This is a genomic window from Sphingomonas sp. (assembly GCF_003248515.1).
Lineage (GTDB): Bacteria > Pseudomonadota > Alphaproteobacteria > Sphingomonadales > Sphingomonadaceae > Sphingomonas_I.
The window spans coordinates 1-45382 of record NZ_QFOB01000020.1 but is presented as its reverse complement, the minus strand read 5'-3'; the positions used below and the strand labels follow the sequence as shown (position 1 = coordinate 45382).

40 protein-coding genes are annotated in these 45382 nt (G+C 67.3%); 30 read left to right on the top strand and 10 right to left on the bottom strand.

Annotation, left to right across the window (positions count from 1 at the left end; genetic code table 11):
* Positions 1-2784: hypothetical protein (locus DI605_RS20190; RefSeq protein WP_293977387.1), on the bottom strand; the 2784-nt coding region annotated here is incomplete at its 3' end.
* A gap of 553 nt (positions 2785-3337) precedes the next feature.
* Here DI605_RS20190 and DI605_RS20185 point away from each other — a divergent pair.
* The 5 genes from DI605_RS20185 to DI605_RS20165 all read left to right on the top strand — a co-directional run bounded on the left by DI605_RS20185 (position 3338) and on the right by DI605_RS20165 (position 10159).
* Complete coding sequence (locus DI605_RS20185; RefSeq protein WP_293977385.1) at positions 3338-4486, top strand: acyltransferase; 1149 nt, start codon at positions 3338-3340, stop codon at positions 4484-4486.
* Positions 4487-5002: 516 nt separating this feature from the next.
* Entirely contained in the window at positions 5003-6772 is a 1770-nt protein-coding gene (locus DI605_RS20180) for a type I secretion system permease/ATPase (RefSeq protein WP_293977383.1), read from the top strand.
* 17 nt (positions 6773-6789) lie between these two features.
* On the top strand, positions 6790-8151 hold the full coding sequence (locus tag DI605_RS20175) for an HlyD family type I secretion periplasmic adaptor subunit (RefSeq protein WP_293977381.1): 1362 nt from the start codon (positions 6790-6792) through the stop codon (positions 8149-8151).
* Between the two features lie 190 nt (positions 8152-8341).
* Complete coding sequence (locus DI605_RS20170) at positions 8342-9646, top strand: UDP-glucose/GDP-mannose dehydrogenase family protein (RefSeq protein ID WP_293977379.1); 1305 nt, start codon at positions 8342-8344, stop codon at positions 9644-9646.
* Positions 9647-9754: 108 nt separating this feature from the next.
* Positions 9755-10159: a hypothetical protein gene (locus tag DI605_RS20165; RefSeq protein WP_293977377.1), complete on the top strand. Its 405-nt coding sequence runs from the start codon at positions 9755-9757 to the stop codon at positions 10157-10159.
* Between the two features lie 25 nt (positions 10160-10184).
* Here the strand turns inward: DI605_RS20165 and DI605_RS20160 are convergent, their stop codons facing one another.
* The 3 genes from DI605_RS20160 to DI605_RS20150 all read right to left on the bottom strand — a co-directional run bounded on the left by DI605_RS20160 (position 10185) and on the right by DI605_RS20150 (position 12430).
* Complete coding sequence (locus DI605_RS20160) at positions 10185-10484, bottom strand: hypothetical protein (protein WP_293977375.1); 300 nt, start codon at positions 10482-10484, stop codon at positions 10185-10187.
* A 103-nt stretch (positions 10485-10587) separates the two neighbouring features.
* Positions 10588-11889, bottom strand: a complete 1302-nt coding sequence (locus DI605_RS20155; RefSeq protein WP_293977373.1) for a PepSY domain-containing protein — start codon at positions 11887-11889, stop codon at positions 10588-10590.
* 178 nt (positions 11890-12067) lie between these two features.
* The gene (locus tag DI605_RS20150) at positions 12068-12430 is read right to left on the bottom strand and encodes a hypothetical protein (RefSeq protein WP_293977371.1); all 363 of its coding nucleotides are present in this window, start codon (positions 12428-12430) and stop codon (positions 12068-12070) included.
* Between the two features lie 301 nt (positions 12431-12731).
* Between DI605_RS20150 and DI605_RS20145 the strand changes: the two genes are divergently transcribed.
* The 7 genes from DI605_RS20145 to DI605_RS20115 all read left to right on the top strand — a co-directional run bounded on the left by DI605_RS20145 (position 12732) and on the right by DI605_RS20115 (position 22698).
* A complete protein-coding gene (locus DI605_RS20145) occupies positions 12732-13385 on the top strand; it encodes a PepSY-associated TM helix domain-containing protein (protein WP_293977369.1) in 654 nt (217 codons plus the stop codon).
* Positions 13386-13398: 13 nt separating this feature from the next.
* Complete coding sequence (locus tag DI605_RS20140; RefSeq protein ID WP_293977367.1) at positions 13399-13878, top strand: DUF2271 domain-containing protein; 480 nt, start codon at positions 13399-13401, stop codon at positions 13876-13878.
* A complete protein-coding gene (locus tag DI605_RS20135) occupies positions 13878-14837 on the top strand; it encodes a DUF4198 domain-containing protein (protein WP_293977365.1) in 960 nt (319 codons plus the stop codon). Before DI605_RS20140 ends, DI605_RS20135 begins: the two co-directional genes overlap by 1 nt.
* A 71-nt stretch (positions 14838-14908) precedes the next feature.
* Entirely contained in the window at positions 14909-15826 is a 918-nt protein-coding gene (locus DI605_RS20130) for an FAD:protein FMN transferase (RefSeq protein WP_293977363.1), read from the top strand.
* A 49-nt stretch (positions 15827-15875) separates the two neighbouring features.
* A complete protein-coding gene (locus DI605_RS20125; RefSeq protein WP_293977361.1) occupies positions 15876-19229 on the top strand; it encodes a DUF2126 domain-containing protein in 3354 nt (1117 codons plus the stop codon).
* Positions 19230-19268: 39 nt separating this feature from the next.
* On the top strand, positions 19269-21770 hold the full coding sequence (locus tag DI605_RS20120) for a circularly permuted type 2 ATP-grasp protein (protein WP_293977359.1): 2502 nt from the start codon (positions 19269-19271) through the stop codon (positions 21768-21770).
* Positions 21771-21819: 49 nt separating this feature from the next.
* Entirely contained in the window at positions 21820-22698 is an 879-nt protein-coding gene (locus tag DI605_RS20115) for a transglutaminase family protein (protein WP_293977395.1), read from the top strand.
* A gap of 9 nt (positions 22699-22707) precedes the next feature.
* Here the strand turns inward: DI605_RS20115 and DI605_RS20110 are convergent, their stop codons facing one another.
* Positions 22708-23814 carry a putative zinc-binding metallopeptidase gene (locus DI605_RS20110; protein ID WP_293977357.1) on the bottom strand — a complete coding sequence of 369 codons (1107 nt, stop codon included), beginning with the start codon at positions 23812-23814 and terminating at the stop codon, positions 22708-22710.
* A 117-nt stretch (positions 23815-23931) separates the two neighbouring features.
* On the opposite strand from DI605_RS20110, the gene DI605_RS20105 reads away from it, so the two are divergent.
* The 10 genes from DI605_RS20105 to DI605_RS20060 all read left to right on the top strand — a co-directional run bounded on the left by DI605_RS20105 (position 23932) and on the right by DI605_RS20060 (position 32473).
* Positions 23932-24897, top strand: a complete 966-nt coding sequence (locus tag DI605_RS20105; RefSeq protein WP_293977355.1) for a DnaJ C-terminal domain-containing protein — start codon at positions 23932-23934, stop codon at positions 24895-24897.
* A 43-nt stretch (positions 24898-24940) separates the two neighbouring features.
* Entirely contained in the window at positions 24941-25882 is a 942-nt protein-coding gene (locus DI605_RS20100) for a YihY/virulence factor BrkB family protein (protein ID WP_293977353.1), read from the top strand.
* On the top strand, positions 25882-26685 hold the full coding sequence (gene fabI / locus DI605_RS20095; RefSeq protein WP_293977352.1) for an enoyl-ACP reductase FabI: 804 nt from the start codon (positions 25882-25884) through the stop codon (positions 26683-26685). The genes DI605_RS20100 and fabI overlap by 1 nt, the downstream gene beginning before the upstream one ends.
* 12 nt (positions 26686-26697) lie before the next feature.
* Positions 26698-27213 (top strand): GNAT family N-acetyltransferase, encoded by a 516-nt coding sequence (locus DI605_RS20090; protein WP_293977350.1) that lies wholly within the window; start codon positions 26698-26700, stop codon positions 27211-27213.
* On the top strand, positions 27210-28283 hold the full coding sequence (gene aroC / locus DI605_RS20085; RefSeq protein WP_293977348.1) for a chorismate synthase: 1074 nt from the start codon (positions 27210-27212) through the stop codon (positions 28281-28283). The genes DI605_RS20090 and aroC overlap by 4 nt, the downstream gene beginning before the upstream one ends.
* A 154-nt stretch (positions 28284-28437) precedes the next feature.
* Positions 28438-29247 carry a diaminopimelate epimerase gene (gene dapF / locus DI605_RS20080; protein ID WP_293977347.1) on the top strand — a complete coding sequence of 270 codons (810 nt, stop codon included), beginning with the start codon at positions 28438-28440 and terminating at the stop codon, positions 29245-29247.
* On the top strand, positions 29244-30464 hold the full coding sequence (mtaB, locus tag DI605_RS20075) for a tRNA (N(6)-L-threonylcarbamoyladenosine(37)-C(2))-methylthiotransferase MtaB (RefSeq protein WP_293977345.1): 1221 nt from the start codon (positions 29244-29246) through the stop codon (positions 30462-30464). Before dapF ends, mtaB begins: the two co-directional genes overlap by 4 nt.
* A complete protein-coding gene (ftsY, locus tag DI605_RS20070; RefSeq protein WP_293977343.1) occupies positions 30461-31408 on the top strand; it encodes a signal recognition particle-docking protein FtsY in 948 nt (315 codons plus the stop codon). Before mtaB ends, ftsY begins: the two co-directional genes overlap by 4 nt.
* Entirely contained in the window at positions 31405-32025 is a 621-nt protein-coding gene (locus tag DI605_RS20065; RefSeq protein ID WP_293977341.1) for an inner membrane-spanning protein YciB, read from the top strand. The genes ftsY and DI605_RS20065 overlap by 4 nt, the downstream gene beginning before the upstream one ends.
* 31 nt (positions 32026-32056) lie before the next feature.
* Positions 32057-32473, top strand: a complete 417-nt coding sequence (locus tag DI605_RS20060; RefSeq protein ID WP_293977393.1) for a VOC family protein — start codon at positions 32057-32059, stop codon at positions 32471-32473.
* Positions 32474-32510: 37 nt separating this feature from the next.
* Here the strand turns inward: DI605_RS20060 and DI605_RS20055 are convergent, their stop codons facing one another.
* Positions 32511-33164: a TIGR02281 family clan AA aspartic protease gene (locus tag DI605_RS20055; RefSeq protein ID WP_293977339.1), complete on the bottom strand. Its 654-nt coding sequence runs from the start codon at positions 33162-33164 to the stop codon at positions 32511-32513.
* A 218-nt stretch (positions 33165-33382) separates the two neighbouring features.
* Here DI605_RS20055 and DI605_RS20050 point away from each other — a divergent pair, with 218 nt between their 5' ends.
* The 5 genes from DI605_RS20050 (at position 33383) to DI605_RS20030 (ending at position 37679) form a co-directional block, all read left to right on the top strand.
* The gene (locus DI605_RS20050) at positions 33383-34495 is read left to right on the top strand and encodes an S-(hydroxymethyl)glutathione dehydrogenase/class III alcohol dehydrogenase (protein ID WP_293977336.1); all 1113 of its coding nucleotides are present in this window, start codon (positions 33383-33385) and stop codon (positions 34493-34495) included.
* A 14-nt stretch (positions 34496-34509) separates the two neighbouring features.
* Positions 34510-34890, top strand: a complete 381-nt coding sequence (locus DI605_RS20045) for a VOC family protein (RefSeq protein ID WP_293977335.1) — start codon at positions 34510-34512, stop codon at positions 34888-34890.
* Positions 34891-34901: 11 nt separating this feature from the next.
* Complete coding sequence (gene purU, locus DI605_RS20040; RefSeq protein ID WP_293977391.1) at positions 34902-35765, top strand: formyltetrahydrofolate deformylase; 864 nt, start codon at positions 34902-34904, stop codon at positions 35763-35765.
* A 2-nt stretch (positions 35766-35767) separates the two neighbouring features.
* Positions 35768-36610, top strand: coding sequence for an S-formylglutathione hydrolase (fghA, locus tag DI605_RS20035; RefSeq protein WP_293977389.1), 843 nt, complete (start codon positions 35768-35770; stop codon positions 36608-36610).
* A 172-nt stretch (positions 36611-36782) separates the two neighbouring features.
* The gene (locus tag DI605_RS20030; protein WP_293977333.1) at positions 36783-37679 is read left to right on the top strand and encodes a DMT family transporter; all 897 of its coding nucleotides are present in this window, start codon (positions 36783-36785) and stop codon (positions 37677-37679) included.
* Between the two features lie 10 nt (positions 37680-37689).
* On the opposite strand, the gene DI605_RS20025 is transcribed toward DI605_RS20030, so the two are convergent.
* Entirely contained in the window at positions 37690-38661 is a 972-nt protein-coding gene (locus DI605_RS20025) for a cation diffusion facilitator family transporter (protein WP_293977331.1), read from the bottom strand.
* A gap of 101 nt (positions 38662-38762) precedes the next feature.
* On the opposite strand from DI605_RS20025, the gene DI605_RS20020 reads away from it, so the two are divergent.
* The gene (locus tag DI605_RS20020; RefSeq protein ID WP_293977329.1) at positions 38763-39539 is read left to right on the top strand and encodes an enoyl-CoA hydratase; all 777 of its coding nucleotides are present in this window, start codon (positions 38763-38765) and stop codon (positions 39537-39539) included.
* Positions 39536-40858, top strand: a complete 1323-nt coding sequence (locus DI605_RS20015; protein ID WP_293977327.1) for an amidohydrolase — start codon at positions 39536-39538, stop codon at positions 40856-40858. The genes DI605_RS20020 and DI605_RS20015 overlap by 4 nt, the downstream gene beginning before the upstream one ends.
* 46 nt (positions 40859-40904) lie before the next feature.
* On the opposite strand, the gene fliS is transcribed toward DI605_RS20015, so the two are convergent.
* The 3 genes from fliS to flhB form a co-directional block, all read right to left on the bottom strand.
* Positions 40905-41297, bottom strand: a complete 393-nt coding sequence (gene fliS / locus DI605_RS20010) for a flagellar export chaperone FliS (RefSeq protein ID WP_293977325.1) — start codon at positions 41295-41297, stop codon at positions 40905-40907.
* Positions 41297-43267 carry a flagellar filament capping protein FliD gene (gene fliD, locus DI605_RS20005; protein ID WP_293977323.1) on the bottom strand — a complete coding sequence of 657 codons (1971 nt, stop codon included), beginning with the start codon at positions 43265-43267 and terminating at the stop codon, positions 41297-41299. Before fliD ends, fliS begins: the two co-directional genes overlap by 1 nt.
* A gap of 88 nt (positions 43268-43355) precedes the next feature.
* The gene (flhB, locus tag DI605_RS20000) at positions 43356-44495 is read right to left on the bottom strand and encodes a flagellar type III secretion system protein FlhB (RefSeq protein WP_293977321.1); all 1140 of its coding nucleotides are present in this window, start codon (positions 44493-44495) and stop codon (positions 43356-43358) included.
* 206 nt (positions 44496-44701) lie between these two features.
* Here flhB and DI605_RS19995 point away from each other — a divergent pair, with 206 nt between their 5' ends.
* Positions 44702-45127 (top strand): CBS domain-containing protein, encoded by a 426-nt coding sequence (locus tag DI605_RS19995; RefSeq protein WP_293977319.1) that lies wholly within the window; start codon positions 44702-44704, stop codon positions 45125-45127.
* Positions 45128-45382 lie beyond the last annotated feature (255 nt).

Here is a 45382-nt window from a genome sequence, read left to right as displayed (position 1 = left end):
CCAGTTGCTGGTCACCTTGTCGGCGGTGATGTCCTGGATCATGCGGCCGGCGCTGTCATAGGTGGTGGTGGCGCGGCTGCCATCGGCGGCGATGCGCACCTCCTGCGCGATCACGCCGCTCGTGCTGTAGAAATCCTGCACCATGCTGCCATCGGCATTGCGCTGCTCGTAATAGTCGCGCGATCCATCGGCGTGGAGGCGGACGAGGCTGAGGAAGACGTTGCCCGCGCCATAGGCGTAGTGATCCGACGTGTAGGTCTTGCCGGTGATGCCATAGTGCCAGACATCGCCGCTCTTGTCGGCATTGAAGATCGTCTTGGTCGTCACCGTGCCCGAGGCATCATAGGCCCAGGTGGTCGTCACCTTGTCGGCGGACACGTCCTGAACCTTGCGACCGGTGCTGTCATAGAGCGTGGTGGCGCGGCTGCCGTCGCCGGCGACGCGGACTTCCTGCGTGATGACGCCGGCGGCGTTGTAATAATCCTGGACGATGCTGCCATCGGCGTTGCGCTGTTCGTAATAGTCGCGCGAGCCGTCCGTGTGCAGGCGGGTCAGGCTGACGAGCGCGCCGCCTGCGGAATAGACGGCGTGGTCTGACGTGTAGGTCTTGCCGGTGATGGCATAATGCCAGACGTCGCCACTCTTGTCGGCGTTGAAGACGGTCTTGGTGACGAGCGTGCCGGATGCGTCATAGGCCCAGGTGGTCGTCACCTTGTCGGCCGTGATATCCTGGATCATGCGGCCGGCGCTGTCATAAGTGGTGGTGGCGCGGCTGCCATCGGCGGCGACGCGCACTTCCTGCGTGATCACGCCGCCTGCGCTGTAGAAATCCTGCAGCAGGCTGCCATCGGCGTTGCGCTGCTCGTAATAATCGCGCGATCCATCAGCGTGGAGGCGGACGAGGCTGAGGAAGACGTTGCCCGCGCCATAAACATAATGTTCGGACGTGTAGCTTTTGCCGGTGATGCCATAGTGCCAGACGTCGCCGCTCTTGTCGGCGTTGAAGATCGTCTTGGTCGTCACGGCGCCCGTGGCGGCGTCATAGAATTGGGTGATGGTCGCGCCGTCGGCCGCGATGTCGACGCGCTGGGTCGCGCGGCCGGCGCCGTCATAGGTGATCGTGGTGCGGCCCCCGTCGGCGGCGATGTGGGTTTCATCGACGGCCACGCCGTTCTTGTAGCTGTAATGATCGGTCGCGCCGCTGACCGATGTCACATCGAGCGCGGTCACGGCGCCGCCCGCCAGCGTATAGTTCGAGGTGGAGACGAGCGCGCCGGTCTTGTCGTACGCCATGTCGATCTTGTAGGTCGTGCCGACATTCTCGATCACGAAATCATAGCCGCCGCTGATCCTGGCGAGCAGGCTGCCATAATTGGCGATGATATCCTTCATCGTCTCGATCGAGGCCACTTCCAGCGTGTGGCTGTCGGTGAGGTTCACGGTAGTGATGCCGGACGTCTTCGAAAGCGTGTCGATTTGGGCGACGAAGCTTGCGGTATCGATCGTCAGCGTCGGATCGGAGGCCACCAGCTCCACCGCCGTATAGGGGTGGTTGCTGCCGAGTTCGATCACGAGCGGCGTATCGGAAACCGGCAGCGTGATCGACGAGACGTTGGAATAGGATGCGATCGGCTCAAGGCCGTTCAGCGGATTATAGACATAGACGTGCGCCTGCACGGAGCTGAAGGTGATCGTCACCTGCTCCGGCGCGACCGTGACGGCGCTGTTCGTGGCGGTGCTGTAGGAGCTGACGTTGCGCCAGATCACCAGATCGCTGCCGCCGGCGGCCTTGTCCACCGACAGCGAATGGCCATCCGAGCCGAGGCCCTGGATCTGATAGGTGCCGTTCACGGCGCCTCCGCCGCTCGCGTTGAGCAGCGAGGTGAAATTGTGGAGTGTCGTCGCCGCCAGCTTGGGCGAGCCATCGGCCTTGAACAGGCCGAACGCGGTTTCCGCTTCGGGTGAGCTGGCCACCGTATTCACGAAGGTGGGCGTATCGAGCAGCTGATAGACATAGCTCATGGCCGAACCATCGGCATAGGCCATCAGCAGGCCCGTCAACGTCATCTTCGCCTGCGCCAGTTCATCGACCGAAACGCCGGTGGCCGCCGTCGAGGTCGTGAAGCCGGTCTCCGTTACGACATAGCCTTCGCGCGGCGAGACGCTGCTGGCGAGGGTGACGCTGTTCGCATAGCGCGTCGCGACGTCGCTCGCCGCGCCGGCATAGAAATGGGCGTTGGCATAATCACTGTAAGCGGAAAGATCGCCGAGCGCCGCATAATTGGCTTCGCGGCCCATCGCGAGATTGTACACCGCGACATCGGCCAGCACCGAATTGGCCTTCACCCCGGTGTAGAGCAGCTTCTGCACCGCGATGGCGGCGGTCATCGTCGTATCGCCGGCATAGTTGGTGCCGAACAGATCGACTTCGTTCTGGCCCTCGATCGCGATCACCTGGCCCGAATTGATCCGTGCGAATTCGGCCACGCCATCGATGAAGCTCTGGACGCCGGCGCTGCCATTGGCGGCAACGGTGTTCAGCGCGACGAAGTCGAACTTGATGCCGGCATCGGCCATCGCCTGAAGAACCTGGCCGGGCACGCCATCCGAGCGGAAATTGTCACGGACCGTGCTGATGCCGAGATAGTCGAGCGATCGGATGACGAGCGCCGCGTTGACATAGCCGTCCTGATCGAACAGCCCGGAATGGGTGTTCACCCCGAAGCTTCCGAGCAGGTCCTGTGCGGAGACCGTGGCGATGGTTTGCGAAGACTGGTCGGCCATGTCGGGGAATTACTCTCACGCAAAAATACTGGGATGAATCCTGACTACCGGACCTGACCTTTAATCACGTTAAATGACATGGTTACCGGCGCGGTAAGATTCCCGATGGAAATATCTATTGTCTATTTGATTCAGTGACTTGTTCGTCACCGAAAGGGGAATTTTCAGGCGGATGGAACCTTTTGACGGGTGGGCGCGTAACGGGGCGAATCGCCGCGTGGCGCTGGCCGGGGTGCATGTCGCGGGCCTCGTTTCAGGCTTTTCGAATCCCGCCCGGTGACGGGCGGTCCGTCGCGGCGATCGACCGTTCCGGCTCGCCGGATGCCACCTGCGGGCGTGCCGCCCAGATCGGGAATTGTCCGGGCGGGAATGCTGCGGAAAACGCCCGTTTTCGGGCCTTCCGTCTCGATCCGGCGGCGTTCGGCGCCGTTGACCCCCGATGCTTTCATCGGGATAGTCGGGCGCTGGCCTCTTTCTTCGGGCGATTGCGGAACCTCGTGGAAGAGGGACGGATCCGCCTGCGGATGTCCCGGTGTGGCAAGAAGGGAATGTGATGGGAAATCCGAGCGGAGCGGCGCCGTCGCGCGGCCGCATCGTCCAGCTGGATACGCTGCGCGGTATCGCGGTGATGCTGGTCTTCCTGCATCATGGCTTCAGCGCCTATGCCAGGGGTCAGGATGCCGAGGCGGGCCTGCTCGCGATGATCGATTTCGGCCGAATGGGGATCGTCGTCTTCTTCCTCATCAGCGGCTTCGTCATCGTCCGCGCCATCCGCGATCGCACGCCGGCGGCGGCAGGGCTGTTCTGGACGCACCGCTTCTTCCGGCTTTTTCCGGCCTACTGGCTGGCGGTCGTGGTCGCGGGCCTGCTTTCGATCGCGGGCATACCGCGCCTTTCCAATCTGGCCTCGACGATCACCTTCACCGATTTTCTGGCCAACCTTACCATGATGCCCCACCTGCTGGGCGCGCGGATGGCGATCGGCGTGTTCTGGACGCTTCAGATCGAACTCATCTTCTACATGCTCATCTGCCTTGCCGTGCTCGCCTGGCCGATCGGGCGGCGTGGCTATGCGGCCTTCGCCTTCGGCTTCTTCGCGCTATCGATCATCTATGCGGGCGCGCTCGTCGCGCTCCACCGGGCCGATCATCTCTCGACGGACATGATCTATCTCGGCCTGCTTCACCTTTCGATCATGTTCTGCGGCGCCGGCCTCCGGCTGCACTGGGAAGCGCGCGGCGGCGAATCCCGCCGGTTCATCGCCACGATGCCGCTGGAACTGAAGCTCTATTTCGGCGCGGTCGTGGGCTTTCTCGCTTTCTATACGCTCGGCAAGATCCGCGCGGGCTTTGACATCCACACGTTCCGCGCCGTGGGATCCTACACCATCGCCTTCGCCATCTTCCTCATCGGCGTGGAGCGACTGGGCGAATCGCGGATCGGCAAGTTCCTCGGTGATCGCAGCTACAGCTTCTATCTGCTGCATCTGCCGGTGCTCGCCCTGCTCTATGCCGCGACGCTCTCGTCATCCGGCGATCCCCTGCTTCCCTTGGCGGGCTATGTGGTGCTGGGCTTCGGCCTGTCCGTTCTCGCCTCGTCCATCATGTATCGCTTCGTCGAGCGGCCTTCGAATCGATTCGGCCACCGCCTGCGCGCGCCCGCCCCCGCCCGGATCGAAGGCACGGCCGCGGCCGCCGACTGAGCGCCCTTTCCCGGAGGCGGCGGCGCCCGGACAGGCATTGGCACGCGGCCCGTTCGTTTCGACGCGGTCCAATCGGTGCATCCCCGCGACCATTGGCGAGGCCGGGATGGTCCGTGCCCGAAAAGGGCCGATTTGGCCGTGACTCTCAAGGCTGCTCTTGTTAACCATAAGGCCGTCGCCGCATCGGGCTGATCTTGGTTCAGCGGCTGCGGCCGGGGGGTGGAAGACAGTATCTTCGCTTGCGGCGCATGAAGGTCGCGGTCCGTTGCCTGTTTGGGGCGAAGGGCGCGGTCACGGCCGTTGCGCGGCAGGATGAGAGAGGCGACGCCGGATCGCCGCGCCGGGATGGCCGGCGCGTGCCGCCGCCGATCGCCCGAGCCCATCGGTGCGTCGGGTGATCGTTACTTACGGATCGTCGTTAACGGCGGCTTAGGGAAACTCGCGTAGCTCGCACCCATTCGGAAGAGCGGTTCACCATGTTGGTTTGCGCCCAGTCCTTCCTTGGATTTCCAGAGCATGTTGAAGCTTGGTTCCACGTCTCACACTGCGGATGATGCCGCCGATCCGATCGGCCGCGTGATTCGGGCCTGCCGGCGCTATTTCGTGCATGGCGCGGCGTTCAGCGCGTTCCTGAACCTGCTCTATCTCGCGCCGACCATCTACATGCTGCAGGTCTATGATCGGGTGATGCCGACGCGCGGCGCGATGACGCTCACGATGCTGACGCTGATCCTGTCGGCCGCCGTGCTGACGATCGCGCTCCTCGATCTGGTCCGCACGCGCCTGCTCGTCCGGGCCAGCGCGAGGCTGGATCGCGAGCTGGCCGGCCCGATCCTGGATGCGATGCTGCGCCTTGCCGGCACGGGCGGCAGCGCGCGCACGACATCCGCGATGCGCGATTTTGATGCGTTCCGCTCGACGATGACGGGCGCGGGCGTGCTCGCGCTGTTCGATCTGCCATGGGCGCCAATCTACGTGCTGGTCTGCTTCCTGCTGCATCCGGCTCTGGCCGGGCTGGCCGTGGGCGGCGCGGTGGTGCTGTCTGTCCTGTCCTGGCTCAATGAGCGCGCCACCGCCGATCCGATCCGCCAGGCGAGCCAGTCCGCTCAGGTGAGCCACAGCGGGATCGAGAGCATCCTCTCGGCCTCCGGCGTGATCGGCTCCCTCGGCATGCGTCCGGCGATGATCCGGCGCCACCTTGCCGAGCGGCACGTCGCGACGCGGCTCGCGCTGGGGGCGACGTTCCGCAGCTCCGGCTACACCTCCGCGATCAAGGCGATCCGGCTGCTGCTCCAGTCTCTGGCGCTCGGCCTCGGCGCACTGCTGGCGATCGAGGGCAAGGTTTCGGTCGGCTCGCTCTTCGCCGCGTCCCTGCTCGTCTCGCGCGCGCTCCAGCCGATCGAGCTGGTCAATGGCGCGTGGAAGAATCTCATCCAGGCGCGTGCCGCCTATCGCTCGCTGGTCGATCTCTTCGCGGCGCGGGGGACGATCCGCCAGACGACGCAATTGCCCGATCCGGCCGGTGCGCTCGCGGTCGAGGGTGTCCGCGTGATGGTGCCCGGCAGCGATCGTGCGCTGCTCCAGGGCATCCGCTTCCAACTGGAGGCCGGTGAGTCTCTCGGCATCATCGGTCCGTCGGGCGCGGGTAAATCGACGCTGGCCCGGGTGATCGCCGGCGCGCTGCCGCCGAGCGAGGGCTGCGTCCGCATCGATGGCGCCGCGCTGGAGGATTGGCCCGAGCAGCAGATTGGCGGCCTGATCGGCTATGTCCCGCAGGCCGCCACCCTGTTTCGCGGGACGATCAAGGAGAATATCGCCCGCTTCCAGACGGAATTCGCCGAGCCCGGCGCGCTCGATGCCGAAGTGGTGCGCGCGGCCCAGCTTTGCGGAGCGCATGAATTCATCCTCCGCCTGCCCAATGCCTACGATACGCAGCTAGGCTGGGGCGGTGCGGGCCTGTCGGTCGGCCAGGCGCAGCGCATCGCGCTGGCCCGCGCGATGTTCGGCGGCCCGGCCGTGCTGGTGCTGGACGAGCCCAATGCGAGCCTGGATTCGGAAAGCGAGGCGCAGCTGATCGCCGCGCTCGATGAGCTGCGCGGCAAGGGCGTGACGATGATCATCGTCGCCCATCGCATGAATGTCCTCGCGTCGGTCGACAAGATGCTGTTCCTGCGGGACGGGCGCGCCGAACTGTTCGGTCCGCGCAACGCCGTCTTTGCCCGGCTCGCCGGCCGCGCCTCCACCGACACCGCGCCCGCGGCACCCGCCGCCGCCCAAGCCTCTTGACGCACGGATCTCCCATCATGTCCGCCGATATCATCACGCTCAAGGCCGGCACCGCCATCGCGCCGCTGGCCGATCACGATCTGGATCTGCCGCGCGAAACGCGTTTCGGCTGGCTGGTCGTCATCCTCTTCTTCGGGGTCTTCCTCGGTTTCGCGAGCCTGGTGCGGATGGATTCGGCCGCCCAGGCGGAAGGGACGATCAAGGTTTCGGGCAGCCGCCGCGTCGTCCAGCATCGCGATGGCGGCGTCGTTTCCGCGCTGCATGTGCGCGAAGGCCAGCGCGTGAAGGCGGGCGACATATTGGTCGAGCTGGCGGGCGCCGAAGTCGCGGCCGCCGAGCGCGCGCTCGCCTCGCAGGCGATCGGGCTTCAGGCCGAACATGCCCGCCTGCTGGCCGAGCGCCAGGGCGCCAGCACCTTTGCGGCGCCCGTGGAGTTCGCATCGCTTTCGGGCCCGGATCGCCAGCTGGCGGAGGATGCGATGCGGGTCCAGCGCGGCGAGATGGCCGCGCGCATGCAGGCGCTTTCCGCGCAGAAGAGCGTGCTGCACCAGCAGGCCGCGCAGCTTTCCACTAAGGCGAGCGGGATCGATCAGCAGATCGCCTCCACGCGCCGCCAGAGCGAATTGTTCGGCGATCAGCTGAAGGGCATGCGCGAACTGGCCACCAAGGGCTTTGCGAGCGTCAATCGCGTCCGCGAGCTGGAGCGCGCCGAGGCGCAGCTTGGCGGCGATACCGCCAATCTCGCCGCTTCGGGCGCCGCGACGCGCCAGCAGATCGGCGAGACGCGGATGCAGGCCCTGTCGATCGATTCGCAGCGCCTGCAGCAGATTGCCGACGATCTCCAGAAGAGCGAATCGGCGCTGAACGAGGCGCTGCCCCGCTGGCATGCCGCGCGCACCCAGCTGGAATCGACGCGCGTTCGCGCGCCGGCTTCGGGCCAGGTGGTGGGGCTTTCGGTGTTCACCGTGGGCGCCGTCATCACGCCGGGGCAGAAGATCCTGGAGGTGGTGCCGGATGCGACGCCGCTGGTGATCGAGCCGATGATCTCGCCCAACGACGCTTCGGATCTGGCGGTTGGGCAGACGGCCGAGGTGCGCTTTCCCAGCCTGCACGGGCGCGGGCTGCCGGTATTCGAGGGCAAGATCACCCGGCTTTCGGCGGACAGCTTCGTGGATGAACGCACGGGCGCGCGTTATTATACCGGTGAAGTGACCGTGCCGGCCGATACGTTCGCGCGGCTCAAGAGCGCGGATCCCGGGCTCAGCCTGCGGCCGGGCCTGCCGGCGCAGATCCTCGTGCCCCTGCGCAAGCGGACCCTGCTGAGCTATCTGATCGAGCCGATCAGCCAGTCGCTCTGGCGGAGCGGCCGCGAGCGCTGACGTCTCGCCGCCGTCCGGCCGAGCGGGCGCGAACCCGATCGGCCAGCGCTTTCGCGCCGCTGCCGCAGGCCGCCAGCCGCTCTTGCGCCGAACCGCCGTGCTTCGTTGGGTCAAACGAATGACGGGATCGCTTCCGCTTGCCCTCCGAAATGACTAGGGATGCTGCACCGCAAGAAATTTCGGGGGTACAATGCGCATCACGATGATCGGCACGGGCTATGTGGGCCTCGTTTCGGGGGCTTGCTTCTCCGATTTCGGGCATGAGGTGGTCTGCGTCGACAAGGATGCCTCGAAGATCGAGGCGCTCGAACGCAATGTGATGCCGATCTACGAGCCCGGCCTAGACGCGCTGGTGGCGACCAACGTGAAGGCCGGCCGCCTTTCCTTCACCACCGATCTCGCCGCTGGCGTCGCCGGTGCCGATGCCGTGTTCATCGCCGTCGGCACGCCTTCCCGGCGCGGCGACGGCCATGCCGATCTCTCCTATGTCTTTGGCGCCGTGCGCGAAGTGGTGGAAGCGCTGACCGGGCCGGCCGTGATCGTCACCAAGTCGACCGTGCCGGTCGGCACCGGCGACGAGGTGGAGCGGATCGTGGGCGAAGTCGGGCCGGACAAGGGCATCAAGGTCGCCTCCAATCCGGAATTCCTGCGCGAGGGCGCCGCGATCGACGATTTCAAGCGGCCCGATCGCGTCGTGTGCGGCGTGGAGGATGAGTTCGCGCGCGAGGTGCTGGCGCAGATCTATCGCCCGCTTTCGCTCAACCAGTCGGCCCCGGTGCTCTTCACGCGCCGCCGCACGGCCGAGATCATCAAATATGCGGCCAATGCCTTCCTGGCGACCAAGATCACCTTCATCAACGAGATCGCCGATCTCTGCGAAGTGGCGGGTGCGGATGTGCAGGAAGTGGCGCGCGGCATCGGCCTGGATAATCGCATCGGGCGCAAGTTCCTCCATGCCGGGCCGGGCTATGGCGGCTCCTGCTTCCCGAAGGATACGCTGGCGCTGCTGAAGACCGCGCAGGATTATGAATCGCCGCTGCGCATCGTGGAGGCGGTCGTCACCGCCAACGATCAGCGCAAGCGCGCCATGGGCCGCAAGGTCATCAAGGCGGCCGGCGGCGACATCAAGGGCAAGACGATCGGCATCCTCGGCCTGACCTTCAAGCCGAATACGGATGACATGCGCGATTCGCCCGCCATCGCCATCATCCAGACGCTTCAGGATGCCGGCGCCACGATCCGTGCCTATGATCCCGAGGGCCGCGAGCAGGCCGAAAAGGTGCTGACGAACGTCGAATATGTCGATGGCCCTTATGATGCCGCCAAGGATGCGGCCGCGCTCGTGATCGTCACCGAATGGGATGCGTTCCGCGCGCTGGATCTCTCGCGGATCGCCTCGCTCCTGGCCGAACCGCTGCTCGTCGATCTGCGCAACGTCTATCCGCCGGCCGAGGCGGAGAAAGCGGGCCTGCGCTACGTGGGCATCGGAAAGTGATGGCGGGCCCGGTCGTCATCGATCGGGCCGCCGCGAAATTGCGATAAAAGTTCGCGGGAATCGCCACCGGAAGAGATAATATTAACCGCGCCGCTTTAGGCGGGGGGCATGGATCTCGTCTCCGATTATGTGGCGCTCACCGGGAGCATCGTGCAACTGGCGGGCTCCGACAAGCTCGTCCACACCTATGTGGGGCTGGGCATCTACGTGCTGGCGCAGGTGGCCCTGCGCACCCGGCGTGCCTCGCCCATCGCTTTCCAGGTCGTGGTGGCGCTTCAGCTGGGCAATGAGGTGATGGACCGCCTCTATTGGGATAGCTGGCGCTGGTCCGACACGATCGGCGATACGTTCACCACCCTCTTCTGGCCGGGCGTGCTCTGCGCGCTGAACGGCTATCGCCGCGCGCGCTGGCGCGTGCAGGAGACGGTCCGCGATCAGAATCGGGCGCTGCTGGCGCGGTCCGCCGATGCGCTTCGCCGCCCTGGCTCGCAGGGCATCACGTCCAGCCGATGAGGCTTCGGCCGGGCCGGATCATATCCTAACGCCGGGATCGCGCCAGAAACTGCTGGATCACGATCGGCCAGAAGAGCGTCCACGCAATGTCGTGCAGCGTGTCGCCCAGGCTCCAGCCCATGCCGACGATATAGTCGCATGCCTCATTGGCTGCCTCGGCGAGGATCACCCCCAGCAGCGACCAGGGATCGCGCAGCGGCTTTCGCAGGATCAGTGCCCCGATCAGCCACAGGCCCAGCCCGGCACAGATGTGCGGCACGGTATCGCTGCCCATCCAGGATTCCAGCGCGAACGCCCAATCGTGATAGCGACGAAGCCATGACATGCGCCGGGGATGACGGCAGCAGCCGGGCGTAGCAACGCGAAAATCCCCGAAATCGTCCCAAACGGGCGACTATCGCCATCGGGCGAGTGGCGTGGGCCGGGCCTCAGGCGGGTGCGGGTATCGATCCCCTCCGGGTCGCGCGGCGCAGCCCCACATCGATCAGCAGCGCCGCGACCATCGTCAGCCCCGTCAGCGGAAAGAGCGCGCCGCCCACCAGCATGATGCCGAGCAGCCCGCGCGTCGCCGTCTGTGGGCGCGGCGGTGCGCCGATTCGCCCCGCCGGTCGCCGCTTCCACCACATGACCGGCGCGCTGGCCACGAGCAGCAGCAAGGCGATGCAGCCGCCGAGCATCACGAGCCTGTTGGGCTCGCCATATTCCAGCCCCTGATGCGTCTGCACGCCCCAGTCGATCCAGCGCGCGCCCGCGCCATACCGGATGAAGGGCGTATCCTGCAGGATGCGGCCGTCACCGGCCGCAACATACAGTGTGCGCTCCTCCTCGGCTGGCCCTGCCGTGGCGGAAAAGAGATAGGGCTTGCCCATGGCGGTGGGCAGCGTGAGCGTCCACGGGCCGGCAAGGCCCGCCGCCTCCGCCGCGCGGATCGCGCGATCCGGCCCGATATCGGCCCTGGCCATATGCTCCATCGGCATCACCATGCGCTGCGTGGCCCATGGCATGGAGGTCATGCCCTCGTGGCCGGCATGGTCTCCGCCACCGCCCGGCGCCCGGGGTCTGCCCAGATCGTGGCTGGTCACCCAGCCCTGCACCGATTGGCCCCAGACGCCGCTCCACGGCATGCCGGTGATCGCCAGGAACAGCACGATCCCGCCCGCGAGCAGCCCCAGCGAGGCATGGAGATCGCGCCAGAAGATGCGCTGCCTCGGCTGGCCGCGCAGGCCGATCGCCGGATGGTTGCCGCGCGGCCACCACAGATAGAGGCCGGTCAGCACGAGGATGATAGCCCAGCCCGCCGCGATTTCGATCAGTGCATTGCCGATCGGCCCGGTGATGGCCAGGCTGTGGAGATCCTTGACGAGGCCCATCACGCCGCCGGGGCGGGTGATGCCCAGCACATGGCCGTCGGCGGGATCGACGAAAGCCATCCGTCGGGTGCCATCGGCCAGGCGCAGGCTCGCCCGCCATGCCTCGCCTGTCGCGGCCGGCTTCACGATCTGGGTGACGGTGCCGCCCGTTTCGCGGCCGACCCGCGCGATCATCGGCGCGATCGTCGGCGGCCCATCGTGCGGGCTGGCCACCATCCAGCTGGCGTAGAAGCCGCGCTCTATCTCGCCCTTGTAGAGATAGAGCGCGCCCGTGACGGCGAGCCAGCCGAGGAAGGGCAGCACCAGCAGGCCGGCATAGAAATGCCAGCGCCAGACGGTGCGATAGAGATCAGCGCGCATATAGGGGCCTGCCGATGGTCAGACGGGCGATATTGGCTGAGGGATGCGCGCGGTGAGCGGCGCGATCGAGAAATGGCATGGCATGATCCTGATCGGTCGCGGCGGGGGCCGCGTGGTCCGGAAGGCGCGCGGCCCGAGCCGCGCGAGCGCCGCCTGCGGGCGCAGGCGGCATGGTCGATCAGGCGGTGAGGGGCGGGCCTGTCTGGGGCGGCGGGGGAGCCGCGAGGCCTGCGCCGATCATGGTGGTGGCCAGGGTGGCTGGCGACGGGGTCCGCGCCGCGAACAGCGGCGCAGGGGCATGGGTGGTATCGGCAGGCTCGGCCAGCGCGCAGGCGAAGCCCGCGAAGGCACAGGGCTTGTCGCCCTTTTCGCCATCATGATCCTGATGGTGCGGCGCGCCATGATGGCTGCCATGGCTCACCATCGTCGTTTCGACCGGCGCCATGCCGAAGCAGGGCATGAGACCGATCCGATCGGAGGCAGGCATCCAGCCGGACGGGATCAGGATTCGCAGGAAAAGCGCGAGTCCGGCGAGCAACATAGCATGCTGTCGCATCGATCGGACAGGTCGGGCCTCACGCATCGGAAAAGGCTATCCTCGCCGATCGGGGATGTCGATGATTCACGGTATTCGGCCGGCGATGAGCCGGATTCCTTCACCGCTGAAATAAAGGGAGCCGCTCGGCGGATCTACAGAGGGCAATAAGCGCAGGAAAACTTCATATGGCTGGATCGATGACCGCACGCCGACGAGGGCGCCAAAGCCCGGCGCGCCACCGAATGTGCGAACGATTCTCAATAGGCATTGCGGATGCGAATCATTCGCGCTACCGGCGGCGCCTGTGAACGCTAGTCCTCCCCTCCCGAAATCCGTCCCCGTCAAGAAGCGGCGCATCACGCGTGGCTGGTGGTTGAAGCAGCTCCATACGTGGCACTGGATCAGCGCGGCCGTGTCGCTGGTCGGCATGCTGATGTTCGCGCTGACCGGCGTGACGCTGAATCACTCGAACGTGATTCCCGCGCATCCGCAGGTCGTGCAGAAATCGGGCACGTTGCCGCCCTCGCTGCTGCGCCTTCTGAAGGCCACGCCGGCGGAAGGGGCGCCGATGCCGCCCGCCGTGGCGGAGGCCGTGTCCGCGCAGATCGGTCTCGATCCCGCCGGCCGCGCGGGCGAATGGAGCGATGGCGAGGTCTATGTCGCGATGCCGCGTCCCGGCGGCGATGCCTGGGTCAGCGTGGATCGCGCCACCGGGGCGATCAGTTCGGAAGTGACCCGGCAGGGCCTGATCTCGCTGTTCAACGATCTCCACAAGGGGCGCAATACGGGGCTCGGCTGGCGGCTGTTCATCGATGCCTTCGCCGCCGCCGCCATCCTGTTCACGGGCACCGGCCTGCTGCTGCTCCAGTTCCACGCCAAGCATCGCAAGAAGACGTGGCCACTCGTCGGCCTCGGCGTCGCGGTGCCGCTTATCGTCGCCCTCATCTTCATCCACTGAGGAATTTGATCCCATGCGTCTCTCCTCCTTCGCGCTGATCGGCGGCGTCGTCGCCGCGCCGGCCACCGCCGGAACCATCAGCATCACCATTCCCCGCATCGCCGTGGCCGAATATCACCGTCCCTATGTGGCGGGCTGGATCGAGCCTGCCGGCGGTGGCGCCGCACGCAGCCTTTTCGCCTGGTACGATATCAAGAAGGGCGGGGCGGAGCCGGGCCACAAGTGGCTGGCGGATCTGCGATCCTGGTGGCGCAAGAGCGGCCGCAGCCTGAAGCTCCCGGTTGATGGCGTGAGCGGCGCGACCAAGGCGCCGGGCACCTACACCATCCCGCTTCCCGCCGGCATCGCGCCGGGCAATTACGTGCTCAACGTCGAGGCCGCGCGCGAGGGCGGCGGGCGCGAACTCGTGAGCGTGCCGATCACGGTGCCGAACGGCAGCGGCCGGGCTTCGGGCAAGACGGAGCTGGGCGCCGTCACGGTGGCGGCCAAGTGATGCGCGCGCGCTTCCTCGCGCCGCTGCTGGCGGCTGCCGCGCTGCTGCCCACGGCGGCTCTGGCGGATCATCCCTGGATCATGCCCTCGGGCACGCTCTTCTCCGGCAGCAACAATTTCGTGACGTTCGACGCGGCCGGATCGGAGCATGTCTTCTTCTTCGATCATCGCCCGATTGGCATCGACGGCATCAGGATCTGGAAGCCGGACGGCACCGAGGCGAAGCCGACGGCAACCTTCTCCGGCCGGCTGCGCTCCGCCTTCGACGTCAAGCTCGAGCAATCGGGGACGTGGAAGGTCGCGAGCCAGCAATCGATGGTGATGGGCACGCTGAAGCTGAACGGCGAGGAGCGCCGTGTCGGTGGACGGGGCGGTCCGCCGTCGGGTGCCGGTGGGCCGGGTGGCCCGGGTGGCGGGCCTGAAGGTGGCCGGCCCGGTGGTGGTGCGGGCGGTCCTGGCGGACCGGGAGGGCCGGGTGGTCCCGGTGGACCGGGCGGCGAGGGCGGTCCGCGCCGGCTTCCGCCGATCGCGCTGGCCGACATTCCGGCGGAAGCGACCGACATCAAGCTGACCGAGATCGTCAATTCGGTCGAGACCTTCGTGACGCAGGGTGAGCCCACCACCACGGTGTTCAAGCCGGCCGGCAAGGCACTGGAGATGGAGCCCGTCACGCATCCGAACGAGGCGGCTTCCGGCGAAACGTCGCGTTTCCGTTTTCTGATCGATGGCAAGCCGGCGGCGGGCGTGAAGATCACGGTCATCCCCGGTGGCGATCGCTATCGCGAGGATACGGGCGCGATGGAACTGGCGACCGGCGCGGACGGCATCGTCGCGATCAAGTGGCCGATGGCGGGCATGTTCTGGGTCGGCGCGGCGGCGGAGGACGAGCATCCATCCGAGCCCAAGGCGCAGAAGCGGCGCATGAGCTATTCGGCGACGATCGAGGTGGCGACGCCCTGACGGGCCGGGATCGGGGCGGCGCCGAGGCGCGCGTCGCCCTTCCATCACATCTCTCGGCCGAAGCGCTGGCGATGCGCGACCCGGCGGCACGGATCGTCGATCTCGCGGGCGAGACGATGGGCACGGGTTGGCGGGCGCGGTTCGCCTGCCCGCCTGCTTTCCATCCCGGCCCGCTGCGTGCCGCGATCGTCGCGCGGCTCGGCGAGATCATCGCCGAGATGAGCCAGTGGGAGCCGGCATCGCATCTGTCGCGCTTCAATCGGCTCCCGGGCGGGGGCTGGGCAAATCTTCCCCCCGATTTCGCGACCGTCATCGCCTGCGCGCTGCGGATCGCGGAAGAAAGCGGCGGCGCCTTCGATCCCACGCTGGGCCGGGCCGCCGCGCTGCTGGGCTATGGCGCCAGCGTGCCGGAGGGCGACGATCTCGCGGCGGCGCATGCCGATGCCGGCTGGGGGCGTCTCTCGTTCGATCCCGCCGCGCGCCGCCTTCGCCAGCCGGGGGGGCTGTGGCTCGATCTGTCGGGCATCGCCAAGGGCTTCGCGGTGGATGCGGTGGCCGGGGTGATCGCATCGCACGGCATTGCCCACGCACTGGTGGAGATTGGCGGAGAGCTGGTCGGGCGGGGCATCCGGCCGGATGGCGAGCCCTGGTGGGTGGCGCTGGAGGTGCCCCCGGGCGCGGATCTGCCGCCGCTGCATCTGGCGCTTCACGGGCAGGCCGTGGCCACATCGGGCGATTACCGGCGCGGCGCGCACACGATCGATCCCGGCACCGGCCGGCCCCTGCCACTCCATGTCGTGTCCGTCAGCGTGATCCATCGCACCGCGATGGAGGCGGATGGCTGGGCGACCGCCCTGACCGCGCTGGGGCCGGCGCGCGGTCTTGCGCTGGCGGCCGAGCGCGGCCTGGCGGCGCGGATCCTCACGCGTGAGGACAATGCCTTTCGCGAGCATCTGAGCCCCGCTTTGATCGCAATGCTGGCGGATTGACGCGCCTACCCGCTTGCTCCGGAAGGCGCGTCGTGCTGCAAGCGCGAGCGTGATACAGGCTGCGCTCCATCATCTGACGTCCTACCGCTATGATCGGCCGGTCATGCTCGGGCCGCAGACGATCCGCCTCCGCCCGGCGCCGCACAGCCGGACGGACGTTCCCAATTATTCGCTGAAAATCCTGCCGGAGCAGCATTTCATCAACTGGCAGCAGGATCCGCACGGCAACTGGCTGGCGCGGATCGTGATTCCGGAGCCGACCTGCGAATTCCGCGTGACCGTCGACCTGATCGCGGATCTGGCGGTCATCAATCCGTTCGACTTCTTCGTCGAGGAATATGCGACCGGGCGGCCCTTCGCCTATGCGCCCGATCTCGCCAACGATCTTTCGGCCTATTTCGAATGCGAGGGGACGGGCGAACTGTTCGAGGCGCTGTTCCGGCGCTTCGAAACGGTGGAAATGGGGACGATCGACTTCCTCGTCGAGCTGAACCGTGCCGTGAACGAGGCGGTGGGCTATGTGATCCGCATGGAGCCGGGCGTGCAGACGCCCGAGGAAACGCTGTCGATCGGCACGGGATCGTGCCGCGATTCCTCCTGGTTGCTGGTGAATCTGCTGCGCCGGCTGGGCTTCGCCGCGCGCTTCGTTTCCGGCTATTCGATCCAGCTGACGCCGGACGTGGTCGCCGTCGAGGGGCCGAAGGGCGTTTCGCAGGATGTGTGCGACCTGCACGCCTGGGCCGAGGCCTATGTGCCGGGCGCGGGCTGGGTGGGCATGGATCCCACGTCCGGCCTGTTCGCGGGCGAAGGGCATATCCCGCTGTGCGCCACGCCCCATTATCGCTCCGCCACGCCGATCGAGGGCGCGCTGCTGGAGCCGGCTCATGCCGATTTCGGCTTCGCCATGGATGTGCAGCGCATCGCCGAGGCGGTGCGCATCACCAAGCCCTTCACCGATGCGCGCTGGCAGGCGCTGGATACGCTGGGCCGCAAGGTGGATGCCGATCTGGCCGCGCAGGATGTGCGGCTGACGACCGGCGGCGAGCCCACCTTCCTGGCCGCCAGCGATCCCGAGGCCCCCGAATGGAATGCGGCCGCCGTCGGACCGACCAAGGCGGGCTATGCGGACAAGCTGATTCGCCGGATGCGCGACAGATTCGCGCCCGGCGGCCTGATCCATCACGGCCAGGGCAAATGGTATCCGGGCGAAAGCCTGCCGCGCTGGGGATATTCGGTATACTGGCGCGCGGATGGCGTGCCGGTATGGCGGGATACGAGCCTGCTGGCCGAGGCCGTGGAGGGCGCGGCCGCGCTGGATGCGGATGCGGCCGAGCGCTTCCTGCAAGGCATGGCGGCCTTCCTCGACGTGCCCGCTGATTATGTGCAGGCGGCCTATGAGGATCCGGTCGAATGGTCGCTGAAGGAAGCCGAGCTTCCCGACAATACCGTGCCGACCGATCCGGAGATCGAGGATCCGGAGGCACGGGCACGAATGGTGCGCGCGTTCGAGCGCGGCCTTGCCCGGCCGGTGGGCTATGTGCTGCCCATCCAGGCGTGGCAGGCGGCGAATGCGCCGGAGCCACGCCGCTGGCGCAGCGAACAGTGGCGCGTGCGGCGGGGCAAGCTGTTCCTCGTGCCCGGCGACAGCGCGGTCGGCTATCGCCTGCCGCTGGGATCCCTGCCGTTCGTATCCAAGGCGGATTATCCCTATCACCATATCCGCGACACGACCGAGCCGGTGTCGCCGCTGCCTGATTTCCGGGCGAGGCCGCTTGCGGCTGACGAGACGGCCGGTGCCGTACGCGACCAGCGATCCGAAACCGTCGCCAGCGAAGGGCCGGCGGCGCAGGAGCGGGTGGAGCAGGTGATGATCGCGGGCGCGGTGCGCACCGCCGTCACCGTGGAACCGCGCGAAGGCTATCTCGCGGTGTTTCTGCCGCCGACCGAGCAGCTCGAGGATTATCTGGCGCTGATTGCCGCGATCGAGGCGACGGCGGAGGCGACGCGGATTCCGATCCGCGTGGAAGGTTATGCCCCGCCACCCGATCCGCGCCTGCAGGTGCTGAAGGTGACGCCCGATCCCGGCGTGATCGAGGTCAATGTCCAGCCCACCGCCACCTGGGATGAGACGGTGGATCTCACGAGCGCCCTCTACGACATGGCGCGCGAGATCGGGCTGACGGCCGACAAATTCCTGATCGACGGGCGATCGGTGGGCACGGGCGGCGGCAACCATCTGGTGCTGGGCGGCCGATCGGTGCTGGATTCGCCCTTCATCCGCCGGCCGGACATGCTGAAGAGCTTCGTGCTTTATTGGCAGCGCCACCCGGCGCTCTCCTATCTTTTCTCGGGTCTCTTCATCGGGCCGACGAGCCAGGCGCCGCGTATCGACGAGGCCCGGCATGACGGGCTGTACGAACTGGAAGTGGCGCTGGCGCAGGTGCCCAATCCTCTGTCCGGGGGCGAGACGCCGCAGGCCTGGGTGGTGGATCGGCTGTTCCGCAATCTGCTCGTCGATGTGACGGGCAACACGCATCGCACCGAAATCTGCATCGACAAGCTCTTCTCGCCGGATGGCCCGACCGGCCGCCTCGGCCTCGTCGAATTCCGGGGCTTCGAGATGCCACCGGAGCCCAAGATGAGCCTCGCGCAGCAATTGCTGCTGCGCGCGATGGTCGCCTGGTTCTGGCGGGAGCCGCAGGCGGGCGGCCTCGTGCGGTGGGGCACGACGCTGCACGATCGCTTCATGCTCGGCCATTTCGTGTGGGCCGATTTCCTCGAGGTGCTCTCGGATCTGCGCGGCGCGGGCTATGATTTCGATCCCAGCTGGTTCGAGGCGCAGCGCCAGTTCCGCTTCCCGGTGCATGGCAGCATCGTGGCGGGTGGCGTGACGCTGGAAGTGTCCCACGCGCTGGAACCCTGGCCCGTACTGGGCGAAACGGGCGCGATCGGCGGCACGGTGCGTTATGTCGACAGCTCGACGGAGCGGCTGCAGGTGCGCGCCACGGGCCTTACACCCGGCCGCCACATCATCGCGTGCAATGCCCGGCGCGTGCCGATGACGGCGACGGGCACGCCGGGTGAGGCCGTCGGCGGCGTGCGCTACAAGGCGTGGGCCCCGGCCAATTGCCTGCATCCCCGCCTGCCGGTGGATGCGCCGCTGACCTTCGACGTGCTGGATATGTGGAATGGCCGTTCGCTGGGCGGCTGTGTCTATCATGTCGGCCATCCGGGCGGGCGCAGCTATGATGGCGTGCCGATCAACGATTACGAGGCCGAGGCACGGCGCAAGGCGCGCTTCGAGGAGCAGGGCCACACGCCCGGCGCGGTGGCGATGCCGGCCGAGGAGCGATCGGGCGAATTCCCGATGACGCTCGATCTGCGCCGGCCGGCCGGCCTGTGACGGGGAGTTGAGCGCGAGATGACGTCCGGGGGGACGAACATGGCGCAGCTGCCGGGCATGCCCTCGTGGGGGCAGGGCTGGCTGGACGCCTATGTCGCGCAGGCGGATGCGGGCGATGTGGTGCGCGGCGACATGGGGCGCGGCGGCCGCTGGTGGCATTATCTGTTCGATGGCGTGGCGACGCTGACGGAAGGCCGGCTCCAGCGCCTGCAGGACCGGATCGGCCGGCAGGTGGACGAACTGGGCACCGCCTTCCGCCTGCCGGGTGACACGCGCGAGCGGCCATGGCCGGCGGCGGCGCTGCCTCTGCTGATCGGCGAGGATGAATGGCGTGGCATTGCCGAGGGCATCGTCCAGCGCGCGAACCTGATCGAGGCGGTGCTGGCGGACATTTACGGGCCGGCCCGGCTTGTCGCGGATGGCAGTTTGCCCGCCCCGCTGGTGACGGGCAGCCGCAGCTTCTGGCGATCGATGATCGGGATGGAGCCGGCGGGCGGCCATAGGCTGCAAATCTATGCCGTCGATCTCGGGCGCGGCCCGGATGGCGAGTGGCGGGTGCTGGCCGATCATGCCCGCGCGCCTGCGGGTGCCGGCTATGCGCTGGAAAACCGGCTGGCGGCGAGCCGCGTCATGGGCCCGTTGCAGACGCGCCTCAACGTGCAGCGGCTGGCGCCTTTCTTCGCCGATTTTCGCGCTGGCCTCGCGGCTGTCTGCAAGCGTGCCGATCCGCGCATCGGCCTGCTCACGCCCGGTCGCTACAATCCCAGCTATGCCGAACAGGCGCATCTCGCGCGCTATCTCGGCTTCCTGCTCGTGGAGGGCGACGATCTGGCGGTGCGCGGCACCGAATTGTTCGTGCGCACGATCGAGGGGCTGAAGCGTGTCGATGCGCTGTGGCGGCGGATGGACACCAAATTCCTCGATCCGCTTTCGTTCGATTCCAATTCGCGCATCGGCGTGCCTGGGCTGATGGATGTGATCGCCGGTGGCAACGCGATCATCGCCAATGCCCCCGGCGTCGGCGTGATCGAGGCGCCGGCGATGGCGGCCTTCCTGCCCATCCTGTCGCGCCGCCTGCTGGGCGAGGATCTCAGGCTGCCCAACATCGCCACCTGGTGGTGCGGGCAGGATGGGCCGCGCGCCGAGATGCTCGACAATCTCGACGACATGCTGGTCGCCTCCGCCTTTGGCGAGCCGGTGATCGGCCTGCCCGCCGGGCCGACGCTGGGCGCCGCGCTGGACTGGGCGGATCGCGATGCGCTGAAGGCGGAGATCGCCCGGCGCCCGCAGGATTATGTCGGGCGCGAGGTGGTGCGGCTTTCGACCATGCCGGTCGTGCAGAATGGCAAGCTGGTGGCGCGGCCCTTCACGCTGCGCGCCTTTGCGGTGCGCGATGCGGGCGGGCGCTGGTCGGTGATGCCCGGCGGCTTCGCGCGGCTGGCCGACGATTCGGACGTGCGCGCGACCGTGATGGGCGAGGGAGCCTTCTCCGCCGACGTCGGCGTCGTCTCGCTTACGCAGGTCGAGCCCGTCTCGCTGATGCCGCAGCATGTCGCGGTGCGGCGCAATCCGGGCACCTTGCCCAGCCGGGCGGCGGACAATCTCTACTGGCTCGGCCGCTATCTGGAGCGTGGCGACGCGACGCTGCGGCTGGTCCGCGCGACGCTGGGCGGCACGATCGATGCCGATGGCGGCGCGAGCCTGGTGCCCATGACGCTCGATCGGCTGGCGACCCTGCTGATCTCCACCGGCGCCGCCACGCTGGACGAGGATGCGCAGGAGGATGAGGAGGAAGGCGGTTCGATCCGCGACCTCGCCGAGCTTGCCGGGGCCGCGCTAGACGGCAGGGGCCTCGCCAGTGTCCGCTCGCTCCTCTCGGCGGCGCACGGGATTGCCGAGGTGATTCGCGATCGGCTGGCGGCGGACGTGTGGAGGCTCATCGATCTGCCGATGCCCACGGCCGGATTCGAGGATGCCGGCGCGATGCTGGCGCGGGCCGCGACCCTGCAGGATCGATTCGCCGCGCTGGCGGGCCTCGCGGCGGAGAATATGGGGCGCAATGCCGGCTGGCGTTTCCACGATCTGGGGCGTCGCATCGAACGATCGCTGACGATCGCGCGCTTCGTGCGCAATTTCGCGCCGGATACGGCGACATCGGACGATCTGACGACGTTGCTCGATCTGTGCGACAGCCAGATCAGCTATCGCGCGCGCTATCTGACCGGCCTCGCCCTGGTGCCGGTGCGTGATCTGGTCGCGCTCGATCCCTATAATCCGCGCAGCATCGCCTTTCAGATCGATCGCATCCGCGAGCATCTGGCGGCGCTCCCTTCGCTGCGCGACGACGGGATCGAGGAGGAGCCGGTCGCGGCCGCGACGGAGCTTGGCTATTCCATCGCCACGATGCGGGCCGAGGCGATGGCGCGAACGGCGCTGCTGAGCGTGGAGAACAAGCTTTCATCCCTGTCGGACGCGATCGCGCGGCGCTATTTCCTCCAGGGCGCGGAAACGATCCGCGCCGCCGGCATGACGCTGGCATGAGGGCTGTGGGGATCATGAACGCGGGCGGCTTGAACGGATACGGCGAATGATGCGTTACGCCGTCCGCCACCTGACCCGATTCGACTATGAATTTCCCGTGCGCTTCGCGCGCTGCAACCTGCGCCTGCACCCGGTGGACTGGGATGGCCAGCGGGTGGAGGATTATGCGCTGACGATCGAACCATCGACGACGGTGCTGCCCGGGCGCGACAATGGCTATTGCGTGCTGGGCGAACGCTTCGTGCTGGACAAGCGCGCGAGCGCGCTGGTGATCGAGAGCCGATCGACGATCGTGGTCGATCGGATCGCGCCGTCGCCGCAGGCGGACGATCTGACGATCGCGGAGGCCGCGCGCCTGGCGCGGGAGCAGCGCGATCTGGGCCGCACCGCGCCGGCCAACTTCCTCTTTCCATCCCCGCTGATCGCCGCCTTTCCGGAGATCGCCGCCTGGTGCGCGGAAGAGTTGCGACCGGAGCGCGGCGTGGTGGAGGCCGGGCTCGCGCTGGCGCGCGCGATCCAGGCGAACTTCAAATATGATGGCAGCGCGACCGAGCTGGATACGAGCCCCGCTGAAGCCTTCGCCGCGCGACGCGGCGTGTGCCAGGATTTCGCGCAGATCATGATCTCCGGCGCGCGCTCGGCCGGGCTCGCGGCGGCCTATGTCTCCGGTTATCTGCGCACTATCCCGCCCCCGGGCAAGGAGCGGCTGGTGGGTGCGGATGCCACCCACGCCTGGGTGATATTGTGGTGCGGCCCCGCGCGCGGCTGGCTGGGCTTCGATCCCACCAACGGATGCACGGTGGGCCCCGATCATATCGTTGCCGCGATCGGCCGGGACTATGCCGATGTCGCGCCGATCGACGGCGTTTTCGTGGGCCGCAACGGCCAGAAGATCGACGTCGCGGTGGACGTGGAGCCTCTGGCGTAGCGGAGCGGCTCAGGCGGCCGCCATGTCCAGCCTGGGCGCGATCTCGCCCCGGCCCGCGCGCTGGAGCAGGCGGTTGATATAATCCAGCTTGGCCATGATCGTGGGCGAAAGATTGAAGGGATAGAGATCGGGCTGGCCCATCGATCGGTTGATTGAATTCTGGGCGAAGGCGAACGGCCCCCATTCGGCCACCAGCTGGCCGGTTTCGGCATGATAGGGATCGAAATCGACGGCCGGCTGCTCTTCATAGCCGGGCCAGTTCATCATCCGCATGCCGAAGCCGCCGATCGTGGCCAGCGTATCGATGATGTGCATCAGATGCGCGAAGGTTTCCGCGAAATCCTCCCACGGATGCATCGTCGCATAGGAGGAGACGAAATCGGTGGTCCAGCCGGCGGCGCTGTCGCCATAATGCTTTTGCTTGGCTTCCTCATAGCTGATCCGCTCGTCGCCGAAGAGCGCGCGGAAATTCTCGGCCTCGGCCGTGTTCTCGATCAGGCGCGACCAGTAATAATGGCCCACTTCGTGGCGGAAATGGCCCAGCAGCGTGCGATAGGGTTCGCCGAGGCGGGTGCGCATCTGTTCGCGCTGCACGTCGTCCGCCTCCAGGATGTTGAGCGTCACCAGCCCGGCCTCGTGGCCGGTCGTGATGCGGATCGTGCCCGTCTCCTCGCCTACGGGATCGTAGAGGAAATCGAAGGCCAGGCCGGGCGACGTGCCGTTGCCGGCGGCTTCCGCCACCGTCTCGCACGGCAGGTTCAGGTGTAGGATCGTGTGAAACAGGCGGCGTTTGGCCGCCTCTATCTTGGCCCAGCGCTCCGGCACGCCCGGCCCGGTGAGATCGGGGATGGTGCGGTTATGCTTGCAGGCCTGGCACAGCGGCTGATCGCCCACCGCCGGCACCAGCCAGTTGCAGATCTGGAAGGCGTTGTTGTTCTGGCAGACGATCACGTCATGGGGCTGGCCGCCGGCATCCCGCCATGTCGTGGCACCGTCCCCCAGGAACAGAAGCTGGTCGCTCGCCGGATCATAGCCGAGCGTGAACGCGCAATTGGGGCAGACGCGAACCTCGAAATGATTGGGTCGCGAGCAATTGGGGCAGGCATAGGGCCGCATCGAATGTCCCGATCGGAATAAAAGTCGGGGCGGGAAACGCGGGAAGCGGCCGTTGGTGCCGGTTTCGCCCTCTTGCCGATGGCGAAGCCGCTTCGCATCTGCGAAGGTGGAGGTGAAATGGCTGATCCTTATACGACCCTGGGGCTTTCGCGCGGTGCCGACGAGGCGGCGATCAAGAAAGCCTATCGCAAGCTCGCCAAGGAGCTGCATCCCGATCGCAATCAGGACAATCCGGGCGCGGCCGCGCGCTTTTCGGAAGTCACGAGCGCGTATGATCTGCTCTCCGACAAGGACAAGCGCGCCCAATATGATCGCGGCGAGATAGACGAGAACGGCAATCCGAAGAGCCCGTTCGGCTATGGCGGCGGCGGCGGCGCGGGCGCGGGGGGCTTTCGCGGGCGCCCGGGCGGCGGCTTCGAATTCGAGACGTCGGGCGGCGATTTCGGCGATATCTTCGAAGGCCTGTTTGGCGGCGGCGGCCCCGGGGCGGCGGGCGGACGCCAGCAGCGCGGCGGATTTGGGGGATTTTCGGGCTTCGGTGGACGCGGCCGGCCGCAGAAGGGCGCGGACGCCGCCTATCGCCTGGCCATCGATCTGGATGAAGCGGCGGCGCTGAAGCCGCAGCGCATCACGCTGGGCAACGGCAAGACGGTGGACCTGAAGCTGACGCCCGATGCGATCGCGGGATCCCCGCTGCGCCTGGCGGGGCAGGGCGAGGCGGGGCCGGGCGGGGCCGGCGATGCGCTGGTGACGATCGAGATTCGCCCCCACCGCTTCTACAGGCGCGACGGGGATGATGTGCGCATCGATCTGCCGGTGCGGCTGGACGAGGCTGTCGGCGGCGCGCGCGTGAAGGTGCCCACGGTGGAGGGGGCCGTGATGCTCTCCGTTCCGGCCGGTGCCAGTTCGGGCAAGGTGCTGCGCCTCAAGGGGCGCGGCTTCCACAAGCGGGATGGCACGCGCGGCGATCAGCTCGTGACGCTGATGATCGATCTGCCGGCCGACGACGCGGCGCTGAAGGCCTTCGTCGAAGGCTGGAAGGGCGATGCCGAGAGGAACCCGCGCGCGAATCTCGGCGTATAGCCTGGCGGAAGGGGCGGCTTCGGGCAGGATGGACGGGGGCGGGATGGACAAGGCGATCGCCCCCGAATCGCCCGAACAGCGCGCCAACCGCTGGGAGCGTTCGCTCGTCCACGTGCGGCCTGGCGCGCGCCTTTATGAAGTGGTGCGGCGCACGCTGGCGGGCGTCTGGGCGGATGGCTTCATCCATGCGGGCAACCTCGCCTATCTCGCGCTGATCTCGCTCTTTCCCTTCTTCATCGTCACGGCCGCGCTCGCACATCTGCTGGGGCTGGGGCCGGACGGAACGGTGGCGATCGACAGCTTCCTGCGCACGCTGCCGCGCGCCGTGCGCGAGATGCTGCGCCCGATCATCACCGATGTCCTCACCCGCCGTACGGGGTCCTTGCTCTGGATCGGCGCCTTCATCGGCCTGTGGACGACCGGCAATTTCATCGAGACGATTCGCGATATCCTGCGCCGGGCCTATGGCGTCACCGCGCGCCCGCTCTTCTGGCGGCACCGGCTGATCTCGTCGGCGCTGATCGTGGGCGCGGTGCTGCTGACATTCTTCGCCTTTCTCGCGCAGCTTCTGCTCACCGGCCTGGAGGAGATCGTCACGCGCTTCTTCCCGCTGGCGCACGATCTGGTGAACTGGATCGGCTGGGGCCGCCTCGCCCCGCTCGCCACGCTGTTCGTGGCGCTCTACCTGATCTTCGTGGCGCTCACGCCCAGCCGCTATCGCGGCGCGGGATGCCCCAAATGGCCGGGCGCTGCCTTCACCGCCGGCTGGTGGGTGCTCGTCACGATGGCGCTGCCGGCCATCCTGCGGCTCGTGGGTGGTTACGGCCTCACATATGGCAGCCTGGCGGGCGTGATCGTGGCCCTGATCTTCTTCTGGCTGGTCGGTCTCGGGCTGGTGATCGGTGCCCAACTCAACGCGGCGCTGGCGGAAAGGCCGGAAAGCGGCGTAAGGGGCGGCGAAGAGACGGGTTCGACGGAGGAATGATGGCCGGTCTGATGGAAGGCAAGCGCGGCCTGATCATGGGTCTCGCCAATGACAAGAGTTTGGCGTGGGGTATCGCCAAGGCGCTTCGCGCGCAGGGGGCGGAGCTTGCCTTCAGCTATCAGGGCGATGCGCTGGCCAAGCGGGTGAAGCCGCTCGCGGCGGAGCTGGGCTCCGATTTCACCTTCGATTGCGACGTATCCGACATGGATGCGCTGGATGCCGCTTTCGCAACGCTGGCGGAACGCTGGCCGACGATCGACTTCGTCGTCCATGCGATCGGCTTTTCGGACAAGAGCGAACTGCGCGGCCTGTTCGTGGATACCAGCCTCGAAAATTTCGCGCTGACGATGAACATCTCGGCCTACAGTTTCGTGGCCGTCACCAAGCGCGCGCGGGCCATGATGCCGAATGGCGGATCGATCCTGACGCTGAGCTATTATGGCGCCGAGAAGGTGGTGCCCCATTATAACGTGATGGGCGTCGCCAAGGCAGCGCTGGAAACCAGCGTCAAATATCTGGCGATGGATCTCGGCCCCGAAAATATCCGCGTGAATGCAATCTCCGCCGGCCCGATCAAGACGCTGGCGGCGAGCGGCATCGGCGATTTCCGCTACATCCTGAAGTGGAACGAGCTGAATTCGCCGCTCCGCCGCAACGTGACGATCGAGGATGTCGGTGGTGCGGGCGTCTATCTTCTCTCCGATCTGGCGAGCGGCGTGACGGGTGAGATCCACCATGTGGATGCCGGCTATAACGTGATCGGCATGAAGGCCGAGGACGCGCCGGATATCGCGCTGGCATAACGGAAAGGGCCGATGTCGATCGTCATTCGCGAGATGGAGCCCGAGGATATCGAGGCGATCCACGCGCTCCATCTCGCCTGCTTTCCCACGGCGGCGGAGGCGCGGCTGGTGGCCAGCCTGGATGCGGCGGGCGACGTGCTCGTCGCGCTGGTGGCCGAGCAGGGCAAGGCGATCGTGGGCCATGTCTGCTTCAGCCGGATGAAGGTTATCGCGGATGGCGCCCCGATCGCGGCCGCGGCACTGGCGCCCGTCGCGGTCGCAGCATCGCTGCGCGACGTGGGCATCGGCAGCGGGCTGATCGAGCAGGGGCTGGCCGCACTGGAGGATGCAGAGGTGCGTCTTGCCTTCGTGCTGGGCGATACGGGCTATTACGGGCGGTTCGGCTTCGAGGCCGCGCTCGCGAAGCCTTTCGCGTCCGCCTATGCGGGGCCGAACTTTCAGGCCCTGTGGCTGGGCAAGCCGGCGCGGGTGCGCGCGGGCGAGGCGCATCACGCGCCGGCCTTCGCCGCGCTGGGCAAGGGCGCATGAGCTTCAACACATTCGGACGGGTGTTCCGCTTCACGACCTGGGGCGAGAGCCACGGGCCGGCGATCGGCGCCGTCGTCGATGGCTGCCCGCCGGGTCTGACGCTGAGCGAGGCCGATATCCAGCCCTGGCTCGACAAGCGCCGGCCGGGCACGTCGCGCTTCACCACCCAGCGACAGGAGCCGGATCAGGTCCGCATCCTGTCCGGCGTGTTCGATGGCAGGACGACCGGCACGCCGATCAGCCTGATGATCGAGAATGTCGACCAGCGCTCAAAGGATTATTCGGAGGTCGCGCTCGCCTACCGGCCGGGCCATGCCGATTATGCCTATGACGCGAAATATGGCTTTCGCGACTATCGCGGCGGCGGACGATCCTCCGCGCGGGAGACGGCATCGCGGGTGGCGGCGGGCGCCGTGGCGCGCATGGCGATCCCGGAGGTGCGGATCCGTGCCTATCTGGTGGAACTGGGCGGGGATTCGATCGACCGCGCGGCCTTCGACGATGGCGCGATCGACGCCAATCCCTTCTTCTGCCCGGATCCGGCCGCCGCGCTGCGCTGGGAAAAGATCGTGGACGATGCGCGCAAGGCGGGATCCTCCGTGGGCGCGATCGTGGAATGCGTGGCGGAGGGCGTGCCGGCCGGCTGGGGCGCGCCGCTTTATGCCAAGCTCGACAGCGAGCTCGCCTCCGCGATGATGAGCATCAATGCGGTGAAAGGCGTGGAAATCGGTGACGGCTTCGAGGCGGCACGGCTGACGGGCGAAACCAACGCCGATCCGATGCGGCCGGGCAATGAAGGCAAGCCGGTGTTCCTCGCCAATCATGCGGGCGGCATCGCCGGCGGCATCGCGACGGGGCAGCCGGTGGTGGTGCGCGTGGCGCTGAAGCCCACCTCGTCGATCCTCACCCATGTCGAGACGATCGATCGGGAGGGCCATGCGGCCGAGATCCGGACAAAGGGGCGCCATGATCCCTGCGTCGGCATCCGCGCCGCGCCCGTGGTGGAGGCGATGATGGCGCTGGTGCTGGCAGATCAGAAATTGCTGCATCGGGCGCAGACCGGGCGCTGATTCTTCCGCCATTTCCTGAACATGTTTCGGTGGCGGCGAGGGGCTGGCGCGCCGGCTGTGGAGAGCATCGCATATTGATCCCGAGCCAGCTTCGGGATGAGGTTGGTGGGCCAGCGCATGGACTTCGCGCGCCCTCGCCCCTAGATCGCGCGCCATGGCGCAGGCGGCTTCCTTTCGCTTCCACAAGATGCACGGGCTCGGCAACGATTTCGTGGTGATCGACGCGCGCCAGGCGCCCGTGGCGATCGATGCGGCGCGCGCGCGCGCGATTGCGGACCGGCGCGAGGGAATCGGCTGCGATCAGCTGGTGCTGATCGAACCTTCGACGACGGTGGATGCGAAGATCACCTTCTTCAATGCCGATGGCAGCCTGGCCGAAAGCTGCGGTAATGCCTCGCGCTGCATCGCCCAGTTCCTTGGCGGTGAAAGCAGGGTGGAGACGGCCGGCGGAATCATTGAACTGAAGGCCGAAGGCGCGGGCGCCACCGTCGACATGGGCGCGCCGCGTTTCGATTGGGATCGCATTCCGCTTGCCTATCCGGTGGATACGGCCTCGCTGCCGGTCGCCTGGGAGGAGCTGGAGGCGCCTGCGGCGGTGAATGTCGGCAATCCGCACGTCATCTTCTTCGTGGAGGATACGGATGGGGTGGCGCTGGATCGGCTGGGGCCGATCATCGAGCATGATGCCCTCTTTCCCGAACGGGTGAACGTGAATGTCGCCACGGTGGAGGGGCCGCAGCGCCTGCGGCTTCGCGTGTGGGAGCGGGGCGCGGGCCTGACGCGGGCCTGCGGCACGGGGGCCTGCGCCACGGCGGTGGCGGCGATCCGCAGCGGCCGCGTGCAGAGCCCCGTGACGGTGAAGCTGCCCGGCGGCGAACTCGTGATCGATTGGGCGCCCGGCGGCACGATCCGGATGACCGGCCCCGCCACCCACGTCTATGAGGGTGAGGCGGACGGGCTGTGAGCGGGCCGGAACTCATCACGCTCGGCTGCCGGCTCAATATCGCGGAGAGCAAGGCGATCCGGGCCGCATTGGGCGGGGCGGACGATCTGGTGATCGTCAACAGCTGCGCCGTGACCAACGAGGCGGTGGTGGAGACGCGCAAGGCGATTCGCCGCGCGGCCCGCCGCCGGCCCGATGCGCGGATCGTGGTGACGGGCTGCGCCTCGGAGATTGATCGCGCGGCATTCGAGGGGATGGCCGAAGTGGATCGCGTCGTCGCCAATATCGCGAAGACGGATCCCGCGCTGTATTTCGATCGGACGCTTCCCGTGATGACGGCTCCGATCCGGGGCGGTGATGCAGGTGCCGATGGCGGCCACGCCCGCGCCTTCATCGCCGTGCAGAACGGGTGCGACCATTCGTGCACCTTCTGCATCATTCCGCAGGGACGCGGGCCGAGCCGTTCGCTGCCGGCCGGTGCCGTCGTCGAGGCTGTGCGGGCGGCCGTCGAGGCCGGGCGGCGCGAGGTGGTGCTGACCGGGGTGGATGTGACCGCCTATGGCGCGGATCTGCCGGGCTGGCCGACGCTCGGCATGCTGGTGGAGCGTGTGCTGCGCCTCGTGCCGGATCTCGAGAGGCTGCGGCTTTCCAGCCTCGATCCGCATGAGATGGACGAGCGGCTGATCGCCCTGTTCGAGAGCGAACCCCGGCTGATGCCGCACCTCCACCTGTCGCTCCAGGCGGGGCATGACATGATCCTGAAGCGGATGAAGCGCCGCCATATGCGGGCCGAAGCCGTGGCGCTGGTGGCGCGGATCCGGGCGAAGCGACCGGATCTGGCGATCGGCGCGGACGTGATCGCCGGCTTCCCGACCGAGACCGAGGCCATGTTCGCGGACAGCCTCGCGCTGATCGCGGATTGCGGGATCGTCCATCCGCACATCTTTCCCTTCTCGCCGCGCACCGGCACGCCGGCCGCGCGCATGCCGCAGCTGCCGCGGGACGTGGTGCGCGATCGCGCGGGCCGGCTGCGCGAGGCGGCGGCGGCGCATCGCATGGCGTGGCTGCGCTCGCGCGTGGGCGCGACGGCGAAGGTGCTGGTGGAGCGTGACGGCGTGACCGGCCATGCCGAGGATTTCGCCAGGGTGCGGATCGCGCGCGGCGGCGTTGCGGGGGCCATCCATTCCGTGCGTTTCACGTCTGTCGAGGAAGATCATCTGGTGGGAGTGATGGCGTGAGCGGCCCATCGTGGACCGAGCGGCTGGCGGGCGGCTTTCGCCGCACATCCGATCGGCTTGGCGAGAATCTCGGCGGCCTGCTCGGCAAGGCGGCGCTGGACGATGCGACGCTGGATGCGATCGAGGAAGCCCTGATCGCCACCGATCTGGGCCCCGCCACCGCCGGCCGCATCCGCCAGCGCCTGGCCGGCGAGCGGTTCGCGCTGGGGCTCACCGAGGCGCGGCTGCGCGAGATCGTGGCCGAGGAAATCGAGGCGATCCTTCGTCCCGTCGCCCAGCCGCTGGAGATCGATGCCTTTCCGCGCCCGCAGGTGTTGCTCGTGATCGGCGTCAACGGATCGGGCAAGACCACGACGATCGCGAAGCTGGCCCATCTGCTGCAGGAGCAGGATTATTCGGTGATGCTGGTGGCGGGCGATACGTTCCGCGCCGCCGCCATCGGCCAGCTCAAGGTGTGGGCGGATCGGATCGACGTGCCGATCATCGCCGGCTCCGAGGGATCGGATGCGGCCGGCCTCGTCTTCGAAGGCGTGAAGCAGGGCACTGCCACGGGCATCGACGCGCTGATCGTCGATACGGCCGGGCGGCTGCAGAACAAGGCCGGGCTGATGGACGAACTGGCCAAGATCCGGCGCGTTCTGGGCCGGCTCAATCCGGCGGCCCCGCACAATGTGGTGCTCGTGCTGGATGCCACGACCGGCCAGAATGCGCTGAACCAGATCGAGGTCTTCAAGGAAACCGCGAACGTGACGGGCCTCGTCATGACCAAGCTGGACGGCACGGCGCGGGGTGGCGTGCTGGTGGCCGCGGCCGAGCGCTTCGGCCTGCCGATCCACGCGATCGGCCTGGGCGAGGGGATTGACGATCTGCGCCCGTTCGATCCGCGCGAAGTGGCGCGCGCGATCGCCGGGATCGAGGCGATCGCGGTGGAGCGCCGCCGGTGAAGCCCGAATCCAGGCCGATGAATCCGTTCGTGAAGCTGGGGCTCGATATCGGGCCGCTGATCGCCTTCTTCGTGGTCAACATGGCGTGGCCAGGCCCCGCCATCGTGAAGGTGATGGCGGCGACGGTGGCCTTCATGATCGCCACGGGGATCGCGATCGTCTGGGCGAAACTGCGCCACGGATCCGTCTCCGCGATGCTGCTCGTATCCGGCGTGATGGTGCTCGTCTTCGGCGGGCTCACCCTTTGGCTGCACAGCGAGACCTTCATCAAGATCAAGCCCACCGTCTATTATGGGACGATCGCGTCGATCCTCTTCTATGGCCTGATCGCGAAGAAGCCGACGCTGGAGCTGGTGCTGGGACAGGCCTATCCCGGGCTTACCCCGCGCGGCTGGACGCTGCTGACGCGCAACTGGGCCTTCTTCTTCGTCCTGCTCGGCATCGCCAACGAACTGGTGTGGCGCAATTCCAGCACCAGCTTCTGGATCGGCTACAAATTGTGGGGCTCGCTGCCGGCCACGTTGGTCTTCGCGGTGGCCAATGTGCCGATGCTGATGCGGCACGGGCTGAATGCCGAGGCCGCGAAACAGGATCCGCCGCTGCCGCTGGACGGATGACAGGCCGGGCGGCGGCGCCTATCCCGCCGCCATGACCAAATATCTCCACACCATGATCCGCGTTTCGGATCCCGATGCCACGATCCGCTTCTTCGCCCTGCTGGGCCTGCGCGAGGTGAAGAGGATGGAGAGCGAGCAGGGCCGCTTCACGCTCATCTATCTGGCCGCGCCGGGTGACGAGGACGCGCAGGTGGAACTGACCCACAATTGGGGCGAGTCAGGCTATGATGGCGGCCGCAATTTCGGCCACATCGCCTTTCAGGTCGATGATATCTACACCACGTGCCAGCGGCTGATGGATGCCGGCGTCACGATCAACCGGCCGCCGCGCGACGGGCACATGGCCTTCATCCGCACGCCCGACAATATTTCGATCGAGTTGCTGCAGGACGGGCGGCTGGATCCGGCCGAGCCCTGGGCGTCCATGCCGAATACGGGCGTCTGGTGATGGAGGGGCGGGTCTCCGACTGGAGCGCCCCGATCGCCTAGCCCAGGACGAGCCGGTCCTGCTCGATACGGACCGGCCCCAGCCTGGCCAGCAGATTCTGGCCGAGCAGCGAGACGCCGGCATCCTTGTCGAGCACGGCGGCGCGGACATCCTCGATCCGGCGACCTGCCAGTTCGACCGTATCGATCTTCGTCCAGCCGAAAACGGCCCGGCCATTGGCCGTATCGGCGCTGCCGGTGGCGCGGCTGTCCGGCACGATTTCCAGCCGGCGCGCATCCCGCGCGGTGAGCGTGACGACGCTTGCACCCGTATCGACCAGAAAGCGGACGGGCTGCCCGTTCACGAGCGCCGTTGCATAGAAGAGCCCGTCGCTGGCGCGGGGCAACGTGCGCGCGGCAGGCGAGGCGGGGGCATCCGGCGCGGGCGCCGTCGCGACGACCGGAAGCGCCGAGAGATCGGCCGGGGCCGCCACGGCCGCGCGGGCGCGATGCTGGGCGTGGCGATCGAGCGCCCGGGGCATCGTCAGGCCGGCGGCACCGAGCGCGATGCCGCACAGGAGCGCGCTCACGTCGCGGCGGCGCAGCTTGCGCGCGATATCGGCGCGGCGGGCCGCGCGGCGCAGCATCTCCGCCGTGGGCCGAAGCCGGCGGCGCCTTGGGGGTTCGGGCGCGTCGGCGATGATCGGTGTCATGACAAGGCTCCCCCTCCCGACCGCCGGATTACGGTCCGTCGCGGTCCTTATCGGCGGCAGGGATCGTGCCAAAGCCGGCGAGACGAGCGCTCCTTGCGATGCGACGAATGTACGGGATGGTGCTCGTATGCCCGTGAACGACGTTGTCGGGACGCGACCACAAGCGGGCTTTTCAACGGCGCCCGATTGTGGTCCGGGAAGGGTAGAAGGAGACAATGATGAAGACGCGCGCCGCCGTTGCTTTCGAAGCGAAGAAGCCGCTGGAGATCGTCGAGGTGGATCTGGAGGGGCCGAAGGCGGGCGAGGTTCTGGTCGAGATCATGGCGACGGGGATCTGCCATACCGATGCCTACACGCTCGATGGCCTGGATTCGGAAGGCATCTTCCCCTCGATCCTGGGGCATGAGGGCGCGGGGATCGTGCGCGAGGTGGGGCCGGGCGTGACGGGCGTGGCGCCGGGCGATCACGTCATCCCGCTCTACACGCCGGAATGCCGCCAGTGTAAATCGTGTCTGTCGGGCAAGACCAACCTGTGCACGGCGATCCGCGCGACGCAAGGCAAGGGGCTGATGCCGGACGGCACGACCCGCTTCAGCTACAAAGGCCAGCCCATCTTCCATTACATGGGCTGCTCGACCTTCTCGAACTTCACGGTGCTGCCCGAGATCGCGGTGGCGAAGATCCGCCAGGACGCGCCCTTCAAGACGAGCTGTTATATCGGCTGCGGCGTCACTACCGGCGTGGGCGCGGTGGTGAATACCGCCAAGGTGCAGGTGGGCGACAATATCGTCGTCTTCGGCCTGGGCGGCATCGGCCTCAACGTGTTGCAGGGCGCGAAGATGGCGGGCGCCAACCGGATCATCGGCGTCGACATCAATCCCGACCGCGAGGAATGGGGCCGCAGGTTCGGCATGACCGATTTCGTCAACGGCAAGGGCCTGAGCCGCGAGCAGACGATCGCCAGGCTGCTGGAGCTTACCGACGGCGGCGCGGATTACACGTTCGACTGCACCGGCAATACCGAGGTGATGCGCACCGCGCTGGAGGCCTGCCATCGCGGCTGGGGCACGAGCATCGTGATCGGCGTGGCCGAGGCGGGCAAGGAGATCAGCACGCGCCCCTTCCAGCTCGTCACCGGGCGCAACTGGCGCGGCACCGCCTTCGGCGGCGCCAAGGGCCGTACCGACGTCCCCAAGATCGTCGACTGGTATATGAACGGCAAGATCGAGATCGATCCGATGATCACCCACGTCCTCACCCTCGACGAGATCAACAAGGGTTTCGATCTCATGCATGCCGGCGAAAGCATTCGCAGCGTGGTTGTCTACTGAAGGGAGAGCGGGGAATGTTCAGTCATATCGTGATCGGCACGGACGATCTGGAAGGGGCCAAGCGCTTTTACGATGCGGCGCTCGGCGCGCTCGGCATCCCGGCGGGAATGATCGATGGCCGTGGCCGGGTGGCCTATGCCCATGGCGGCGGCCGCCTGCTCATTACCAAGCCCATCAACGGCGATCCGGCCTGCCACGCCAATGGCGGCACGATCGGCTTCGCCGCCCCCTCGCCCGAGGCGGTGGATGCCTGGCACGCGGCCGGCGTGGCGCAGGGCGGCACATCCTGCGAGGATGCGCCCGGCTGGCGGCAAAGCCCGATCGGCAGGCTTTATCTGGCCTATCTGCGCGATCCCGCCGGCAACAAATTGTGCGGGCTCTATCGCGCGCCGTGACTGTCATTCCGATGGTCGCCGACACGTTCATCCTGACGCTGACCTGCCGGGACAAGGTGGGCATCGTCGCCGGCGTGAGCGGGTTTCTCGCCGGGCGGGACGGGTTCATCCTCGACAGCCAGCAATATGCCGATCTGGAGACGAAGCGCTTCTTCATGCGCGTCGTCTTTTCGGGCGACGGGCCGCGCTTTCCCGATGATGGCGCGGCGCTGCGCGCGGCCTTCCTGCCGGTGGCGGAGGAACTGGGCCTCGAATGGTCCCTCACCGAGGCATCGGCCAGACCCCGGCTGCTGCTCGCGGTATCGAAGGGATCGCATTGCCTGGCCGATCTGCTGCATCGCTGGCGCAGCGGATCGCTCGCCGCCGAGATTGTCGGCGTGCTCTCCAACCATCCGGACATGGAGGATATGGTCCGCTGGCACGGGCTGCCATGGCATTATCTTCCGGTGGACGCCGGCACCCGGCCCCGGCAGGAAGCCGCGATCGAGGCGCTGATGGAGGCGGCGGGCGCCGATTATCTGATCCTCGCCCGCTACATGCAGGTGCTGAGCGAGGATTTCGTCGCGCGGCTCGGCCCACGCTGCGTGAACATCCATCACAGCTTCCTGCCCGGCTTCAAGGGCGCCCGCCCCTATCATCGCGCGCACGAACGCGGCGTGAAATTGATCGGTGCGACCGCCCATTTCGTGACGGCCGATCTCGACGAAGGCCCGATCATCGAGCAGGCAGTGGAGCGGGTGGATCATCGCGCCTCGGTGGACGACATGATCCGGATCGGCCGCGATATCGAGGCGCGGGTCCTTTCCCGCGCAGTGGACGCGATCGGCGATCGGCGCGTCTTCCTCAATGGCAACAGAACGGTGGTATTCCGGTGACGATCGAGCGGCTTTCGGCCAACCGCGCCTTCGGCGGCGTGCAGGGCGTCTACAAACACGCTTCCTCTTCAACCGGCACGGACATGACCTTCTCGGTCTATGTGCCGCCGCACGAGGAGGGGGCATTGCTGCCCGTGATCTTCTATCTTTCGGGCCTCACCTGCACGCATGCCAACGTGACCGAGAAGGGCGAATTTCGCGCGGCCTGCGCCGAACTGGGCCTGATCTTCGTGGCACCCGATACGTCCCCGCGCGGGCCGGACGTGCCGGACGATCCCGAGGGCGCCTATGATTTCGGGCTCGGCGCGGGCTTCTATGTGGATGCGACGGAGGCGCCGTTCGCCACCCATTATCGCATGTGGACCTATGTGACGGAGGAATTGCCCGCGGTGATCGGCGCGCATTTCCCGGCCGACATGGGCCGCCGATCCATCATGGGGCATTCGATGGGCGGCCATGGCGCGCTGACGATCGGGCTGAGCTTTCCCGATCGCTACCGCGCCGTTTCCGCCTTCGCGCCGATCGTGGCGCCCTCGCGGGTTTCGTGGGGGGAGAAGGCGCTCGGCGGGTATCTGGGGCCGGATCGCGCGCGATGGGCGAAGCATGACGCGGTCGCACTGATCGAGGGCGGCGCCCGCCTGCCCGATCTGCTGGTGGATCAGGGCGAGGCGGACGTGTTCCTCGAAAAGGAGCTGCGGCCCGAACTGTTGCGCGAGGCCTGCGATGCGGCGGGCCAGAAGCTCACGCTGCGGATGCAGCCCGGCTACGACCACAGCTATTATTTCATCTCCACCTTCATGGCCGATCATCTCCGCTGGCATGCGGAGCGGCTGGCGGCCGGATAAGTCGATTTCGGCGGTCGGCGGTCGAAAACTTCGCCCCGGACTCGCTTCAGGGACCCTCGCCCGATCGTGACGCCGGGCGCCGCCATCGATCGACGGCTGCTGAACGCGTCGGGCATGGCGGACCGAGCGAAATGGTTGCGTCTGCGCCAGCGATCGACAAAGGCGCGGGGCCATGTTCCAACTTCTCTGGGTGCCTGCGACGATCGCGGCTTCCATCTTCCAGGTCGGCCGCAACGCGCTCCAGCGCGGGGTGATGTCGACGGCCGGCCCGTGGGGCGCCACGCTCGTGCGCTTCCTGTTCGGCCTCCCCTTCTCGATCCTGTTCGTGGCCGTGGCGCTGGCGGTGGTGCCGCAGGCACAGCCCCATTTCGGTTCCGCCTTCTGGATCTCGGCGGTGGCGGGCGCCACATCGCAGGTGCTGGCGACGGCCGCGCTGCTGGTGGCGATGCATCGCGCGGGCTTCGCGGTGGGCACCGCGCTCCAGCAAAGCTCGCTGCCACTGGCCGCCCTGCTCGGCCTGCTCATCTATCATGACCGGCTGAGCGGTCTGGCCTGGGCGGGCGTGGTCATTACGACGGCGGGGCTGGTGACGCTCGGCTGGCCCTCGGAGGGGGCGGGCGGGAAGCCGCATGGCCTGTCCGGCGCGTTCTTCGGCGTTCTTTCGGGCCTGTGCTTCGGCTTTTCGCTCAACGCCTTCCGCCATTCCGCGCTGTCGATGGAGCCGGCCCACCCGGTTTATGCGGCGATCCTGAGCGTGGCCATCGTGCAGGCGATGCAGGCCGCCGCGCTGACGGGCATATTGGCGCTGCGCGATCCCGGGGCGCTGCGCGCGGTGTTCCGCAGCTGGCGATCGTCGCTGGGCGCGGGCCTGTGCGGGGCATGCGCCTCGGCCGGCTGGTTCATCGCGCTGGCGCTTTCGCCCGCCGCGCCCGTGCGTGCGCTGGGCGTGATCGAGGCGCCGATCGCGGCCCTCGCCGGCCACAGGCTGTTTCGCGAGACGCTGCACCTCAAGCAGATCGTGGCGGTGGCGGCCGCCATCGCCGGGATCGTGCTGACCTCGCTCTTCTAGCGCGATCGTCTCAGGCGACCACGCTTTGGCCGTGGAGCGTGCAGCCGCCGCAATCGTCGGTCTCGATCTGGATCGTCGTGTGATCGATGCCGAAGCGGTGGTGCAGCCGATGGGCGAGATCACCGCAAAAGGCATCACCCGGATGGCCGGCGGGCAAGACGAGATGAACGGTCAGCGCCGTTTCCGTGGTGCTCATCGGCCAGACGTGGAGATCGTGGATCGCGGCAACGCCGGGCTCCGCCGAAAGGAAGGCCGCGATCTCATCCGGATCGATGCCCGGCGGGGCGGCATGCAGGCTCATGTTCACCGAATCGCGCAGCAGGCCCCAGGTGCCGACCGCGACGATCGCAGCGACGATCAGGCTCACCGCCGGATCGATCCAGACGAAGCCCGTCTTGAGAATCAGGAATCCGGCGACGACCACGCCGGCCGAGATGGCGGCGTCCGCCGCCATGTGCAGGAAAGCCCCATGTATGTTGATGTCGTCCTTGCCGCCGCGCGCGAACAGGAGCGCCGTGCCGCCGTTGATGAGGATGCCGATGCCGGCGACGATCATCATCGTCACGCCCTGCACCGGCTCCGGCGTGAAGAATCGACCGGTCGCCTCCACCGCGATCACCCCGATCGCGACGAGCAGCAGGATCGCGTTGAGCAGTGCCGCCAGGATCGAACTGCTGCGCAGGCCATAGGTGTAGCGCCCCTTGGGCGCGCGCTTACCGAGGCTCGCGGCCGTCCAGGCGATGCCGAGGCCGAGCACGTCCGAAAGATTGTGGCCGGCATCCGCCAGCAGCGACATGGATCCGCTGGCGATGCCATAGGCGGCCTCCACCGCGACGAAGCCGAGATTGAGCGCGGTGCCGATCGCGAAGGCGCGGCCGAAGCTGGCGGGCGCGTGGGAATGGCCATGGCCGCCATGACCATGGCTGTGGCCATGATCGCCATGGGCGTGATCGTGATGAGAGTGGCTGTGGGTGCCGGACATGGCGCGCCTTATGTCAGGCCCCGCGCGCGATGTCGCGCGGGCGCGTTGCAATTGCGGCTTTCCGCGCCGAAAAGCCGGAAGCTGGTGCGAAGGGGATACAGATGGCGGACTATGAAACCCTGCTGATCGAGCGGCACGATGCGGTGACGCTGGTGCGGCTCAATCGGCCGCAGGCGCTGAACGCGCTCAACAGCCAGGTACTGGCCGATCTGACTGCCGTCTTCGCCGCTTATGATGCCGATCCGGAGCAGCGCTGCCTGGTGCTGACGGGCAGCGAAAAGGCCTTCGCGGCCGGCGCCGACATCAAGGAGATGCAGGCCAAGGGCTTCGCCGATATGTATGCCGGGAATTTCTTCGCCGGCTGGGAAAGGGTGACGGCGACGCGCAAGCCCTGGATCGCGGCGGTGGCGGGCTTCGCGCTCGGCGGCGGCTGCGAAGTGGCGATGATGGCCGATTTCATCATCGCGGCGGACACGGCGAAATTCGGCCAGCCGGAGATCAAGCTGGGCGTGGCGCCGGGCATGGGCGGATCGCAGCGGCTGACGCGCGCCGTGGGCAAGGCCAAGGCGATGGAGATGTGCCTCACCGGCCGGATGATGGGGGCCGAAGAGGCGGAGCGGGCGAGCCTCGTGGCGCGCGTCGTGCCGGCGGCGGGCCTGATCGACGACGCGCTGAAGACCGCCGCCACGATCGCCGGCATGGCGCCGCTGGCCGCCATCGCCAACAAGGAACTGGTCAACGCCGCGTTCGAGACGGGGCTTGCGACGGGCATCCACTATGAGCGGCGCCTGTTCCACGGACTGTTCGGAACGGAGGATCAGAAGGAGGGCATGGCCGCCTTCGTCGAGAAGCGCGCCGCCGCATGGAGCGGCCGATGAAGCGCGTGATTGCAGGCGCGGTGGCGCTGCTCCTCGCCGGATCGGCCAGTGCCGCGATGGAGCCGAAGGCGGCGGTGCAGGCGGTGGACGCGCAGATCGCGAAAGACTGGCCGAAGCTGGACGCGCTCTACAAGGATATCCACGCCCATCCCGAACTGGCCTTCCAGGAGGTGCATGCGGCGGCGACCCTCGCCAAGGAGATGCGCGCGCTGGGCTTCACCGTCACCGAAGGCGTCGGCAAGACCGGCGTGGTCGCGATCCTGAAGAATGGCGACGGCCCCACCATCCTGGTGCGCACCGAGATGGATGGCCTGCCGATGGAGGAGAAAAGCGGCCTGGCTTATGCGAGCCGCGTGCAGGTGGAGACGGCCGGCGGGGGCAAGAGCTTCGTCGCCGAAAGCTGCGGCCACGACAATCACATGGCGTGGTGGATCGGCACGGCGCGCGCGCTGGTGGCGATGAAGGGCCAGTGGAAGGGCACGCTGATGTTCATCGCCCAGCCCGCCGAGGAGGTGGGGCAGGGCGCGCGGGCGATGCTGGCCGACGGGCTCTTCACGAAATTCCCCAAGCCGGATTATGCGATCGCCGCCCATGTGGGATCGGGGCTGGCCGGCACGGTGGGCGTGAAGGACGGGGCGGCCACGTCCAACAGCGATACGCTGGAAATCACCTTCAAGGGGCGCGGCGGCCATGGCTCGATGCCGAGCGCCACGATCGATCCGATCGTGATGGGCGCGCATTTCGTGAGCGACGTGCAGACGGTGATCAGCCGCGAACGCGAGGCGGCGAGCTTCGGCGTGGTGACGGTCGGCAGCTTTCAGGCGGGCACCGTGGCCAATATCATTCCCGATACGGCGCTGGTGAAGCTCAGCATCCGCTCCTTCTCGCCCGAGGTGCGCGCGAAATTGCTGGATGGCGTGACACGCACGGCCAGGGGCGCGGCGGTGATGGCGGGCGCGCCGGAGCCTGAGATCGCGAACCGGGGCGAGAATCACGCGGTGATCAACGATCACAAGCTGGCGGTGGATGCGGCCGACTATCTGACGAAGGCCGGCGGCGACACGATCAGCTATGTGCGGCCGGAGCTGCCGGGCTGGTCCGCCAGCGAGGATTTCTCGGCCTATGTGGAACAGGGCGTGCCGGGGCTGTTCTACAGCATCGGCGGCTATGATGCGGAGGTGCTCGCCGATTATGCGAAGAAAGGCCAGGCGGTGCCGACCAATCATTCGCCCTTCTTCGCGCCCGATCACGACAAGGCGATCCGCACCGGCGTGCGCACTCTGGCGCTGACGGTGCTGATGCTGGCGGGAACGAACTGAGGACCCCGCATCCGCATGAGCGGCAGCGGCGGCGGGGCAGGCGGCGTCAGCCGATGGCGGACCAGGCGTTGGCGACGTCCGCCAGCATGGTGCGCGCCTGATCCAGCGCGGCATCGCGGCCTGCACCGGTAATGCCGATCAGGCGGCGCGCCTCGCGATAGATCTTGGCGAGGCTGAGGGCGATCTCGCCGCCCTTTTCCATATCGAGCCCGGTTTCCAGCCCGTGGAGGATGGAAAGCGAGCGCGACTGAAGCGGCGCCGCACGGTTGCGATCGCCGGCCAGTTCGGCCGCGCGCAGGGAATCGAGCGCCTTCATCAGTTCCTCGAACAGGATGACGATCAGCTGGTGGGGGCTCGCGCCCTCGACCCGCGCATTCACGTCGACCGTGCGATAGCGCGCAGCGGTCGCCGCGCCGTAACGGGAAGGTGCTCCGAACATTAACTGTCGCTCTTCGTCCAGACGGCGATCTGCTGCTCGAGGTAGCTCTGCGTCGCCTTGTAGGCGGCGACGCGCGTGGACATCGCCGAGAATTGGGTGGTCAGCCGATCGCGATAGGTCTCGCTGGCCGTGGTGAGGTTGGTCAGCTGATCGGCCAGGTCATTCTTCTCCGTGGTGAGGGAGGTGCTGAGCGTATCGAGCACGCCGCCGCTGGCGCGGAGCGAATCGCGGATCGCCTGGAGCGCGCCGCCGAGCCCGATATCCACGGTGATCGTCGCGCTGGCGACATCGCCGTCCGCCTGGATCACGAGGCCGCTGGCCTTGGAGGAGGAGGAGGCGAACAGGCTTCCACCCGTCGTGATGCCGGCCACGCCCGCGATCGTGCCCGAGAGCGAGGTGGTGCTGGTCTGGGCGACGATGTCGCTCAGCTGATAGGTGCCGGGCTTGGCGGCGCCCATCGCGCTCGTGATCTTGATGAGCGAGCTGGACGAATGCTGGGTGGGATTGAACATCGCCTCCACCGCATCGGGATAGGTGGCGAACTGATTGGCCAGCACGGTGGAATCCAGCGAGAGCGTGCCATCGCGATTGGTCTTCACGCCGATCTCGGCCAGCGTGCGCGGTCCGCCGGATGTGTTGAGCACGGTGGAGGTGAGCTGCGACAGCTGCTTCATCATCTGGCGGATGGCGCTGTTATTGTAGAGTGGCCCGGTCGTGACGTTGCCGTCGGCATCGGTGGTCGACGATGCGGTGGCCGTGTCGATCTGCGCCTTCAGCTCGTTATAGGCGGCGACATAGTCGCTCACGGCCTGCTTGATCGCATCGGTGGGCCGGGTCGCGCCCAGCGAGATCGTCTCGTTCGGCGAGGCGGAAGCCAGCTTGAGCGTGACGCCATCGATCAGATCGTCGATCGTGTTGCTGGACCGGGTGATGTCGACGCCGTCGATGCGGACGATCGCATCCTGCGCGGCCTGGGCCTGCGTCATGCCGTTGGCGGTGACGGGATAGGTGAAGCGCGCGGCGGTCGATTGCGCATCGCTGCCGGGGGCGAGCGTGAAGGAGGGCGCGTTGCCGCTGCCATCCGTGATCGAAAGGCGCGAGCCGGACGAATCGGTAACGATCGTGGCGGTCAGGCCGAGGCCCGCGCCATTGATCGCATCGGCCATGCCGGTGAGGTTGTCGTTGCTGGAATCGATGGTGAGGGTCTGGCTGCTGCCGCCCACCGTCAGCGTGTAGCTGCCCTGGCCTACGGCCGCGGTCATCGCGTCGGACAGGGTGGGCGAGACGACCGCCGAGCCCGACACGCTCATGCCCGAGGCGCCATAAGCGAGCGCGGAGAGGCCGGAGTCCGATCCGGGAGCGGGCGTGATCGTGAAGGCGTTAGCCGCGCCGGTCGGCCCCTTCAGCGTGAGGCGCGCGCCGTTCGCATCGGTGACGACGGCGGCGGTGACGCCCGCGCCGCTCGCGTTGATCGCGCGGGCAATGCCGGCGAGCGTGTTGTTCGAGCTGTCGATCGTGATGTCGAGGCTGCCGCCGCTGCTGGCGATCGTGAGCTTGCCCGTGCCCACGGCGGTGGCGCTGCTGGCATAATAACCGGAAACAAGGCTCTGCGCCTGCGCCACCTGACGGACGACGAGCTGGGCCGAGAGACTGCCGATCTGCGCGCCGCTCTTGGCCGTGGCGGTGAGCACCGAACTGTTCGAGCTGGAAGGCTGCGTTGCCAGCGTGCCGCCCGAAATAAGGCTCGTGAGCGCGGTGGCGAAGGCATCGATGCCGTTGGAAAGCGTGGCGAGCGACGAGATCTTGGCGGTGTTCGTCGTCTCCTTGGTGGTGATCGCCGCCGTCTTGGTATCGTAGGTCGCGGAGACGAGGCTCGTCACCAGCGCGCTGGTGTCGATCCCGTTATTCGCGCTCAGCGCGGTCAGGATGCTGCTGCCGCTCGACGCAGCCGTGGATGAGGTAGTGGTCATGGCTGGCGGCGTCTCCGTTCTGGGATAACGGCTGCGGCGGAGCGATTTTTAGGCTCCCCGTGTGCGGATCCGGGTGGAAATTTCATCATCAGGCCGTGGCCTTGCCATGCTCGTCGAAGCGGGCGGCGGGTGGCACGTCCACATTCGGCTGACGCACGCCTTCCGCCATCGCCCGATCGAGATTGAAGACGAAGGCGAGCACGGTCGCGACCGCGATGAACAGATCGTCGCGGATGGTCTGGCCCGTGCGCGACGTGAAATAGATGGCGCGGGTGAGCTGCGGATAGGAAAGGATCGGCACGGCATGGGCATCCGCCAGCTCGCGGATGGCGCGGGCGGTCTCGTCCTTGCCGCGCGCCACCACCACCGGCACGGCATCGAAGCCGGGGCGATAGCGCAGCGCGACCGCGAAGTGGGTCGGGTTGGTGAGGATCACGGTCGCCTCGGGCACGGCCTTGCGCGCGGCATTGCTCAATATCTCGTGCTGGCGGCGGCGGCGCGCGCCCTTCATTTCGGGCGAGCCTTCATTCTGCTTATATTCTTCCTTCACCTGCTGCTTGGTCATGCGCAGGCGGCCGGCGCGCTGATAGAGCTGGGTCGGGATATCGAGCCCGGCGATCATCCCGAGCGCCAGCGCCATGACAAGGATGGAGACGGTGAAGACATGGCCCACCTCGGCCAGCTCGCCGGCGATATCGCCGCGGCCCATGCCGATCAGCGCCGGCATCCGCCCCTTGAGCATCCAGTAGCCGACCGCGCCTAGAAGGCCGACCTTCACGAGGCTCTTGCCCAGCTCGATTAGCCCCTGCATCCCGAAGATGCGCTTCACGCCGTTCAGCGGGTTGAGCTTGTCCGGCTTGAAGGCCACCGCCCCCCAGCGGAAACCGAGCGAGCCCAGCATGGCCGGCGTGCCGATCGCGGCGACCAGCGTAAGACCGAACAGTGAGGCGAGCGGCAGGATCACGGGAAGGATCAGGCTCAGGGCCGCCTGGGCGGGATCGAAGCCGTCTATGGCGGCGCGATCGAAACTGAGCCCGCGCCCGATCACATCGCGGCATGCGCCCACGAACCAGGGGCCCGCCAGCGCGATCCACGCCGCACCCGACAGGACGACGAGCGCGGTGCCGAGTTCGCGCGACTGGAGGACGTCGCCCTGCTCGGCGGCGTCCTTCCTACGCTTCTCGGTAGGGGCTTCTGTCTGTTCGTCGCGATCGGGCTGCTCTGACATGCGCCTGCGAATGCGCCCGGCATGGTTAAGACGAAGTTAGGAGAGGTTGACGATTTCGTCTCCTGGCCGGGGTGCGGCGGGTGCGGATCGATCAGGACGGATCGGGGGCGGAAAGCTCCGAAAAATGCTTCCCTTTGTGTCTGGTCCGTGAAATCATCCCTCTGCCGGCGCTGAGACCGGCGCGAGAGAGGATAGGAGGCTGCGCCATGACGATCGCGGCGATACTCCGTGAGAAGGGCGACGAGGTCGTCCATGTTTCCCCGCAGACGAATCTGCGCGAGCTGATCGATATACTGACAGAGAAGAGGATCGGCGCGGTGCCGGTTCTGGACGGCGATTCGGTGGCCGGCATCATGTCGGAGCGCGACGTCATACAGGTGCTGAGGCGACTCGGCCCCGCGGCGCTGGACCGCCCCGTGCGCGAGATGATGACCACCCCGCCCATCACGGTGGAACCGGAGACGAGCCTGCTCGCCGGCCTTTCGCTGATGACGCGGCGGCGCATCCGCCATCTGCCCGTGATGCAGGATGGGCGCATGATCGGCTTCGTTTCGATCGGCGATCTCGTGAAAGCGCGGATCGACCGCATCGAGAGCGAGGCGGAGGCGATGCGAGCCTATATCGCGAGCTGATTCTCTCTGATTCGAGGCGAAAACGGACCGGAAACGGCCGTACGAAGCGCTTGGCCGCGAAAATCGCATCTCGTAATTATTTGATTATATATGATTTTATGAAGATCCGGAATGGTCGCGACATAAAATTGCAAAGCGGTGTTGACGGGTCGGGCGGCCCCACCTAGATAGCGCCTCGTCAACGGCGCTTCGCCAGTCGGAGCGCGGTTCACCGCTAAATCGGTAGCTGACCTCACCGCCCAAGGTGCTTGGGAG

Coding starts and splice junctions, on each gene's coding strand:
- DI605_RS20185 (WP_293977385.1), top strand. CDS start 3,338: ATGGGAAATCCGAGCGGAGCGGCGCCGTCGCGCGGCCGCATCGTCCAG.
- DI605_RS20180 (WP_293977383.1), top strand. CDS start 5,003: ATGTTGAAGCTTGGTTCCACGTCTCACACTGCGGATGATGCCGCCGAT.
- DI605_RS20175 (WP_293977381.1), top strand. CDS start 6,790: ATGTCCGCCGATATCATCACGCTCAAGGCCGGCACCGCCATCGCGCCG.
- DI605_RS20170 (WP_293977379.1), top strand. CDS start 8,342: ATGCGCATCACGATGATCGGCACGGGCTATGTGGGCCTCGTTTCGGGG.
- DI605_RS20165 (WP_293977377.1), top strand. CDS start 9,755: ATGGATCTCGTCTCCGATTATGTGGCGCTCACCGGGAGCATCGTGCAA.
- DI605_RS20160 (WP_293977375.1), bottom strand. CDS start 10,484: ATGTCATGGCTTCGTCGCTATCACGATTGGGCGTTCGCGCTGGAATCC.
- DI605_RS20155 (WP_293977373.1), bottom strand. CDS start 11,889: ATGCGCGCTGATCTCTATCGCACCGTCTGGCGCTGGCATTTCTATGCC.
- DI605_RS20150 (WP_293977371.1), bottom strand. CDS start 12,430: ATGTTGCTCGCCGGACTCGCGCTTTTCCTGCGAATCCTGATCCCGTCC.
- DI605_RS20140 (WP_293977367.1), top strand. CDS start 13,399: ATGCGTCTCTCCTCCTTCGCGCTGATCGGCGGCGTCGTCGCCGCGCCG.
- DI605_RS20135 (WP_293977365.1), top strand. CDS start 13,878: ATGCGCGCGCGCTTCCTCGCGCCGCTGCTGGCGGCTGCCGCGCTGCTG.
- DI605_RS20130 (WP_293977363.1), top strand. CDS start 14,909: ATGCGCGACCCGGCGGCACGGATCGTCGATCTCGCGGGCGAGACGATG.
- DI605_RS20120 (WP_293977359.1), top strand. CDS start 19,269: ATGGCGCAGCTGCCGGGCATGCCCTCGTGGGGGCAGGGCTGGCTGGAC.
- DI605_RS20115 (WP_293977395.1), top strand. CDS start 21,820: ATGCGTTACGCCGTCCGCCACCTGACCCGATTCGACTATGAATTTCCC.
- DI605_RS20110 (WP_293977357.1), bottom strand. CDS start 23,814: ATGCGGCCCTATGCCTGCCCCAATTGCTCGCGACCCAATCATTTCGAG.
- DI605_RS20105 (WP_293977355.1), top strand. CDS start 23,932: ATGGCTGATCCTTATACGACCCTGGGGCTTTCGCGCGGTGCCGACGAG.
- DI605_RS20100 (WP_293977353.1), top strand. CDS start 24,941: ATGGACAAGGCGATCGCCCCCGAATCGCCCGAACAGCGCGCCAACCGC.
- fabI (WP_293977352.1), top strand. CDS start 25,882: ATGGCCGGTCTGATGGAAGGCAAGCGCGGCCTGATCATGGGTCTCGCC.
- DI605_RS20090 (WP_293977350.1), top strand. CDS start 26,698: ATGTCGATCGTCATTCGCGAGATGGAGCCCGAGGATATCGAGGCGATC.
- aroC (WP_293977348.1), top strand. CDS start 27,210: ATGAGCTTCAACACATTCGGACGGGTGTTCCGCTTCACGACCTGGGGC.
- dapF (WP_293977347.1), top strand. CDS start 28,438: ATGGCGCAGGCGGCTTCCTTTCGCTTCCACAAGATGCACGGGCTCGGC.
- DI605_RS20060 (WP_293977393.1), top strand. CDS start 32,057: ATGACCAAATATCTCCACACCATGATCCGCGTTTCGGATCCCGATGCC.
- DI605_RS20055 (WP_293977339.1), bottom strand. CDS start 33,164: ATGACACCGATCATCGCCGACGCGCCCGAACCCCCAAGGCGCCGCCGG.
- DI605_RS20050 (WP_293977336.1), top strand. CDS start 33,383: ATGAAGACGCGCGCCGCCGTTGCTTTCGAAGCGAAGAAGCCGCTGGAG.
- DI605_RS20045 (WP_293977335.1), top strand. CDS start 34,510: ATGTTCAGTCATATCGTGATCGGCACGGACGATCTGGAAGGGGCCAAG.
- purU (WP_293977391.1), top strand. CDS start 34,902: ATGGTCGCCGACACGTTCATCCTGACGCTGACCTGCCGGGACAAGGTG.
- DI605_RS20030 (WP_293977333.1), top strand. CDS start 36,783: ATGTTCCAACTTCTCTGGGTGCCTGCGACGATCGCGGCTTCCATCTTC.
- DI605_RS20025 (WP_293977331.1), bottom strand. CDS start 38,661: ATGTCCGGCACCCACAGCCACTCTCATCACGATCACGCCCATGGCGAT.
- DI605_RS20020 (WP_293977329.1), top strand. CDS start 38,763: ATGGCGGACTATGAAACCCTGCTGATCGAGCGGCACGATGCGGTGACG.
- DI605_RS20015 (WP_293977327.1), top strand. CDS start 39,536: ATGAAGCGCGTGATTGCAGGCGCGGTGGCGCTGCTCCTCGCCGGATCG.
- fliS (WP_293977325.1), bottom strand. CDS start 41,297: ATGTTCGGAGCACCTTCCCGTTACGGCGCGGCGACCGCTGCGCGCTAT.
- fliD (WP_293977323.1), bottom strand. CDS start 43,267: ATGACCACTACCTCATCCACGGCTGCGTCGAGCGGCAGCAGCATCCTG.
- flhB (WP_293977321.1), bottom strand. CDS start 44,495: ATGTCAGAGCAGCCCGATCGCGACGAACAGACAGAAGCCCCTACCGAG.
- DI605_RS19995 (WP_293977319.1), top strand. CDS start 44,702: ATGACGATCGCGGCGATACTCCGTGAGAAGGGCGACGAGGTCGTCCAT.